The sequence below is a fragment of the Pseudomonas sp. P1_F1_2 genome (genome assembly GCF_056405815.1).
Genome location: NZ_JBFUBK010000028.1, coordinates 1 through 53149, shown reverse-complemented (window position 1 = coordinate 53149; position 53149 = coordinate 1). Strand labels below are relative to the sequence as shown.

General features: G+C 57.7%; 72 protein-coding genes and 1 pseudogene (1 of these 73 cut by a window edge). 27 read left to right on the top strand and 46 right to left on the bottom strand.

All coding sequences use genetic code 11. The annotated features are described in order from the left end of the window. The 4 genes in view from AC1D2P_RS11060 to aroC are tightly spaced (at most 28 nt apart) and all read right to left on the bottom strand, a layout consistent with a single transcriptional unit that may run on beyond the window. Positions 1–137, bottom strand: the 5' portion of a protein-coding gene (locus tag AC1D2P_RS11060) for a 1,2-dihydroxy-3-keto-5-methylthiopentene dioxygenase (RefSeq protein WP_077430607.1). It extends 409 nt beyond the left edge of the window; only the first 137 of its 546 coding nucleotides appear in the window; its start codon is at positions 135–137; its stop codon lies beyond the left edge, outside the window. Positions 138–149: 12 nt separating this feature from the next. Beyond that, a complete protein-coding gene (locus AC1D2P_RS11055; RefSeq protein WP_046027097.1) occupies positions 150–770 on the bottom strand; it encodes a methylthioribulose 1-phosphate dehydratase in 621 nt (206 codons plus the stop codon). After that, positions 767–1918, bottom strand: coding sequence for an MFS transporter (locus AC1D2P_RS11050; RefSeq protein WP_175648952.1), 1152 nt, complete (start codon positions 1916–1918; stop codon positions 767–769). Before AC1D2P_RS11050 ends, AC1D2P_RS11055 begins: the two co-directional genes overlap by 4 nt. A gap of 28 nt (positions 1919–1946) precedes the next feature. Then, entirely contained in the window at positions 1947–3038 is a 1092-nt protein-coding gene (gene aroC, locus AC1D2P_RS11045) for a chorismate synthase (protein WP_046027098.1), read from the bottom strand. An 84-nt stretch (positions 3039–3122) separates the two neighbouring features. Here aroC and AC1D2P_RS11040 point away from each other — a divergent pair. Both AC1D2P_RS11040 and AC1D2P_RS11035 read left to right on the top strand, forming a co-directional pair. Then, a pseudogene (locus AC1D2P_RS11040) lies at positions 3123–4122 on the top strand (alpha/beta hydrolase). 95 nt (positions 4123–4217) lie between these two features. After that, positions 4218–5009: a hypothetical protein gene (locus AC1D2P_RS11035; RefSeq protein ID WP_046027100.1), complete on the top strand. Its 792-nt coding sequence runs from the start codon at positions 4218–4220 to the stop codon at positions 5007–5009. Positions 5010–5135: 126 nt separating this feature from the next. Here the strand turns inward: AC1D2P_RS11035 and prmB are convergent, their stop codons facing one another. Continuing rightward, positions 5136–6044, bottom strand: a complete 909-nt coding sequence (prmB, locus tag AC1D2P_RS11030; RefSeq protein WP_046027101.1) for a 50S ribosomal protein L3 N(5)-glutamine methyltransferase — start codon at positions 6042–6044, stop codon at positions 5136–5138. A gap of 239 nt (positions 6045–6283) precedes the next feature. Here prmB and AC1D2P_RS11025 point away from each other — a divergent pair, with 239 nt between their 5' ends. From AC1D2P_RS11025 to AC1D2P_RS11005, 5 genes are all read left to right on the top strand, one after another. After that, positions 6284–6874 (top strand): cysteine hydrolase family protein, encoded by a 591-nt coding sequence (locus AC1D2P_RS11025; protein ID WP_477811424.1) that lies wholly within the window; start codon positions 6284–6286, stop codon positions 6872–6874. Between the two features lie 131 nt (positions 6875–7005). Then, positions 7006–7326, top strand: a complete 321-nt coding sequence (locus tag AC1D2P_RS11020; protein WP_046027103.1) for a hypothetical protein — start codon at positions 7006–7008, stop codon at positions 7324–7326. A gap of 74 nt (positions 7327–7400) precedes the next feature. Beyond that, positions 7401–7958 (top strand): Smr/MutS family protein, encoded by a 558-nt coding sequence (locus AC1D2P_RS11015; RefSeq protein WP_046027104.1) that lies wholly within the window; start codon positions 7401–7403, stop codon positions 7956–7958. Positions 7959–8261: 303 nt separating this feature from the next. Further along, a complete protein-coding gene (locus tag AC1D2P_RS11010) occupies positions 8262–8471 on the top strand; it encodes a hypothetical protein (protein WP_477757652.1) in 210 nt (69 codons plus the stop codon). Between the two features lie 829 nt (positions 8472–9300). After that, positions 9301–9654: a hypothetical protein gene (locus AC1D2P_RS11005; RefSeq protein ID WP_477757653.1), complete on the top strand. Its 354-nt coding sequence runs from the start codon at positions 9301–9303 to the stop codon at positions 9652–9654. A gap of 69 nt (positions 9655–9723) precedes the next feature. Here the strand turns inward: AC1D2P_RS11005 and AC1D2P_RS11000 are convergent, their stop codons facing one another. The 35 genes from AC1D2P_RS11000 to AC1D2P_RS10830 all read right to left on the bottom strand — a co-directional run bounded on the left by AC1D2P_RS11000 (position 9724) and on the right by AC1D2P_RS10830 (position 36222). Beyond that, positions 9724–10275, bottom strand: coding sequence for a glycoside hydrolase family 19 protein (locus AC1D2P_RS11000; RefSeq protein WP_477757654.1), 552 nt, complete (start codon positions 10273–10275; stop codon positions 9724–9726). 11 nt (positions 10276–10286) lie between these two features. Next, on the bottom strand, positions 10287–10616 hold the full coding sequence (locus tag AC1D2P_RS10995; RefSeq protein ID WP_477757715.1) for a tail fiber assembly protein: 330 nt from the start codon (positions 10614–10616) through the stop codon (positions 10287–10289). 386 nt (positions 10617–11002) lie between these two features. Then, positions 11003–11914 carry a hypothetical protein gene (locus tag AC1D2P_RS10990; RefSeq protein WP_477757655.1) on the bottom strand — a complete coding sequence of 304 codons (912 nt, stop codon included), beginning with the start codon at positions 11912–11914 and terminating at the stop codon, positions 11003–11005. A gap of 3 nt (positions 11915–11917) precedes the next feature. Then, the gene (locus AC1D2P_RS10985; RefSeq protein ID WP_477757656.1) at positions 11918–15127 is read right to left on the bottom strand and encodes a TipJ family phage tail tip protein; all 3210 of its coding nucleotides are present in this window, start codon (positions 15125–15127) and stop codon (positions 11918–11920) included. After that, positions 15124–15723: a tail assembly protein gene (locus AC1D2P_RS10980; protein WP_477757657.1), complete on the bottom strand. Its 600-nt coding sequence runs from the start codon at positions 15721–15723 to the stop codon at positions 15124–15126. The genes AC1D2P_RS10985 and AC1D2P_RS10980 overlap by 4 nt, the downstream gene beginning before the upstream one ends. A gap of 56 nt (positions 15724–15779) precedes the next feature. Further along, on the bottom strand, positions 15780–16127 hold the full coding sequence (locus AC1D2P_RS10975; protein ID WP_477757658.1) for a hypothetical protein: 348 nt from the start codon (positions 16125–16127) through the stop codon (positions 15780–15782). Positions 16128–16186: 59 nt separating this feature from the next. Next, the gene (locus tag AC1D2P_RS10970) at positions 16187–16996 is read right to left on the bottom strand and encodes a C40 family peptidase (protein ID WP_477757659.1); all 810 of its coding nucleotides are present in this window, start codon (positions 16994–16996) and stop codon (positions 16187–16189) included. A 2-nt stretch (positions 16997–16998) separates the two neighbouring features. Next, a complete protein-coding gene (locus AC1D2P_RS10965; protein ID WP_477757660.1) occupies positions 16999–17691 on the bottom strand; it encodes a phage minor tail protein L in 693 nt (230 codons plus the stop codon). Further along, positions 17688–18017: a phage tail protein gene (locus AC1D2P_RS10960; protein ID WP_477757661.1), complete on the bottom strand. Its 330-nt coding sequence runs from the start codon at positions 18015–18017 to the stop codon at positions 17688–17690. The genes AC1D2P_RS10965 and AC1D2P_RS10960 overlap by 4 nt, the downstream gene beginning before the upstream one ends. A gap of 9 nt (positions 18018–18026) precedes the next feature. After that, positions 18027–20795: a phage tail tape measure protein gene (locus AC1D2P_RS10955; protein ID WP_477757662.1), complete on the bottom strand. Its 2769-nt coding sequence runs from the start codon at positions 20793–20795 to the stop codon at positions 18027–18029. Positions 20796–20798: 3 nt separating this feature from the next. Further along, positions 20799–21077 (bottom strand): phage tail assembly protein T, encoded by a 279-nt coding sequence (locus tag AC1D2P_RS10950; protein WP_477757663.1) that lies wholly within the window; start codon positions 21075–21077, stop codon positions 20799–20801. Positions 21078–21106: 29 nt separating this feature from the next. Further along, positions 21107–21469, bottom strand: a complete 363-nt coding sequence (locus tag AC1D2P_RS10945) for a phage tail assembly chaperone family protein, TAC (RefSeq protein ID WP_477757664.1) — start codon at positions 21467–21469, stop codon at positions 21107–21109. A 9-nt stretch (positions 21470–21478) separates the two neighbouring features. Next, positions 21479–22204, bottom strand: a complete 726-nt coding sequence (locus AC1D2P_RS10940) for a phage tail tube protein (RefSeq protein WP_477757665.1) — start codon at positions 22202–22204, stop codon at positions 21479–21481. Positions 22205–22290: 86 nt separating this feature from the next. After that, positions 22291–22656 carry a DUF3168 domain-containing protein gene (locus AC1D2P_RS10935; protein WP_477757666.1) on the bottom strand — a complete coding sequence of 122 codons (366 nt, stop codon included), beginning with the start codon at positions 22654–22656 and terminating at the stop codon, positions 22291–22293. Further along, complete coding sequence (locus AC1D2P_RS10930; RefSeq protein WP_477757667.1) at positions 22656–23099, bottom strand: HK97-gp10 family putative phage morphogenesis protein; 444 nt, start codon at positions 23097–23099, stop codon at positions 22656–22658. Before AC1D2P_RS10930 ends, AC1D2P_RS10935 begins: the two co-directional genes overlap by 1 nt. After that, a complete protein-coding gene (locus AC1D2P_RS10925) occupies positions 23092–23427 on the bottom strand; it encodes a phage head closure protein (protein ID WP_477757716.1) in 336 nt (111 codons plus the stop codon). Before AC1D2P_RS10925 ends, AC1D2P_RS10930 begins: the two co-directional genes overlap by 8 nt. After that, complete coding sequence (locus AC1D2P_RS10920) at positions 23427–23903, bottom strand: head-tail connector protein (RefSeq protein ID WP_477757668.1); 477 nt, start codon at positions 23901–23903, stop codon at positions 23427–23429. The genes AC1D2P_RS10925 and AC1D2P_RS10920 overlap by 1 nt, the downstream gene beginning before the upstream one ends. Positions 23904–23905: 2 nt before the next feature. Then, on the bottom strand, positions 23906–24133 hold the full coding sequence (locus tag AC1D2P_RS10915; protein ID WP_477757669.1) for a hypothetical protein: 228 nt from the start codon (positions 24131–24133) through the stop codon (positions 23906–23908). Between the two features lie 54 nt (positions 24134–24187). Continuing rightward, positions 24188–25441, bottom strand: a complete 1254-nt coding sequence (locus tag AC1D2P_RS10910; protein WP_477757670.1) for a phage major capsid protein — start codon at positions 25439–25441, stop codon at positions 24188–24190. Positions 25442–25450: 9 nt separating this feature from the next. Then, positions 25451–26158: an HK97 family phage prohead protease gene (locus tag AC1D2P_RS10905; protein ID WP_477757671.1), complete on the bottom strand. Its 708-nt coding sequence runs from the start codon at positions 26156–26158 to the stop codon at positions 25451–25453. Next, on the bottom strand, positions 26155–27465 hold the full coding sequence (locus AC1D2P_RS10900; protein ID WP_477757672.1) for a phage portal protein: 1311 nt from the start codon (positions 27463–27465) through the stop codon (positions 26155–26157). Before AC1D2P_RS10900 ends, AC1D2P_RS10905 begins: the two co-directional genes overlap by 4 nt. A gap of 4 nt (positions 27466–27469) precedes the next feature. Next, on the bottom strand, positions 27470–29188 hold the full coding sequence (locus AC1D2P_RS10895) for a terminase large subunit (protein WP_477757673.1): 1719 nt from the start codon (positions 29186–29188) through the stop codon (positions 27470–27472). Between the two features lie 2 nt (positions 29189–29190). After that, positions 29191–29670 (bottom strand): phage terminase small subunit P27 family, encoded by a 480-nt coding sequence (locus AC1D2P_RS10890; protein WP_477757674.1) that lies wholly within the window; start codon positions 29668–29670, stop codon positions 29191–29193. Positions 29671–29848: 178 nt separating this feature from the next. Further along, positions 29849–30214 (bottom strand): HNH endonuclease, encoded by a 366-nt coding sequence (locus tag AC1D2P_RS10885; protein ID WP_477757675.1) that lies wholly within the window; start codon positions 30212–30214, stop codon positions 29849–29851. Between the two features lie 122 nt (positions 30215–30336). Continuing rightward, positions 30337–30531, bottom strand: coding sequence for a DUF7940 domain-containing protein (locus AC1D2P_RS10880; RefSeq protein ID WP_477757676.1), 195 nt, complete (start codon positions 30529–30531; stop codon positions 30337–30339). A 2-nt stretch (positions 30532–30533) separates the two neighbouring features. Further along, the gene (locus tag AC1D2P_RS10875; protein WP_477757717.1) at positions 30534–30863 is read right to left on the bottom strand and encodes a phage holin, lambda family; all 330 of its coding nucleotides are present in this window, start codon (positions 30861–30863) and stop codon (positions 30534–30536) included. Between the two features lie 214 nt (positions 30864–31077). Further along, a complete protein-coding gene (locus AC1D2P_RS10870; RefSeq protein WP_477757677.1) occupies positions 31078–31431 on the bottom strand; it encodes an antiterminator Q family protein in 354 nt (117 codons plus the stop codon). 3 nt (positions 31432–31434) lie between these two features. Next, positions 31435–31725, bottom strand: coding sequence for a hypothetical protein (locus AC1D2P_RS10865; protein ID WP_477757678.1), 291 nt, complete (start codon positions 31723–31725; stop codon positions 31435–31437). 32 nt (positions 31726–31757) lie between these two features. Further along, positions 31758–33038 (bottom strand): tyrosine-type recombinase/integrase, encoded by a 1281-nt coding sequence (locus tag AC1D2P_RS10860; protein ID WP_477811423.1) that lies wholly within the window; start codon positions 33036–33038, stop codon positions 31758–31760. After that, entirely contained in the window at positions 33035–33433 is a 399-nt protein-coding gene (locus tag AC1D2P_RS10855) for a RusA family crossover junction endodeoxyribonuclease (RefSeq protein ID WP_477757680.1), read from the bottom strand. Before AC1D2P_RS10855 ends, AC1D2P_RS10860 begins: the two co-directional genes overlap by 4 nt. A gap of 106 nt (positions 33434–33539) precedes the next feature. Next, positions 33540–33842, bottom strand: coding sequence for a nuclease domain-containing protein (locus AC1D2P_RS10850; RefSeq protein WP_477757681.1), 303 nt, complete (start codon positions 33840–33842; stop codon positions 33540–33542). Continuing rightward, complete coding sequence (locus AC1D2P_RS10845) at positions 33833–34042, bottom strand: hypothetical protein (protein WP_477757682.1); 210 nt, start codon at positions 34040–34042, stop codon at positions 33833–33835. The genes AC1D2P_RS10850 and AC1D2P_RS10845 overlap by 10 nt, the downstream gene beginning before the upstream one ends. Then, positions 34035–34736, bottom strand: coding sequence for a replication protein P (locus AC1D2P_RS10840; RefSeq protein ID WP_477757683.1), 702 nt, complete (start codon positions 34734–34736; stop codon positions 34035–34037). The genes AC1D2P_RS10845 and AC1D2P_RS10840 overlap by 8 nt, the downstream gene beginning before the upstream one ends. Then, the gene (locus AC1D2P_RS10835) at positions 34733–35512 is read right to left on the bottom strand and encodes a helix-turn-helix domain-containing protein (RefSeq protein ID WP_477757718.1); all 780 of its coding nucleotides are present in this window, start codon (positions 35510–35512) and stop codon (positions 34733–34735) included. The genes AC1D2P_RS10840 and AC1D2P_RS10835 overlap by 4 nt, the downstream gene beginning before the upstream one ends. Positions 35513–35523: 11 nt before the next feature. Further along, positions 35524–36222, bottom strand: a complete 699-nt coding sequence (locus tag AC1D2P_RS10830) for a phage antirepressor KilAC domain-containing protein (RefSeq protein ID WP_477757684.1) — start codon at positions 36220–36222, stop codon at positions 35524–35526. 143 nt (positions 36223–36365) lie between these two features. Between AC1D2P_RS10830 and AC1D2P_RS10825 the strand changes: the two genes are divergently transcribed. Continuing rightward, a complete protein-coding gene (locus tag AC1D2P_RS10825; protein WP_477757685.1) occupies positions 36366–36575 on the top strand; it encodes an ECs_2282 family putative zinc-binding protein in 210 nt (69 codons plus the stop codon). A 94-nt stretch (positions 36576–36669) separates the two neighbouring features. On the opposite strand, the gene AC1D2P_RS10820 is transcribed toward AC1D2P_RS10825, so the two are convergent. Both AC1D2P_RS10820 and AC1D2P_RS10815 read right to left on the bottom strand, forming a co-directional pair. Next, complete coding sequence (locus tag AC1D2P_RS10820) at positions 36670–37092, bottom strand: phage regulatory CII family protein (RefSeq protein ID WP_477757686.1); 423 nt, start codon at positions 37090–37092, stop codon at positions 36670–36672. 66 nt (positions 37093–37158) lie between these two features. Then, on the bottom strand, positions 37159–37368 hold the full coding sequence (locus AC1D2P_RS10815; RefSeq protein WP_477757687.1) for a hypothetical protein: 210 nt from the start codon (positions 37366–37368) through the stop codon (positions 37159–37161). A gap of 90 nt (positions 37369–37458) precedes the next feature. Here AC1D2P_RS10815 and AC1D2P_RS10810 point away from each other — a divergent pair, with 90 nt between their 5' ends. Beyond that, complete coding sequence (locus tag AC1D2P_RS10810; protein ID WP_477757688.1) at positions 37459–38289, top strand: S24 family peptidase; 831 nt, start codon at positions 37459–37461, stop codon at positions 38287–38289. 53 nt (positions 38290–38342) lie between these two features. Here AC1D2P_RS10810 and AC1D2P_RS10805 read toward each other — a convergent pair whose 3' ends face one another. Next, complete coding sequence (locus tag AC1D2P_RS10805; protein ID WP_477757689.1) at positions 38343–38657, bottom strand: DUF1654 domain-containing protein; 315 nt, start codon at positions 38655–38657, stop codon at positions 38343–38345. Positions 38658–39549: 892 nt separating this feature from the next. Here AC1D2P_RS10805 and AC1D2P_RS10800 point away from each other — a divergent pair. The 3 genes from AC1D2P_RS10800 to AC1D2P_RS10790 all read left to right on the top strand — a co-directional run bounded on the left by AC1D2P_RS10800 (position 39550) and on the right by AC1D2P_RS10790 (position 40517). Further along, complete coding sequence (locus tag AC1D2P_RS10800; protein WP_477757690.1) at positions 39550–39819, top strand: hypothetical protein; 270 nt, start codon at positions 39550–39552, stop codon at positions 39817–39819. Continuing rightward, positions 39816–40127 (top strand): hypothetical protein, encoded by a 312-nt coding sequence (locus AC1D2P_RS10795; protein ID WP_477757691.1) that lies wholly within the window; start codon positions 39816–39818, stop codon positions 40125–40127. Before AC1D2P_RS10800 ends, AC1D2P_RS10795 begins: the two co-directional genes overlap by 4 nt. Positions 40128–40208: 81 nt before the next feature. Then, on the top strand, positions 40209–40517 hold the full coding sequence (locus tag AC1D2P_RS10790; protein WP_477757692.1) for a hypothetical protein: 309 nt from the start codon (positions 40209–40211) through the stop codon (positions 40515–40517). A gap of 13 nt (positions 40518–40530) precedes the next feature. Here AC1D2P_RS10790 and AC1D2P_RS10785 read toward each other — a convergent pair whose 3' ends face one another. Next, positions 40531–41298, bottom strand: coding sequence for a winged helix-turn-helix domain-containing protein (locus tag AC1D2P_RS10785; protein ID WP_477757693.1), 768 nt, complete (start codon positions 41296–41298; stop codon positions 40531–40533). 85 nt (positions 41299–41383) lie between these two features. On the opposite strand from AC1D2P_RS10785, the gene AC1D2P_RS10780 reads away from it, so the two are divergent. After that, on the top strand, positions 41384–42253 hold the full coding sequence (locus tag AC1D2P_RS10780) for a phosphoadenosine phosphosulfate reductase domain-containing protein (RefSeq protein ID WP_477757694.1): 870 nt from the start codon (positions 41384–41386) through the stop codon (positions 42251–42253). A gap of 45 nt (positions 42254–42298) precedes the next feature. Here AC1D2P_RS10780 and AC1D2P_RS10775 read toward each other — a convergent pair whose 3' ends face one another. Continuing rightward, a complete protein-coding gene (locus AC1D2P_RS10775; RefSeq protein ID WP_477757695.1) occupies positions 42299–43126 on the bottom strand; it encodes a DUF2971 domain-containing protein in 828 nt (275 codons plus the stop codon). A 56-nt stretch (positions 43127–43182) separates the two neighbouring features. Here AC1D2P_RS10775 and AC1D2P_RS10770 point away from each other — a divergent pair, with 56 nt between their 5' ends. The 11 genes from AC1D2P_RS10770 (at position 43183) to AC1D2P_RS10720 (ending at position 48998) form a co-directional block, all read left to right on the top strand. After that, positions 43183–43779 (top strand): hypothetical protein, encoded by a 597-nt coding sequence (locus AC1D2P_RS10770; RefSeq protein ID WP_477757696.1) that lies wholly within the window; start codon positions 43183–43185, stop codon positions 43777–43779. Continuing rightward, positions 43776–44333, top strand: coding sequence for a hypothetical protein (locus AC1D2P_RS10765; protein WP_477757697.1), 558 nt, complete (start codon positions 43776–43778; stop codon positions 44331–44333). Before AC1D2P_RS10770 ends, AC1D2P_RS10765 begins: the two co-directional genes overlap by 4 nt. A 14-nt stretch (positions 44334–44347) precedes the next feature. Continuing rightward, positions 44348–44668: a hypothetical protein gene (locus AC1D2P_RS10760; protein ID WP_477757698.1), complete on the top strand. Its 321-nt coding sequence runs from the start codon at positions 44348–44350 to the stop codon at positions 44666–44668. Next, positions 44665–44901: a hypothetical protein gene (locus tag AC1D2P_RS10755; protein ID WP_477757699.1), complete on the top strand. Its 237-nt coding sequence runs from the start codon at positions 44665–44667 to the stop codon at positions 44899–44901. Before AC1D2P_RS10760 ends, AC1D2P_RS10755 begins: the two co-directional genes overlap by 4 nt. Positions 44902–44994: 93 nt before the next feature. Continuing rightward, on the top strand, positions 44995–45327 hold the full coding sequence (locus AC1D2P_RS10750) for a hypothetical protein (protein WP_477757700.1): 333 nt from the start codon (positions 44995–44997) through the stop codon (positions 45325–45327). Then, complete coding sequence (locus tag AC1D2P_RS10745) at positions 45324–45566, top strand: hypothetical protein (protein ID WP_477757701.1); 243 nt, start codon at positions 45324–45326, stop codon at positions 45564–45566. Before AC1D2P_RS10750 ends, AC1D2P_RS10745 begins: the two co-directional genes overlap by 4 nt. A gap of 461 nt (positions 45567–46027) precedes the next feature. Continuing rightward, positions 46028–46519 carry a hypothetical protein gene (locus tag AC1D2P_RS10740; protein WP_477757702.1) on the top strand — a complete coding sequence of 164 codons (492 nt, stop codon included), beginning with the start codon at positions 46028–46030 and terminating at the stop codon, positions 46517–46519. A 44-nt stretch (positions 46520–46563) separates the two neighbouring features. After that, positions 46564–46905, top strand: coding sequence for a hypothetical protein (locus AC1D2P_RS10735; protein ID WP_477757703.1), 342 nt, complete (start codon positions 46564–46566; stop codon positions 46903–46905). Beyond that, the gene (locus AC1D2P_RS10730; RefSeq protein ID WP_477757719.1) at positions 46809–47954 is read left to right on the top strand and encodes a tyrosine-type recombinase/integrase; all 1146 of its coding nucleotides are present in this window, start codon (positions 46809–46811) and stop codon (positions 47952–47954) included. Before AC1D2P_RS10735 ends, AC1D2P_RS10730 begins: the two co-directional genes overlap by 97 nt. A gap of 22 nt (positions 47955–47976) precedes the next feature. After that, positions 47977–48522: a GTP cyclohydrolase I FolE gene (folE, locus tag AC1D2P_RS10725; RefSeq protein WP_010456659.1), complete on the top strand. Its 546-nt coding sequence runs from the start codon at positions 47977–47979 to the stop codon at positions 48520–48522. Between the two features lie 104 nt (positions 48523–48626). Beyond that, positions 48627–48998 (top strand): glutathione S-transferase N-terminal domain-containing protein, encoded by a 372-nt coding sequence (locus tag AC1D2P_RS10720; RefSeq protein ID WP_046027105.1) that lies wholly within the window; start codon positions 48627–48629, stop codon positions 48996–48998. Positions 48999–49061: 63 nt separating this feature from the next. On the opposite strand, the gene AC1D2P_RS10715 is transcribed toward AC1D2P_RS10720, so the two are convergent. Next, positions 49062–50228, bottom strand: a complete 1167-nt coding sequence (locus AC1D2P_RS10715) for an aminotransferase-like domain-containing protein (protein WP_477811422.1) — start codon at positions 50226–50228, stop codon at positions 49062–49064. A gap of 82 nt (positions 50229–50310) precedes the next feature. On the opposite strand from AC1D2P_RS10715, the gene AC1D2P_RS10710 reads away from it, so the two are divergent. From AC1D2P_RS10710 to AC1D2P_RS10700, 3 genes are all read left to right on the top strand, one after another. Continuing rightward, positions 50311–50757 (top strand): MarR family winged helix-turn-helix transcriptional regulator, encoded by a 447-nt coding sequence (locus tag AC1D2P_RS10710; RefSeq protein WP_046027107.1) that lies wholly within the window; start codon positions 50311–50313, stop codon positions 50755–50757. A 317-nt stretch (positions 50758–51074) separates the two neighbouring features. After that, positions 51075–52424, top strand: a complete 1350-nt coding sequence (locus tag AC1D2P_RS10705; RefSeq protein WP_109787705.1) for an NCS2 family permease — start codon at positions 51075–51077, stop codon at positions 52422–52424. Positions 52425–52487: 63 nt separating this feature from the next. Then, complete coding sequence (locus AC1D2P_RS10700; RefSeq protein ID WP_046027109.1) at positions 52488–53114, top strand: LysE family translocator; 627 nt, start codon at positions 52488–52490, stop codon at positions 53112–53114. Positions 53115–53149 lie beyond the last annotated feature (35 nt).

Genomic DNA, 53149 nt, shown 5'->3' with positions numbered 1-53149 from the left:
TGGATCTTCGCCGCCGCTTGCCAGCGGTCGAAGCGCACGCCCTGCTCGGCCAGCGTCGAGGCGATGTCTTCGAAATGGGTCAGCACCTTGTTCGGTAAGTCAGGGCTTGAGACGTGGTAAACGGACAGGCTGCTCATCAGGGCAACTCCTTAACGGTTAAGGATCGCGCGCGTCTTCAACTCGCACTCGAACAAAAATTCAAAGGCCTCGATCTGCCGCAACGCATCGCTCATCCGTGCGCCCCAGGTATAGAGGCCATGACCGCGAATCAGGTAGCCCACGCAATCAGGGTGGGCGTCCAGCCAAGGCTGCACCTCGGCGGCAAGGCGCGCAATATCCTGATCATTGTCGAAAATCGGTACCCGTACCCGAGACTCGTGGGTTGACACGCCGCTGAAGGCTTTTTGCAGTTCGTAGTCTTCGAACTCGATGAAGTCTTCCGGCGTCAGGCGCGACAACACCGTGGCGTTGACCGAATGGGTGTGCAGCACCGCGCCGATCTCCGGGCGCCAATTGTAAAGCTGGGTATGCAGCAAGGTTTCGGCCGACGGTTTTTTCCCCGGCTCCAGGCTGTTGCCCGCCAGGTCGGTGGCCAACACATCATCCAGACCCAACTGACCTTTGTGCTTGCCGGACACGGTCAGCAGCGCTTCGCTCGGCGACAGGCGCGTCGAATAGTTGCTGCTGGTGGCCGGTGACCAGCCGCGGCCATACAGAAAACGCCCGGCGTCGATGATTTCCTGGGCAAGGTGTTCACGGGTAAGGCTCATGGCCTGTCCTCTTGCAGAAGTGTGGCAATGATAACGGCAGCCGCCAGGGCTGCGAGGCTTGCAATACTAAAGGTCAATGTGGCGCCCAAGGCATTCCAACTGTAGCCGGAATACAGCGCGCCCAATGCGCCACCGGTGCCGGCCAGCGCGGCGTACAACGCCTGGCCCTGGCCCTGCTGGCGTGCGCCAAAGCTACGTTGCACGAACTGGATGGCAGCTGCGTGAAAGCTGCCGAAGGTCGCCGCGTGCAGCACCTGGGCAAACAGCAACACCCACAGATGGTCGGCAAATGACCCCAGCAGCAGCCAGCGCAGTGCCGCCAGCAGAAAACTCGCCATCAACACCCGGCGCACCGAGAAGCGCATAAGGATTTTGCTCATGGCCAGGAACATCAGGACTTCGGCGACCACGCCGACCGCCCAGAGCATGCCGATCACGCCACGGCTGTAGCCCAATCGCTCAAGGTGCAAGGTCAAAAACGTGTAATACGGCCCATGGCTCAACTGCATCAACGCCACGCAACCATAAAACGCCAACACGCCGGGGCTGCGCAATTGCGTGAGGAAGCCCTCGCCCGCCAGCCGCTCACCCTGGACCGGTTGCGCATTGGGCACCCACAGGCTGCTGAGCACGATCCCGGCCATGATCAACACCAGCGCGGCCGGATAGATGTCGAGGCTGAGCCATTCGAACAACCGCCCCAGCGCTACCACGGTGATGATGAAGCCGATCGAACCCCAGAGGCGAATCTGGCTGTAGCGCGCAGTCTGGCCTTTCAAGTGCGCCAGGGTGATGACTTCGAATTGCGGTAATACCGCGTGCCAGAAGAACGCGTGCAACGCCATGACCATCGCCAGCCAGGCGTAGGTCTTGCTGACGAAAATCAGCGAAAACGTCAGCAACGTGCACACCGCGCCGAAGCGCACGATGGCCAGGCGTCGGCCGGTGTAATCACCCAGCCAGCCCCAGATGTTCGGTGCCACGCAGCGCATCAGCATCGGGATCGCCACCAGTTCGCCGATCCGCGCGCTGGAAAAGCCCAGGTGATCGAAATACAGCGCCAGAAACGGCGCCGTCGAACCGAGCAAGGCGAAATAGAACAGGTAGAAACTGGAGAGCCGCCAGTACGGGAGCGCCGCCACAGTCATCAGACTGCAGCGACTTCAAGGCCAGCCATTAAAGCTGACCCAGCACCGGTGTGCTCACACGCACATCGGCGTTCTGCCCGCGATGGCGCAGCAGATGATCCATCAGCACGATGGCCATCATCGCTTCAGCGATTGGCGTTGCACGAATACCGACGCACGGGTCGTGACGGCCCTTGGTGATGACTTCCACCGGGTTGCCATGGATGTCGATGGAGCGACCCGGCGTGGTGATGCTCGACGTCGGCTTCAGCGCCAGGTGCGCAACGATCGGCTGACCGGACGAGATCCCCCCCAGAATGCCGCCAGCATTGTTGCTGAGGAAACCTTCCGGGGTCATTTCATCACGGTGCTCAGTGCCGCGTTGGGCGACGCTGGCGAAACCGGCGCCGATTTCCACGCCTTTGACCGCGTTGATGCTCATCAGCGCATGGGCCAGTTCAGCGTCGAGGCGGTCGAAGATCGGCTCGCCAAGGCCTGGCATGACACCTTCAGCCACGACGGTGATTTTCGCACCGACCGAATCCTGATCGCGACGCAGCTGGTCCATATAGGCTTCCAGCTCCGGGACTTTGTCCGGATCAGGGCTGAAGAAGGCGTTCTCTTCGACCGAATCCCAGGTCTTGAACGGGATTTCAATCGGGCCGAGCTGGCTCATGTAGCCGCGAATGACGATGCCCTGGGTCGCCAGGTACTTTTTCGCAATGGCACCTGCCGCCACGCGCATCGCCGTCTCGCGCGCCGAGCTGCGACCGCCACCACGGTAATCGCGCTCGCCGTATTTGTGGTGGTAGGTGTAGTCGGCGTGGGCCGGACGGAACAGATCCTTGATCGCCGAGTAGTCCTTGGATTTCTGGTCGGTGTTGCGAATCAGCAGGCCAATGGAGCARCCGGTGGTGCGACCTTCGAACACGCCGGAGAGGATTTCGACTTCGTCGGCTTCCTGGCGTTGAGTGGTGTGACGGCTGGTGCCGGGCTTGCGCCGATCCAGGTCGCGCTGCAGGTCCTCAAGGGAAATTTCCAGGCCCGGCGGGCAGCCGTCGACAATGGCGACCAACGCCGGACCATGGCTTTCGCCCGCGGTGGTGACAGTGAACAGCTTGCCGTAGGTATTGCCGGACATGCAGGACGCTCCGTGAAATAGAACCTGAATACGTAATGCGCGCCAGTATACGCAGGCTACCCAAGTAGTTCATCCTCGAACCTTATGGGTGCCTGCGAGTCCAACCGGCATCTTTGTGAATGATGGCGTGATGATGCTGCGAGTTCTAGCCTTGAGCCTTACCCTGATATCTGGCTTTGCCCAGGCCACTGTGTTGCAACGGCCCATTACATTGGACACCGGCAGCGGTGAGCTTTTCGGCTCGTTGTTGCTGCCAAAATCCGACAATCCCGTGCCGGTTGTCCTGATCATTTCCGGCTCCGGCCCTACGGATCGTGACGGAAACAATACCGACGGCGGGCGCAATGACAGCCTCAAACGGCTGGCCTGGGTGCTGGCCAAACACAACATCGCCAGCGTGCGTTACGACAAACGCGGCGTGGCGGCGAGCCTTGCAGCCACGCCGGACGAGCGCAATCTGTCGGTAGAGGCCTATGTCGCCGACGCTGAAGCCTGGGGCGAGAAACTCAAACATGATCCACGTTTCGGCCCATTGATTTTGCTCGGCCACAGCGAAGGCGCCTTGATCGCCACATTGGCGGCACCGAGTGTCGATCCTGCGGCGGTCATTTCCCTGTCCGGCAGTGCTCGACCGGTCGATCAGGTGTTGCGCCAGCAGTTGAGCAATCGCCTGCCGCCCGCCCTGATGCAGCGCAGCAATGAGCTGCTCGACAGCCTCAAGGCCGGGCACGTTGACGAAAACGTGCCGCCACCGCTCCAGGTGATTTTCCGCCCAAGTGTACAGCCGTACCTGATTTCGCTGTTCCGTCAGGACCCGGCGGCAGCGTTCGCCAAGTTGAAGATGCCGGCGCTGATCATTCAGGGCAGCAACGACATTCAGGTCGGCGTCGGTGATGCCAGGCTGCTGAAGGCCGCCAAACCGGACGCTGAACTGGCGCTGATCGAAGGCATGAACCACGTCATGCGCATCGTGCCCAACGATGTAAAACGGCAAATGGCCTCTTATAAAGATCCGCAATTGCCGCTGGCGGCCGAACTGGGCACTCGCATCCTCGGGTTTATTGACGGACTTCGCACCAGTTAAGCGCCGTTTGCCCTCCAGTCCWGTCAAAAACGGCCGATAAGCCTTTGTCGCCAGCGCAATGGCTGGCGGCAGGGCTTGGACAGGATCTCGCCGTTATGACTGATACCCAGACTTCACCCGACACCACCGCTGAAAAAGACGCTCCCACAGCGGTCGAGCTGCCGTGGGCGGACGTCCACGTCGAGCACCACAAGATGCTCCGTCTGGCGCCGCTGAAAACCGACCGCAACACCGGAGGTCGGCCACTTCGCTTTGTCGAATTCGGCTATGCCGAACGCAACAACAAAGAGCAGAGCCTGATGCGCATGAGCATCACCCTGCCCGGCCAGCGTGTGCGCAAAGAACAGAATCATCTGGACGTGTGGGTCGATCACACCACCAAACGTGTGCATTTCGGGCCCGACAGCGGCTTGCAGATTGAACCGATGAACCGTGGCATCGGCCGCTTCATGGCGGCTCAAGGGATTACCTGGGCGAAGAAGCGCTGGTCCGGCTACACCGTCGACGGCACGGACCTGAACAACAAGGATGCGTTGAACGAAGACACTCGCCTGCGTCGCGATCACTTCCTGAAGGCGCATGGTTTTGAAGTGGTGTATGCCGATGCCCAGCATTTGAAGGGCAGCGTCAAAGACGTGCAGGTGGGTGATCTGTCGGGCGAGTGGAACACTGAAAAACTGCAACTGGTGGAAATTCTCGAAGCCGCGCAGATGCTTCAGCAGGCCGAGCAGAATCTGGCCGAGCAAGAAGTGAAGCTCAAGACGCACGAAGAAAAGGTCAGCAAGTACAAGCGTGAAGACGCCGGGCTGCGCTTTACCATTACGTGTCTGGTGGCGTTTGCGGTGTTTCAGGCGGGGTTGTTGATCTGGATTGCGACACACCGGTAAAGATTCAGGACCGAGGCGTGCCCATCGCAGGCAAGCCGTGCTCCCACAGGTTTTATGTTGTGCTCAAGTTATGTGGCACACCCAAAACCTGTGGGAGCACGGCTTGCCCACGATGGCGCCCTCAGGTCAGACGCGGGAAGCGAACAAGGCCTGATGTTCGCGGCATTGTTCCGCCGTCAACATGAACACCCCATGCCCGCCACGCTCGAAATCGAGCCAGGCGAAATCGACTTCCGGGTACAGCGCCTCGACGTGAACCTGGCTATTGCCCACTTCGACAATCAGCAAGCCCTTCTCGGTCAGATGATCCGCCGCTTCTGCGAGCATGCGGCGCACCAGGTTCAAACCATCATCGCCACAGGCCAGTCCCAGCTCGGGCTCGTGTTGATATTCGTCCGGCATGTCGGCGAAATCTTCCGCATCGACGTAGGGCGGGTTCGACACGATCAGGTCGAAACGCTGACCCGGCAAACCATCAAAACCATCGCCCTGAACGGTGTACACCCGCTCATCGACACCGTGGCGCTCGATGTTCTGATTGGCCACCTCCAGCGCTTCGAACGACAGATCGGCCAACACCACTTCGGCGTTCTGGAACTCGTAGGCACAGGCGATGCCGATGCAGCCGGAACCGGTGCACAGGTCCAGAATGCGCGCAGGCTCGGTGCCCAGCCATGGCGTGAAGCGGTTTTCGATCAGTTCGCCAATCGGTGAACGTGGAATCAGCACACGCTCGTCGACAATGAACGACATGCCACAGAACCATGCTTCGCCCAGCAAGTAGGCGGTCGGGATGCGTTCTTCGATGCGGCGCTTGAGCAAGCGTTGCAGATTGACCAGCTCGTCTTCTTCCAGCGCGCAGTCGAGGTAGCTGTCGGCAATTTCCCACGGCAAGTGCAAAGCCCCCAACACCAACTGACGGGCTTCGTCCCAGGCGTTGTCGGTCCCATGGCCGAAAAACAGATCCTCCCCATGGAAGCGGCTGACGGCCCAACGGATATGGTCACGCAGGGTACGAAGGCGGGAAGTGATCACGGCGGCAAACTCCAGAAAAAACGACTGGCAATTCTAACAGCCAAAACGCGCCACGACGACGCAGGAAAAACACCGGAGCAGATGTAGGACCGATCCCTTTTTTTCGCTGGCTATTGAACAAATCGAGTAACTTGACAAGGCTGCAAGCCAGCAAAGACGGCGCCTACGATAGTAGCGATTCACAGAACCGCTCAGCCAGAGGACAATGTCGCAAAAGCCCCACTCCAAGGAGCCCCAGAATGTCCGTTCCAAAAACGATGTTTCAACTCAGCGGCCGCGGTTATGCAGCCGCCAATCTGAGCCATGCGACGCTTGTTATTATCGATGCCCAGAAAGAGTACCTCAGCGGCCCGCTGGCCCTGAGCGGCATGGACGCTGCCGTCGCGAACATCAAGCAATTGCTCAACGCTGCCCGCGCCRCCGGCCGGCCAATTGTGCATGTACGCCACCTCGGCACGCTGGGTGGGTTGTTTAACCCGCAAGGCGTCGGTGGCGAGTTCATCCCGGGGCTTGAGCCACAGGCTGACGAAACCATCATCGGTAAAATGCTGCCGAGCGCGTTCCACGGCACCGAACTGGCCAAACGCCTGGAAGACCTTGGTGCCCTTGACCTGATCGTCTGCGGTTTCATGAGCCACTCCAGCGTCAGCACCACGGTGCGCGCCGCCAAGAACCTGGGCTTTCGTTGCACCCTGGTCGAAGACGCCTGCGCCACGCGCGACTTGCCTTACAAGGGTGGCGTACTGACTGCCGAGCACGTTCATCAGACCGAAATGGCGATCATGGGGGATAACTTCGCTACCCTCGCGCTCACTCACGAACTGATTTGATCGGCACTCGATGTGCGGCCAATACTGCCGCTCATCCGCAAAAGTCTCTCATTTGCCGCAATTGTCTTAGCCTCAGGAACATCCCGGTCAACTCCCGGTCGAAGGGCCGATACCCATTGAGGAAGGTCGGAATGAAGTTATCCGATGGTTTTGACGCTCGGCGCTTGCGGCCTAAAGGCCAACGCAACTGGCGTTTTCGAATTGGCGCCGCGTTTGCCGCATTGCTGGCAACCTGCGGTGTGTTGCTCGCCATGGCCGCCGCTGCCAGCCTGTTTGGCCACGTACCCGCGCTGGGTGAATTGAACGCCAGCCGGACCGCAGCGGCAGTGATTCTGGCGGTCGGCCTGTTCGTGCTGTACCTGGGCGTGTGGCTGTGGCGGCGCTGCCGGCGGCGTGCACGCCAGTCGCGCGAGCTGAACATGTCCCCGCACCTGATGAAAAAACACGACTGAACCGACGGCCTGGCTTTTTGCCGGGCCGTTTCGTGATTACTTGGGTAAACTGGCCGCCCTTCGCGGAGGCTGACATGCAAGACGACGATTTTTCCCTGTTCAAAAGTGCGATCCAAGGCGTCAAGCCGATCAAGCACGATCGCGCCGAAACCGGCAAACCCAAGGCCGACCGCGCGCAAATCGCCAAGCTGCGTCAAGCCGCAACCATTCGCACTGATGCCACCACGGTTGATGGGCTGTCCGATCAGTTCGTCATCGACGTCGGCCCGGAAGACGAATTGATGTGGGCCCGTGACGGTGTGCAGGAAAGCCAGATGCGCAAACTCAAGATCGGGCAGATTCCATTCGAGGGCAGCCTCGACCTGCACGGCATGAACGTGGAAAAAGCGCGAGAAACCCTTTGGGCCTTTCTCGCCGAAGCCACCAAATTCGAAATTCGCTGCGTGCGCGTCACCCACGGTAAAGCCGTGCGTCTGGACGGCAAGCGGCCGATGATCAAGAGTCACGTCAACACCTGGCTACGCCAGCATCCACAGGTGCTCGGTTTCACTTCATGCCAGGCAAAACATGGCGGCGCGGGAGCAGTGTATGTAATGCTCAAACGCACCATGATGGAAGGTCGCGACGAGTAAAGCTGTCGCATCGCTCTTGCAGCACCGTGTTTGCCACCGTACCCTTGCCCTTTGCGTAAAATCCCACAGGTAGTTTCATGTCCCTGGAACAGAATTACACCGCGATTCTAAAGGGGTAAGCCAAAGTACTCAGGGCCAATGAAACCGGGCACTTCCTTACTTTGGAATACCCGGTTTTAACCTGCTTTACACGGTCAGTGGTACAAAAATTGGTACGAGCTTCATTCCTTTCTTAGGTGTCCTGCCTACCGTTCGTCACTTCCTAATTTGCTGCTACGCTGAAACCTCCACGTAGGAATCGCGATGCCGAATTCAGACCTGCTCCCTTCCCTGCTGTTCAAGATCAACGAAAACCAGCTCGCTCTCGAAGCCGCCATCATGGAACTCACGCTTTGGGTTGAACAGCGTGGGGCGACCGAGGTCGGCGGTAGTATCCGTAGCGCTCTTCAAACCATCGACAGGAACGAAGAGTTCATCAAGATGACTCTCGCGGTACTCATGACTCCGGATTGATTGGATCCCTGGACCTGAGGGGATGGTATTCATCCCACTCACCACAAAATAAAAAATATGCTCATAGCCACGCCGATGGTAAAGATTCCTAAACCACACACAGCACCAAGAAAAAGAGAATGCTTAACCATGGCTCGAAACTCCGGTTTCCATCATAAACGAATGATTGAGTGTGAGCACCTGAGCAATATCCACACCAGTGGGCATAGACAGGTCTAGGACCAACGATTCCGATGAGAAATCTCTTTCAGTCGTGATGATATCCCCAACTATGGGGTTAACTCATCCTACATTTTGGGTTCATCCCAAACCTTTCCAGCTCGCTTTCACCAATGCAGATGGTCAATTGCGGCATCAAAGCCTGGGATGCCGCATAGGAATCGCCTAAGACCTTTATAATCAAGGTCTTAAGTCAGAAATCACCACCTAAAACCACGCACTTTTGCGACTCTTTAGAACCCAATAAACACTGGTCCAAACGGTTGCATTTTGGGGAAGAATTTCCCACGGAAAACCCCACCTACGGCGTCCTGCCGAACGACAAACCACCAACACGCCACTGATGCAGCAGTACTAACGGAAGTAGCCTACAGGCCTTGTATTTCAACGGTATGCATTGAGGGCTGTCTAAAACCCTAACCCGATATAAGCGCCTTTCGGGCCAATGAAACCGAGCAAGGCCGAGGTAGTTTTAGACAGCGTTTTCAACCCTTCTCCGGCGTCCTGCCGAGCGAACCCCCTCCAAAATTCTGCTACTCGTCACCCTCCTCTCGCTCAATCGTCGCGCCTCGATTACTGTATATACAAACAGTGCTGATAAGGCCTAACCGTGGATCCGAACGAAATCGATGACACCAGCGACTGGCTCGACTGCCCGACGCCGCTCGAGACTTGCAGGCACCAGCTCCGAATGTATGAAAACGAGTTTGAAGAACTCACGCTTCAGTTGGCCAGAGCTCGTGAGAACGTCCGGGGCTTGGTGCAGATGAATGACGAGTTGTCCGCCAGCAAAGCCCAATTGGTTGCGGAGTTGGAAAAATGCGCCGCCAACGCGGCCCGTCTCGAGGCGGAAAACACAGAGCTATCCAGTCAGGTTCGCAGCCTCCTGCTGGTGTCTGACCAGAGGGATCACCTGTTTAGAGAAAACCAGCGACTGCTCAAGGAGAATAGGGAGCGGCAATAGCTTTGCCATACGCCTGGTACACCGCCGGCGCGACGGCCATAAAGACCAGCAGCCTAACGACCCGTCCGTTCATGCCAGCACCTTCAGCGCAACAGCGTAGAACGCTTGGCGCTCGGCCAAACCATTGGTTCCGCCGTTGATGCGCTTGGTGATGAGGATGAAGTCACCGGCATCGGCTGGCACGTTCAGGCTCCGCGAGTTCCAGAACCACGCCGCCGACTTGCATGCCCACTCGGCCTGCTCGAGCAGTTCGGGCGTACGCAGCAGTCGGTCATCGCCGAACAGAGCCTGGCTGCAGGCCAAGTAGTTGTCGTGTCCAGTGATCTGGATCAGACCACGCCCGCGGTACTTTTGCCCATCACCGTCAGCCTCGGGTGTATTGCCCAACCGCTTGGCCAGCGTACCGGTGTCGTACTTGCTCAGGTACTGGTCGCCTCCCAGTTCCTTCACGTACTGGAACTGGCCCGACTCATGACCCACCTGGGCGATGAAGGCCGCCATCCTCAGCCGAGTGTTGATCTGGAACCGATCCATGGCTAGATTCAGCGCAGACGTAAAAACGCCCGCTTGGCTGCGGGCGTTCGGGAGGATCTGCAGCAGTTGCTGCGCGGTGATGGGCATGAGTTTCTCCGTTACGCAGCATCCGCCGCATTAGCTTCTGGGTCAGCGACAATCACGGGGATTGCCGGCATCACAGGCCACACTGGAGCAGCTGGCCAAGTCGGCTGTTTCGTGACCTTGCCCAGGGCGAACTTGTAGGTTTTCCACGCCGCAATGCTGACCATCAGCGCCGCCTGCTCGGCTTCGTCCTCTTCCGTGGCATCACCGGAATCAATGCCGTAACCGATCGTGTTGATGCGGTCCTGAATGCGCGCAATCTGGGTGACTACCTGGGCATTGCGCGCGGCAAGCTCGGCTTTCATTGCGGCCAGGTGATCGGCAATTGCCGCAGCATCTTTCATGGCCTTGGTGACCAATTGAGTCCAGTCAATAGCGCCAGGGCCAATAAGCTCGGGCAGCGGAGGCAGCTCCGGATAGTTACCAGCCTCATCGGGCATCGGCAAAGGCAAGGCGACTCGGCCATCTGAGATATCAACGAGCGGTACCGGAAACGCTTGCTCTTGGCTGTAATTGATTGGATTGGGGAGCAGCAGCGTCAGGGATAATTTATCATCGCCTTTAGTAATATCACCGGCAAAGAACTCATCGCTTATCGCCGCCCTTGGCAAAGTGTCGCCATTGCCCATTCTCGAAAAGTCATATGCATGGCCATTTACAATCAGCACATCGCCCGATATTTCAGCGAAAAGGAAGTCTTCCCGGCGCTGCGGGCTCAGGGTAATTTTCATCAGAACCACCTGCCAATGGCGAACACGTCAAAGTTAAGGACCGCCTGGTCGCCGGCGAGAAAAGCCGCAACGCTCAGAGCGCCAACCGTGGCCTGGGTGTTAGTCCGGGCATACGCGCTAATAGAGTTGATTACTCGCGATACGCCAAGCGTCCCGATAGCATTGACCCCGACGAACTCAATTGCCGCAAAGGATTGCGGATATGTCCACGTAAACCCGATGTTCGAGGTATTGTTGAAAGATAGCGGTTGGTTGAGAAGTGCGCAGTACATGGTCCCGTCAGCGAACTTCACATATGAGCCGTTAGCGTTCGATCCGCGTTCGATAATTGACCCCGTAGGAACCCCGGAACTTTGCGATACCGTTCCCAAGATGGTGGATCGATCATAGGCAAACGCCACTGGTTTACCATTTGACCGCATGTAGTCCAGGCAAAGCCAGTTGCCCGATCCAAGACTGACGAACTCGGCTGAATCATTTGCGGCGGTTGTGATGCTTGCGCCACCAGGCAGAATCAGCGACGTGGCGTTATAAGTCAGAGTCAGGGATGCGATAAACCGGACAGTGCGCCTAACGTTGGCCGCTACCGTGCCAAGGTTGGTGATGGTGGTAGTGCCGCTGATATAGATTAGAGGTGATGGCGAGGCGCCGATATCCGTCACGGTGGCAGACGCTAACGTCGAGACATCCCCTTGGGAGTCAAGGATGCCAGCATCCAGCCATACGGTGTTGGCACTGTCGCGACGCTTGAGCCGACCCGTCCCGGTGTCAGCCCACTCCTGACAAGGGAAAGTCGGACTTGGCGCCGATGCTCCGCTACTTTGCGAAGCGAGCGCTTTAAGTGCGTTGTTGATATCGGTACGGACCGCAAGGCCCGCCCCGTTATCCACGGTCATGTCATGCTGCGACATAAGTCAGTATCCCTTTGAGATGTAGTCAATCGAGCGGCCCGATTGGGCGACCCCGATGGAATTGCGGATGAAGACTGTAAAGCCGACGGCGGTCTTGGTGGTGACATCGAGGTAATCACCAGGCGATAGTCCTTGCGCTGTCAGGCTGACGGCAGGGCTGGCGTTGAACGGCGGCGAGTAAACAATTGGCAGACCACCAATCGGCACCAGGATGTCGTTCCCGCTCTCGATCCGATCCGGCATATCGATCACGACTTCGAGCGTCGAAACATCGATCCAGTTCGTCGCGAGCCGCACTTCACCGCGTAGCTGGAAGTCGAACAGCCTGGCGCGATAGTCGCCCACAACAAACGGCTTCCAGGCCGACCAGACCGCCGGAAACACATCCGAAGTTCGAACCCATAACGATAACGACGCGCCAACCGGCGGATCGCCATCGATGCTGATAATCGAATCGAAGTCCAAGATCGTGTCGATGTAGCTACCGTCGTCGTACAGCACGGCTTCGACATTCGCCGTCAGGCGGCAGTCGTAGACGTAGCCAAGGTCGGAAGGTGCCGCGAAGCTGTAGGTCATGGTCAGCAGGGAGCCGCCGTACTTATCGATCTCCCCAAGCAACAAGTCGATATCCGGTATGTCGTCGAAAAGGCCTGTAGCCGCCATTTTCAGCACGCCACTAGAGGACGAGGCATTCACAGCCACACCCGTAAACGCGGGAGACTCCGTGATCGTCAACACGACGTTTTCAGGTAGTGGAACCTGAGCGTCAGACCAGACCTCTGTGATCGGACCACCGACACCAGACGAATCGACAGCGCGCGCCAGGTACTTCCCTGGCAGCAGGGACACAACAGCCGACGTTGAGCGTCCTGCCGCCTCGGTCAGCGGCAACGCCGAGTCCCAGTTGGCCGAGGTACTGCGCGACTGCCTGATGTTGATACTGCCGCCCAGCTTCACGTCCAGTTCAGGGACCGGGTCCCATGCCAACGTTGCGACGCTGTTGATGACATCCAGCCGGAGACCGGACAGCGCCCCTGGCGGCGCCAGAAGTGCCTGCGCCGTATAGCTCTGCAGTGACGCAGGACCGGACAGGCCAAGCACGGATCTAGGCGTGACCCGGATCGACCATGCGCCTGCGGACGCTGACTCAAAGTCAATGTTTGGCGTCGATATTTCGCCAGCGAACTCCCAGTTCCCACCCGGTTTAAGGACTTCGACCAGGTAACGCATAGCCCTTGCTGAAGGAGTCCAGCTGACCGAGAGTCTGGCCGCGGCGAGCCCGGTGCCGGTGTCATACAGCGACTCAAGGAAGGTCAGTTGGCCGACGGCATCCGGTGCTGCCAAGTTGACGATGCTCGTTGGGGCATCGACATCAGGAATCCCGAAGTCCACCTCGTTGAACTTGTCGGCATCGTAGGCGAGAGCACTGATTGCATAGGTTCCATCGTCACCCTCGGTAATACCGATGACCCGGAACTTCTGCGTGTCCAGTGCGGCACCGGCAAAGACCCAGGGAGCCGACGCCAGTGGCGCAGACGGCAATGCCGGCGAGACAGCCACGGAAGTTACACCCGTCGACACTGTGACGCTTCGGCCGACATAGCTGCCGTCGGCAAGGATGACGCTGATCACGCCAGCTCCGCCGACCCCGAGCGGGGCGTCAAGGAGCAAGGTTGTGGTTGTGCTGCCGGCCAACAATCGGCCGGAATTGCGAGCGCCGCCGCGATTGGCATCGGCGATGTCGATGATATCGCCGGGCAAAGGGATTGCCCCGTCAGCGCCGACGGCGAACGTTACCGCCTCGCTTTCGGCGAAAAGGATCCAGCGACCAAGTCGACGTGCCTGGCCGCGCGACCTGCAGCCAACGGCGACAACGTCGGTCTGCTGGATGCGATCCCATTTGGCAATCAGTTCAGGACGTTCGACAATCTCGACCGACTGCTTGTACTGCTGAAAAGGATCGTTCCAGGTGACAGCCGCAACGTTGAAACGCTGATCCGACGCTACGGATTGATAGCTGAACTCGCCACCGACGACGTTTGCGTTGTTGAACAGGTACCGACTGGTGCGCGGCGCATCTTGCACAGCCGTCAGCGTACCGCCCGCCCAGAAACAAATCGCCCGGAATACGGAGGCCATATCATTGACCAGCTTCCATGCGTCTTGCTGGGTGGTCAGCGCCATATTGCAGGTAAAGCGAGGCTCATAGCCGCCTGTGCCGTAACCATTTGGAACCAGTACGTCGCAGTATTGCGAGATGCTGTAAAGCGCGTATTTATCAATCAGGGTCGAATCGAGTAGGCCGCCCAGCCCGTAACGGGTATTGGTCAGCATGTCGTACCAGATCCAGGCCGGGTTATCCGTCCAGGCGCGCTTGAACGTGCCATCCCACGATCCGCTGTAGATCCGGGTGGCCGGGTCGTAGTTGACCGGCACCAGAACCTTGATCCCCTGAACCATGAACGCCATGCGGGGGATGCTGGAAAACTGCTGTGCATCAATCGAGATGCCAACCATGGCGGTGTTGGGGTAGCGCAGTTTTTCGTCCCACAGCAGCGTCAAGCTGTCGAAGAAGGTACGGTTTTGGAGTGCAGAGCTGACGGAATCGGCCGTGAGCCGGGTAACCCGGACGTAACGCGGTGAGCCGCCAGAGGCTGGCAGACGGATGTAATACGAAAACTGCGTGCGGCTCATGGTCTTGCCATCAATCGCCAGGTCGCCACACAGCGCAAACCAGGCGCCACTACCAACCTTCCCTTCAATGCGGAAATCGGCTCTTGCTCCGGTCATGTCGCCGTTTTGGGTGTTTTGAGTGGAAAGCTGTGGGGTGCTGACCGTCACGCGGACCGCGTCCACATCGGTGTCAGTGATGGCGCGCTCGGCCGAAACCCCTGCCTTGAGCTCAAGCCCTATTGTCTGCTCAGCCTCAAGGCCGGTCATGGGCATGTAGGGCTGCCACTGCGTCCCGTAACGGTAATCAAGAATAACGTCGGAAAAGTTGAAGCTTCCGTCAGGGTTTTGCAGCGGCACATCGTCGAAAAAAATCCCCATGGCGCCATAAGGGATACCGTTAATTTCACCCTCACTGATCGCGTGCAGGGTGCGGACATGTTGACGCGAGCGCAGGCTGTTCGGCGCCTCGACAGGCGTTCTTGCGGACCCTCCGCCACCGCCGCTCTTCCCGCCCTTGCGACCTTCAATAAGCTCGCTCATGCCGGAATCGCCTCTGCCCACGTACCTACGCCGACGACACTTGAACCCACCAGCATTTGCCCATAGACGATGGGAACCGGTAGGCCTTGCTGGGTCGAGTTGAATGCGCCGTTGAACAGGTAGCTCGGCTTGTTTTCGGTGGTGGCTTGTTCTTGTTGGCTGGAGGTCTTAGGTGTGGGCGAGAGCATCTGCACTGCGCCGCCCAGCGCCAGTGCAATACCGATAGGCATCAGAGCCTGAAACCCTGGCAACGGGATAAACGATGCAGCGATAAGGGCCACGCCCAGAACTGTCTGGAAAAGTCCGGCGCTTTTGCTGCCCGAAATTATAGGGACGATTCGGATCTCGGTCGTCCCACTCAGTGTGAATCGATCCTCACCAACATTCTCCCGGTTGCGGAATATGGCGTAACGAAGTCCCTTGCGTGCAGACTCTCGGACGAAGTCCTCGAAGCCATCAACAGTATTCTTTAGCGCGCTCAACACCTCGCTAGTAGTGCCGGCTTCGAGTTTTTTAAAGTGTTCGCGCCCACAAGCTTTTGCGAGACTGCCGGAGAGCAAAATTCTGGTCATTCCCTTTTCATTGGCAGCGCGCATACTTTTCTCCGGGCAATAAAAAACCGCCCGTAGGCGGTTGATCTGTTCTGCCCTGTCTACAGGCAGCGATTGAGTGATTCGGTTACCTTGCTACGACCTATCTGTTGCCAGGCCATTCGCTGATAAAGCTTTACTGTGCTTCCGCTCGTCGAACGTTTGATGTCGAGCACGTCGTTCGTCTGCCCATTCATATCGCTACCAGAAACGAGTCGATAACCATCAGTGGTTTCACTCATCGTGGAGGTGGATTGGTATTCCTGCCACTCGGGATAAGCGCATAAGGCGAACGCTTTGGGGTCCTTCGCTGTTACCTTGGAGATTGTGGGCTCTCCTTTCAATAGGTCGCTCGGAGTTGTACACCCTGCCAGCGCGATCAGCGCCAGGGCTGTAATGACTTTCCGCATTGCTGAGCCTCCATGTGTTTTGGCGACTCTAACAGGGAAGGCGCGAAAAAAGACAGGGCCTACAAGCGCGTGACTCCCGGGAATGGCTCAGTTGGCATTTCAACACCAACAAACCGCTTTGCGCAGTCTTTCACCGTTCGCCTGTCTTCATCGTGGGCTTTAACTCCCTTGTAGCGAAGGATGTGGGTCGTGCACTCGCGGTACGCCCGACCGTAGACCTCGCGGCAGCTGAGCCGACCATAGAGGTGGTGCAGCAGCACGTCGCCGTCCAGCCAGATCGCGCCATGACAAGGTGTCGGGCTTCCGATGGCCATGACGATCAGATCACCCTGCTCCGGCGTATCGACTTGAATGAAGCCGGCCTTGGTGAAATTGTCGACGTACAGGTTCTCGCCGTTGTTCCACCAATCATCCTTGCGGTGGAAGTCCATCAGCGTGATGCCGAGCACCTGACGATAGTAGTCACGGACCAGCGTGTAGCAGTCGATGACACCATGGACGAAGACGCGTCCTTCCAGTGCCAGTTCGCCGCTCGCCGGCATCTCGTGCCAAGTAGCCACACCATTGACCAAGCCAACGATCCACCAGGTGGTTCGGCTTACCGCGTGGCTGGCAAGATCATGCAGGCTCGGCTCGGGGCCGACATCCGGGTGCGAATGGACGATCACGACGATGTCGCCCAGGTCTTCGGCAGCCGCGTAATCCTCGGGGTGCAGGATGAAGTGATCGGTCTCGTCCGACTGGTTCCGGCCCGGCACGTACTGTGGTTTGCCACGGACACTGACGACCAAACCACAGGACTCGCGCGGATACTCGGCGCGAGCATGGGCCTCGGCGTCAGACCGGCATTTATTGAACAGTTCGCTCATGATCAAAGCCTCGGCACATTGGCAATACCCGGGAAGCCGCCGAAGGGGAGCTCTGCGAGCTCACCGAAGCGCAACTTGCAGCCCTTCATGGTGCGACTGCACTGATCCCTTGCTGGATCACCGGTTGGGTAATTCAGGTAATCCGCCACAGGGCCGCCGGCGTAACCGCACTCACCTGACCGATAAGCCCAGAGACAAGTCCCGGCGATCACTTGGCGCCGAGGAAGCTTGACGCCAGTTAGATCGAGCGGCGACCCCAGATCGAACTCGATCGACGCCGAGTTCTCCGAAGCCTTGCGCGTGATGATCCAGGTCTCGACCGGGTATTCCTCAGCCGGGTTGGCTGTCGGATTCCCGGCGGCGAAGTTCACTGCATCCAGGTACTTGACCAGCGTACGGCGCCGCTTGAGCTTGGCACCCAGCAGGTCTTCGTACTGCCGGCAGAGCGCAGAGATCGTGCCACCGAAGTTGCCGACCTGAAGCTTCGGCCGAGCCGGTGAGCCCTGACTTGGCGTAGCGAACTCGCTGGCATTGATCGGCCATGGCGTATAGAGGAACCCTTTCCACACTACCGTCCCCAGCACCTCATTGGTGCCGGCGTGAAAACGAATAGTCTGGTCAGGCAGGATCAGTTCAAAGCCTTCCCAGATGGACAGGCCTGTTGCCAGCGAAAGCTGACCTTGAAGAGCCGTCATTCGTAAACCTCGTCAAAATTTGCTGACAAACCGCAAATGCCGAAGGAAACGTCAGTGCGCTTCCACTCACGACAAACAAAAACCCCGGCTGATTGGCCGGGGTGGGTGTACTTGAAAGACTCAAGTGCGCCTCGAGCAGAGAGAAAGCTTTCAATGGCGTCGATTTCTGAGGATTTCCTCGTAAACGCCAGAGAAAACTGTCGAGGCTTCCGATTGATACCAGTCCCTTGGCGCTGCTCGTAGCCATCCCCGAATTTAATGACCTTTACAGTCGGGGTAACAGTTTTGGTGGCGTCATAGCTGGCCAGCCAAGTGAACTCCAGCATGGGTACTCCTTATGCAAGTTGCCCGCCGTTACGGCGAGCAGTCGCGATTTCCTGACGGCAGACAACCTTGATGGCTTCTGCCAGGCGGACAGGGTCAACACCGGAAGCTCCACTGTCTCGCGCGTCTACGTTGACGATGATCGGAGTTTCTCCGCCTCCGCCTTGCGATCCAGAGCCAGCGGATAGACCGACGTAACCACCGTCCGCGTAACCCCGCTTGTTCAAGCTAACCAGGTAATCTTTCATACCTGGCCGATCGACAACCTCCTTGCGGATAACCACCTCGCCACCGTGGACAATACCGGCCGGCTCGTACTTCCCACCGTTGCCTGTGTAGCCRCCATCATCGAAGCCGTAAGCGCCGGCGTAACCCGTGGTGGAGTACCCGCTGGCCGATGCTGCGGAGCCGACGTTCTGAGCGCCGCCACCGAAGTAAGCGCCGGCGGCAGAACTAGCCAAACCGAAGAGCCCACTCAGCGCCGACGAACTGGCCTGGCGAACCGCAATGCGAGCCATATCGGCCAACACCGATTTGGCGAAGTCAGCGAACGATAGCTTGCCCGTCATGGCGAAGTTGACGATCGCGTCTTCCATCGAACTGAACGCATTGGCGAAAAGGCTTTTACTCTGCGCGGCTACGTTGTTGGCACTTTCCAAATAGTCCTGATAAGCGGATTTCGCACCCAATGACCAGTCGGCCTGAGCGGCATCCAAATCGTCGTAATACTTGGTCTGCATGGTCATTCGCTCGTTGAGCGCCGACTGCAATGCCGCCGTTTCCTGCGTATATAGGCTGTCGCTAACCTGCCCTTTGTTGTGCTGCGATTCGAGACGATCAAGTTGCGATTGGTAGGACTGCTGAATACTCAGTTGCTCCTGCAACCGCTGCTTTTGCTGCTCACCCAAGCCTTGGCCTGCCAGGCTGTTGTTCAGCCCCGTCTGGGCACTGGAAAGCTGGCTACTCAGGTTCTCCTGGAACGCGAGCAACTTCTTCGCTTCCTCCGCTGCCTTTTTCCGCAGATCAACTTCTGTTTCCAGAGAAGCGTTTCGTTTCAGTTGCGCAGTGATCAACGCCTCGCTGGACAAAAGCGACTTCTGATCGGCCGTCAAAACCTGCTTGGTTTTGATATCGGCGATCTGCTGCGCCCACTTCGCTAGGGCTTGCTGGGACTGATTCAGTTTCAGCGAGGCAGCGTCCTGAGCCTGCAAAACGGCGTACTGCTCCCGCAGACCGTCGAGCATGCGCATCCCGGCGTCTTCGGTGTAAGCCTTTGCCTTCGGTGTCTTCGGCGCTTTCGGGTCTTCGAATTGCTTTGCCGCGGCATCGCGTAGCTGTTTGACCTGCTCTTCCGAATAAACTTTTCCCTTCAGCCGAGCAGACGTCACCTGCTTTTCGATCTCCGCATAACGAAGTTTCAGCTTCTCAGCATTCGGCGCGGTGTCCTTGAGCGATTGATTGAGCGCGTCCTGGGCAGCAATGGACTGCTTCTCAAGAGTGATAATTTGCGCCTTGGCTTTGGCCCGGCGCTCGTCCTCACTCTTCTGAACCAGAATGTCGGTGGTGTCTTTTTGGTTTTGCTCGTAGCGGAAAGGATCCTCAACGGCCGCATTGCGACCATCACGGGTCATTGCCTGCATCTGTTCGCGGAGCGTTTTCAGCTTTTCATCAAGCGTCGATTCGCGACCGATATCGAGGATGGAATCCCACCCTTCCTTCGCAGCCTGTTTCACCAGGTGCCAAGCGGACTCAACCAATCCAAGGTTGTCGATAATCTTGTCAGCTCTGGATTTCAGCGCCTCGGCGTAGGTCGACTCTGCGAGGTTGGCTGCCGCCTGACGGTCGCCATGCTGCTCCAAGGCGGCGATCTGTGCGTAGGTGCTGGCCGTGAGGTAACCAAGCTGATCATTCAGCTCTTTCGAGGCCTTCGCCGGATCCTTGGCCAGCTTTTCAAAGTCGGCAACCGTTTCCGTCGCGGCTTTGCCGGTGGCTTCCTGCATTTTCAACGCAGCAATTGCAATGCTGTCGAAGCTTTCGACCGGGATCTTCCCCGACGCGGCCAGTCGGTTCAGGACCTCAGCGGCGGCACTCACGGTACCGGTGGTAGCGCTAACTGTTCTTGCGAGGCTACCCAGCGAATCGACCGTTGCGCCCGAAGCCCCGCCGGTGAGAACCAGAGAGGTGCGAAACGCGGTCGCCTCGTCGGAACCTTGTTTGTAGGCCAAGGCCAGAACGGCACCCGCCGCAGCGGCCACAGTGAACGGATTGACCAACCCAGCGACGTAACCGCCCAAAGCTTTGGCCGCCGGCCCAACGCCGCCGAACATGTCCTTGAGCTGTCCACCCTGCTGCAGCAACACCGTCAACGGGTTTTGGCCCGCCTGGATGGAAACAGCAATGTCCGTGAACTGTGCGGGCACATTACGCAGGGCTGCAGCATAAGCTTTCGCTGACTGGTCGCCCTTCTGCATGACCGCATCGGTTTTAGTCAGGGCATTCCGTTGCTCCGTCAGCTTGGTGAGGTATTCCTTGAAGTCGACATCGTCCAAGCGCCCGGCCGCGCGGTGTTCGCGCAACTGGGTTTCCATTTTGTCCAGGCGACCATAGGCTGCAACCACCGGATCAATCTGACCTACCAACTTATCCAACTGGCCAGCCTGATAGGTGGCTTCCTTGGTTGCAGACTTGAGCGCGCGTTGCGCCCGGTCCATTCCCTTCTCGAAGCCGCCTGTGTTTGCTACAAGGTCGACCGTCAGTTGGCCAAGTGAATCAACCGCCATAAATCACCTCTTGACCGATTGCAGCAACCGCATAATGTCGTCCGCCGTTGCTTCGGCCGGTTCAGGCCTTGGCTCTCGATCGGGAAGGAAGTCGGAAAACTCAGCGGAGCCGCCGTTAACACGATTGAGCACGGTGGCAAGCAAGGCAAAACCCTGCTCGAGGCGCTTTCCGAGATTCAGTGAGCCCGTTTGTCTGACGTACGCCATCCACGAAAGAGCCTCTGGATAAGTGAGGCTGGCTTTCGCTTCAGCAATTGATCGCCCGCCAATGCCGTTGAGCACCAGCTCATGCCAGAACTCATCGGCGGGCTCTATTTTTTTTCTGCGTCTTCCTTGCTGACACCGTTTGCCGCCTGAATGGCCGCCAGCAGAGCGATGGTGAGTTCAGCGGTAAGCGGACCATGACCGGACTCCTCGGAGCCGAGAATGTCCTCAACCGTGAAGACTGGCTCACCAGCTTCGTTAAAAACACTGGCCGCAATCCGGTGCGCCGTGGCATCCGAGCCTTCGCGCTGTTCTTCCCAGCGCTTTGTCAGCGTATGAAAAGAGTCAATGCGAACGTAGATTGATGCCTTCTGCAGCTTGCCGTCGGCGTCGTGCCACGCAATGTCTTTCTTGACCGGCGCCGCGACGAAGGCGCCGGCGGCTTTCAGTGAGCTGATGCTAAGTTCCATGAGGTGTCCTTACGGGGTGATGACTTTCGGTACCAGAACAGGATCGCCAGACACTTGAATGCCGACGGTCGACTTCACCACGTCGTTCAGAGCAAAGCTGAACGGAAAGCTATTCATGTAGCCTTCGAAGGTGATCCAGGTGCGGGTGGTGGGCAGGTTGAAATCGACCTCGTCGTTCACCACTGCAGTTGCAGCAGCACCAGTGCCAGCACCGCCGGTGAGTGCGACCGTCGGGGCGCTGGTATAACCCGAGCCCGGGTTCGTGATGGTGAAGCCGGTCACAGCACCAGCCGAGACGGTGGCAGTTGCCGTCGCACCAGTGCCGCCACCGCCAGTGATGGCAACAGTCGGAGCACTGGTATAGCCAGTACCAGCATTGGTGAGATTCAACGCAGAAACACCGTGGATGGCCGCAACGGTTGGTGGAATACCTTCGTCATTGATGCGGCCGTCAGAGAAACCCACAGCCCAGACCAGCGTGGTGCCGGCGGTTTTCAACTGATGAAGTCGGATGTGAGCAGCATTCTGCGGGTCGATGTTGATACCGAACGACGCTGAACCTGGTTCACCCAGGCCAGCTTCATAGGTGCGAGACTTTTTGTTCAGGCAGGTGGTTTCAATCTGCGCGATCGTGGTGTCGATGCCGTCCAACGAAGTGAAACAGCCGACCTCGAGGATGGTGTTGGTCGCCGGATCGATCGTGTACAGATCGGTGCCTTGGGTCTTAATGGTCAATTGATACTCCCCGATTTTCTTGGAAAATCACTGTTGGGCGGGCATTAAAAAACCCGCCGGAGCGGGTCGTTCTTTCTGGTTTCCGGCTACAGACTCACCAGCCAGGCAACATCGAAACTCTTGCGATAGTTTTTCGTGGCGGGATCTTTTCCCTCCAGATTGAATCCGGTCACGTGAGCTTGAAGCTCAATCGCGCGACGGATAGCGGCAGCGACTTGGTCGGCCACAGCGCCGGTATCGGCGTAAACATCGACCTGCAGTCCGTATCGATCAGTGTCAGGCCGCCCGCTGACGTAATTGAGCGGTGAGCCGCTGATGACCTGCCAGACAGCATAGGGTTTGGCCACGCCTTGAGGCGCCTCACCGAATGGGTAAAGACGGACTGGCGATGCACCGAGCAATGCAGTCACCGCCGGCGCCGCCGCGCAGACTTTGAAAATTGGTGCAGCCATCAGTTCGCCCCCAACTTGATCAACTGGTATTTGGCCGAACTGAGGAACTCCTTGAAGACTTCCTCGCGCTTGCTTGCCAGTGCGCCGCGCATAAACGGAAACGACGCAGAGTGCTCAGTGCCAAGCTCGACGTACCACCAGTAGAAGGTGTTGCCGCCGCGTTGGCCTGACCTCGACTTCTTCACGCCGACCGAAACAATGGCCGCGCCCAGTTCCTCGCCGAGCTTCTTCTGTTCGATCATTGCGATGTTGCTGGAAATTTGGTTTCGAGTGGCGGGGTCATCGATGCGGTCCGCGCGATCCTTCGCCTCGTTCATGACCAACTCCATCGCATCCTTTGCCGCTGGGACCGCAACCTTGGTACGCATGCCTTGGGATAGCTCGCGGAACTTGGCCGACAATTCATCGGCGCCGGTCAGCTTGTAGCTCACCCAGTCAGCCATCGTTCACCCCCGCTGATACAGGAATCACCAGCGACTCAAGCCCCGAATCGTTATCGGGCAATGGCTTGGTGAAATTCCAGATCTCGCCACGGTAGAGCCCACGCATTGTTGCCAGGACTCCCGGGCGGTATCGGATCGTGATCCGCGCGGTCACCTCAGACTGGACTGCTTGGGCTGCCAGCAATTCGCGACCATTCAGGTACTCAAATCTCGCGGGGACTTTAGTCCAGACATCTACCCAGTCTGTGATCATCTCGCCGGACTCAGGATCTTGCACCAAGTTCAGCGCCTGAATGGTGACCCGGTGCCGCAACCCGCCGGCCCTCATCACACACCCATTTCAATGCGGTAAGGCGTCAGCAACGAGCTGGAGCCTTTTGGAAGCTCTGAAGAAATCGTGCCGATCACAACATCCTCCCGGTTCGCATATAAATTTCCGAGTATCAGTAGGCAGCCCGCAACAATCGCGTCGTTAATCACGATTCCGCGCGAGATTCGACTCAGCTCGTCGCGCGCCTCCTTGAAATTGTGAGTAGCCACATCAATAGCCTCTGCGCGATCACAAGGGTTTTCAATAAGGCTAGCTTCCGCTATTGCAGCCTCAAAATCGCTGCGGGTCTGGGTGATTGCCGCCGGCACCGTGGCGCGAGCGGCATTCAGTGCAGCCTGATCGACAAAGAACTGGCGTTGGAGATACACGACAGCTGACTTTTCAGCCGCATTGAGCTTTATCTGAACCATGGCCTCATCTTCTGGCTCGGCCAGCAAATGCTCCATGCCAACGGAAATGTCGATCACGCTCATGCCTACTCAGCCTTTTTCTTGGTGGTGGGTTTCGGCGCCGATTTGTTATCCGGTTCCGGAGCTTTTTTGTTTTCTGGCGGCTCAGCAGATTTCACGTTGTAATCCTCGACAAGTCCGTTGCGCAGCAACTCGCGGGCGTCCAGTTCTGAGGCCTCGATTTCCGATTTTGGCGGGGTGTAAGCACCGCGCCACTCGAAGCCCTTGATGGTTTTCAGTTTGATATCGGTCATCAGATCAAAAAGCCCGGTTGCCCGGGCCTCTCCTTCAGCGTTTGCCCGCGGCCTTTATGGCGTAGGGTCAGTGAAAGGGCCGTGGACGAACGACTGCGGACGGTACACCGCCAGCGCCAGGCGCTCTTCCGCACGGATGGTCACCATGTTTTTGGTGAAGTTGTCGGCGTCTTCGGTCGAAACCTCGACGTTCGCGTCTTCACGATCGAAGACCTGGGCAGCCATATCGAAAGCGCCAACCATGAACTCGCCCTGCGGCATGGCGTTCGTGTCCACAACCGGCAGACGCCACATGCGAGGCTGACCACCTTCCTGCACGTTGACCCAGATGTAGCTACCGGTGCTGTCCTTGGCCAGCTCCATGTCGGCCCAATCAACCGGGTTCAGAACGATAGCGCTGGCACGGTACTCGGCGATGCGCACCTGCAAGATGGCTCGGCGCAGCAGGTCAATTTTGGTATCGCCGTCTTTACGCAGGGCTTCGTTGAATGCTGTGGCCTGCGGGATCAAACCGAGCAGATTTTGGCCAGTGCCATTGCCGGCCAAAATTTGGTTTTCTTCGACGTATTTCAAACCGTAGATCGCACGGCCGTCGATGTAGCTTTGCAGCAACGGTACGTCGGCCAGCACCTGCTTGGAGGCTCGGAACCAGTGCGCGATGGTCTTCACGGTGGTGGTGATCAGTTCGTACGACAGGTCGGACTGAGGCTTCGCCAAAGTCTCGCCAACCGGAGCCGCCATGTTCTGGAAGCCAGATTCGCGGACGTACTCGATTGCATTCGAGTTGGTGCGGCCCGGCATGATCAGATCACGGATGGTGAAAGTGCGATCCGGTCCTTGAATAATGCCCGGTACGCGAGTTGGTTCGATGGCCACACCAACGCCGCCGGTGCCGGTGGTTGCGCTGGTGATGCTGGTTACCGCCTTCAGGCGCATCCGAGCGACACCACGCCCCTTCTCGGCCAGGCCTTTGAAATCGTCGCCGTCGGTGAACTGTTCACCAATAGACTTGACCTCTTCGCCGCCGCCGGAGCCGCGGCGAGCCAATTTCTGCTCGACCTCCTGGAGACGATCCAGCAAGTCCAGGCCCGACTTGGTCAGACCATCGAGGATGGTCTTGGTGTCGTCGAGGATTTTGCCGTGGCTTTTGATTTCTTCGCCGGCTTTCTCGGCGAAAGTTTTGATGTCCTGGTCACGCTTTTGCAGCGCATCCATTACGTCCTTCAGTTCCAGCTGATCATCAGCACGTTCTTTACGCTGAAATTGGCGGTGCTCGCTGCGAGCCTCGTTGCTCATTGCGTTATGCATGGTGAATCCTCAAAACGATGGGAGAGACAGGCCTTGGCTCAACTGCGCATGCAGTGCCTTGGCAACTTGGGTTTCAGCCTGGTCGCCCACGGACTCACTCCGGAGCAGATGCTGCAGGCCGCGATTGGCAATCACCGCGGACTGAGTTTTCGAGAAGCCTGCCTCGCGCAGGAGCAACTCAAATTCGGGAAGACTTGGGAGGCCACCGTGGGCCAGTTTCGACTTGATCGTGTCGGTACGCGCTTCGTCGTTAGCCGGAACGGTCACAATGGAAATTTCCACCAGATCGAGCTTGGTCAGGGTCCGGATCCGTGTTTTCTCGTCGTAGCTGGATTCGCGTACGTAGTAGCCGATCGAGAGCCCGGTGATGGAGCGGGATTTCATCCCGCGATAAGCGATACGCGCGTACGGCGCATCAGCCATCCACAGTTCGCCATCACCAAACAGTCCTTTGGCGTCTTCCTTCAGAGTTTCCAACGACCAGGAACCGATGGGCTCCGCTGTTCGGTGCTGCCAGAGAACAGGCAGGGTTCGCCCTTTAGCCTTGAGCTCGGCAATAGAGTCGAGGAATGCACCTGGTGCGACTACCTCGTTGTAACTGTCGATCACGCCGAACACTGAACCGTAGCCAGAAAAAAGGCCGTCATCGCTGACAGCCTTTACGTCGTAATCGAACGAGCGGTATTTCACCGCTACCGACTTGTCTTTTCGGTTCATTCGGATGGTCCTGTTGGTTTGTCATCACGGAGAAAATCGATCAGGGCATTGCGCGCCTTCTGCGAGCTGCCCAGGTCGGCACCGAGTTTATCGATCGGCAACATGTTCGATTGCACGGTCAGTTCTGCCGCGTTGCCGCCCCGCTTAGGCAGATTTTCTTTCTCGCGACATTCGTCACGGTCCATGATCCCGTTCTGAGTCATGGTCGAATAAAAGGCTGCCCGCGCCGCGCTATCAGCCCGTAGCAAGCCTTCAGGGTTGAATTTTGCGAAGTAGACACGGCGCTCATTCGCTTTTAGCAGCCAGCGGTTAATGCTCTGCTCGATGCGCTTGATCCAAGGCAGCAACGTGAACGTCAGAAAGCCAATCATTTGCTGCTCGATCCCAGTCCCCCAGCTGCTTGTTTTTTCCGTATGCCCAACCATAAATGGAGGAACCCTGAACCAACGGCAGATCTCCTCTACGTTGAACGCACGGGTCTGAAGCATTTGGGCATCTTCTGGGGTCATGGACACTTGTTGGTACTTCATACCGGCTTCAAGGACCATCGTTTTCCCGGCATTAACGGAGCCGGCGAACTGGGCGATCATGTCGGCCCGAATGTCCTCTCGCTGCGCTTTCTGCAGAATTTGGTCAGTGGTCAAAACTCCACCAAGCTTCATTCCATTGGCGAACATTTTGCTTGCCGACTCATCAGCTGCCATCGCCGCCCCAAACACGTTGCGCCCTTGCGCAAGCGGACTCAAACCACACAACGGATCGGTGCCAAAGCCCCGGATGTGCATGATTTTTTCGTCTTTCAGTACGCGAGTTTTGCCGTCCAACCCGACATAACGGTATTCGATGCTGCCGTCGGACAACCGTTTAGGCGGCGACATGTTCTGCGGCAGGAGAAACTCGAGGCTGATGATTGAGCCGCCACTCATATGCGGCTCGATAAAAGCATTGCCATTCATGAGCAGGCTCGCCAGCACACATTCCCAGAACTCCACCGGGGTCTGATCGGCGTTCGGGATACCGCTGATGACGCGATGGACGGGATGTTGTTCAGCGATTACCGAATCCCCACCCTTTTTTTCGTAAAGAGCAATGGGCAGGGTCGCGATCGTCTCGGAAATAAGCCGTACGCAAGCCCAGACTGTGGAAAGCTGCAGAGCGGTTTGCTGACTTACAGTTTTGCCGGATGCTGAGTCTGTGCCATAGAAAGCCGACCAGAACGTACTATCGCGAAGAGAAATAGGAGTGCCGCCCAGCGCCCTGATCACCGCACTCTTCAGTCGGCCTGGCTGTTTCATTTTTTGATTCATGTCTTCAGCCAATGATGATTGGATTTGAGAAGAAGTCGCCGATAGAGCTACCTTGCGTACCCGCAAGCAGCATGGCCCGGTTGGCCCCCATCAGGAGAGCCACAGCACCGTCGATCTTCTTGGCGGCCTTTTCTTTTCTGGGGAACACGTTCTCGTTGGCATCTGGTTTGGCGGTGACATTGCCCATCATCCAAGTCAGGATTGGGTTGCCGTCATGGTGAAAACGACCGTTAAGGATCGCGCCATTCACCTCTTTCATTGCCGGGGAAAACGTCTTGGTGGTCTTCGGAATCTTCACCGGCGTGTATCCCTCCGCCTCGAAGTCCTGGGCGATCTGAAAAGCGCCCCATTCGTCGTGCGGTATTTCAGTGAGGGATACGTTTTTGGCATCTGCCAGCAGATCATCACGCACCTGGTTGAAGCTCACCTCGGCGCCGTCGTGCGACGTCAAAAGCCCCATGTTCACCCACTTCTGATAGCGCTCCACGACCGACTTTTCGCTGCCGTACTGGATCGTCTGATCCGGTAGGTAGAAGCGCGGCGCGACGCTGTAGTAGTGCAGGACGCCATCGATCACGCGGTAAAACAAATTGATGCGGGCACAGATGTCGGTCTTCGACGCCAAGTCGAGGCACATCAGGCATTCGCTGCCCTCGAAATCTTCCATCGCCAGCCCGGGATCAGCGCAGTCTCGCCAGGCTTCCATGTTGAAATACACCTCGCGGGCCGACACCCAGACGTTCAAATGCTTTGTCTTGAAGGTGTTCTGGAAGCTCGCGTTCTTGATTGCCTTCTGCTGCTGGCTGATCAAGTAGTCTTCGTAGACGGAAACGCCCATGTTCGGGTTGGCCTTGGCCATGACCTTGGGGTCGGTCCAGTCGTCGCCCTCGTCGATCGTCCAGACCCAGCCGAATAGCTCTTCATCAGGGACGGTGCCCTCGAGCATTTCCACCACCCGCCCGCGCATGTCGTAGCACGGGCCTTCGATGTTGCTGCCGGCGGTGGTGATGATGAACATCAGCGGCTGCCGACGTGCGCCCATCCCCGTGAGCATGGTTTCGTAGAGGGCGGCGCTTTCGTGTTCGTGATATTCGTCGACGATCGCGCAGCTCGGCGAAGCGCCGTCACCCGGGTTGCCGATGACGACTTCAAAGCGAGCACCATCCTCCGGCCGGCTCATGTTCGAGGCGTTAACCTCGATGCCGGCGGCCTCGATCAACATCGGCGAGCGCTTCACCATCAGGCGGGCCGGGCGGAATACCTCCCAAGCCTGTTTCTCCGTGGTCGCGCCGCTGTAGATCTCGGCGCCGAATTCGTTGTCAGCGACGAACATGCCGATGCCGACGGCCGCAGCGATCACGCTTTTGCCGTTCTTGCGCGGCACTTCCCAGTAGCTCTCACGGAACCGGCGTAGGCCCGATTTCTTTTTCACCCAGCCGAACGTCGCGGCCAGGCCAAACTTCTGCCAAGGCTCCAGGGTGATGAGCTGACGCTTGAATGCCCACTCCCCTTTTACGTGCGGCATCATCTGCGCAAGCGCGAGTTTTTTCTCTGCCTTCTTCGGATCGAACTTGTAGGGGAACCCGGCCGACTTGCTTTTGACCAGGTCGTCTAGGTGACGCTGACAGGCAAGTTGCACCAATCGGCACGCTGGTTTGCGACCTCGCACAACATCCCGCGCCCAGCGGTTCGCCGCTTCGACGTTGGGGTGCTTGTAGGCCATGTTTATCCGTTTAGGAGTGTTGAAAATTCGTTGGTGCCGGCCGGTTTTTTCCCGCCAGTGAGGCGCGATCGGCTCGATGGGTCGAGGCCGAGCAGCGAGCCGAACGTGACCATTTGAGCCATGGCCTCCTTTGCAGCGGTCAAGGCCGGGTTTTTGATGGGCGAGCCCATCGCCGACTGAACAACAATCCCGAACTCAGTGACCGATTTCTGAGCAGCCCGCCAGTTTGCATAGGCCGTACAAAATGCCTCGACGTTATGCAGATCGGTGACACACAAAACCTTCTCAGCCAGCAGCGAAGGAACAACCCTTGACCACATCTCTTGCGAGTTAGGGCATAGCCACTCTGGGGGTTCAATTTTGGTAACGAGCGCAAAGTCGGGCTCGTTCTTGTTGAGTTTTCGTTTGCCGGGATTACCGGCCAACTCCTTGCTGGCCGTGGGTTTGGGGCGACGGCCGGACCGCCCCTTTACCCCCGGCATCGGCGAGACTCCTGAATTTCATTTTTCGCGGTCGTGTGAACGAGACCTCAGCGCGGTCAGCGAGCCAAAAGGCCCAGACTTATGACCCTCCCCCCTATCGACGGGGTCAAATCGATAGATTTTGCCATTTTTCGTGCATTTCGCATGAATTTCGGTCCTTTCGGGCCTGATATGAGAATCATTCGCGATGATTCGACTCGCGAGCGGTCTTTTCCTTGTGGCAGTCGTGGTTGATGGCCTGAAGATTGCCCGGGTCGTCAGTGCCGCCGTTCGCCTTGCCAATGATGTGGTCGACCTCGGTGGCCTCACGCACTCGACCGAGGCCAGAGCAGACGGAGCACTGGCATATGTAGTGGTCACGCTTGAGTATCGAGGCACGAAGGCGTTGCCATGCTGCACCGTACCCACGCGAGGTCGTGCTGCCCGCCCTTCTCTCTCTGACCCAGGCTCCGCGCTGTGATGCATGGTCATCGCAGAAGCCTTGCTCGGCCTTCGACTTGACCAGGTTTGGGCAGCGCGTGGATCTACAGGGTCTTGCTGCCATCGGTCTTGCCCTCAGGTTGGTTCGATGGGGCTGGTCTGATAAGGCTCTTGGCCCTCTCGATTGCCTCCTGCGTCCACTTGATTGCCCGCGCTCGGCGAGCGGCACATCCGCTGCAGCTCATATCACTTAATCAACTTCGGCTGAAGAATCACGCGAGCAACCATCACCAGCACGCCCAGCACGCCATACGCAATCGGTGGCAGCACGGCCTGAAGTTGCGGCATCAGTTGCTCGGCGATGCCCAGCACAGCAATAGCGCCACCCGCCTGAACGCTGGTCATGCTCAGCGCTTGTTTCCAGTTGTCGATCAGTTGCATGGTCACTCCTGCCGCTTGGGCAATTTGAGGTCAGTAAAGCGGTCGGCCAAGTCGGCAACCTTCTTCACGCCCAGAGTTCCGATAACAGCGCCGACGGCTGCTGCAAGGCTCGATGGAAGGTTGAAGTATTCGAGCAGCGGGAACGCCCCGGCCGTAATGGCGCCACATAGGCAAGATTCCAGTAGGGCTTGTCGCCGACCGCCACCGCCGTAGATGACGCGGAGGAAAGCGATCCAGCAAGACAGAGCAGCCGCATAGAACATCGGGGCATGCTGGCTGAGCCAGGCCATGACGATGAGCCAGGTGTCTGGTTTGTCGGGCATGTTTGGCATCTCGGCGTCCTCCCTTTCGGGAAGTGAATAGATCCAGCTCCAGCAGCACTCCCAGCTCGGAGCAATGGGTGTGGTGGAGCCGAAAACGAAAAAAGCCCCGGCGAATGCCGAGGCTTTGTGAACTGTAGAAAGCAAAAAGCCCAACTCTAGGGTCGGGCTTTGCTCGCGGAAAAACCGCAAAGTAACTGAAATCTATAGTTCGTCCCCGGCCCTGTCAAGCAGCCTCGCGACGAAAATCTAAAGCACCATCGATCCACGCAATGCCGGCCTTCCAGAGTTGCCGGGTCTTCTCTTCACCGAAGCCCAACTTCTTGCCGACGTCCACCAGCGCCTTGTCCCGGGCGGTGTAGTACTTCATCAACACGTTGCCGCATTCCGGGTAGCGTTTGAGCAGACGCCCCATCAATCCATCGATCATCAGCGCATCGTCGTCGGTGATCATCGGTGTGTGCAGGGTGTTCTCACGGGACGCGCAGCAGGACACGCCAGAGCCCAGCACAACCCAGCGGCCCCAATGCTCCAGCAGATCTTCAGCAGTGCGCTCGGTGAAGCATTTTGTTCTCGCCATGAATCAATCCCCCTTGAAAGACGAGCGGCCGGCGCCGCGAGTGTTGTCTTGCTGGTAGTGCCTGGCTTCAGCGCTGATCGTCGAGCAGTCGAGCGACTTCAGTAGCGCGGTCTGGTTGCGAACCTTTATGCCGAGCTGAACCACAAGGTCCTGCATCAACAACGGCTCAAGCGTCTCGGCATGAACAAAGCCCGAGGAGTGACAGCCGATGCATTCAAGCTGATGAAACACGCCTTGGATCAGGCCGGCACCATTGCAGGATGGGCACTCGATCATCGGGATCAGACAACGCACAAAGGCGGGTCCGTGAGTCCTTTTATCCATTTTTAAACCTCGCCTATGGTTGATTCTTGAATGGCATTGCAGCCCTTGTGTTCCGTGGCTTGCAGCGGAGTACCAGAATCTTCAAATCTAAAGCCGGTCAATCCGTGAATGACTGCAAACCCTTTCTGATCTAGATGCGCGTGCCACTGCTCCAACGCGTCACGCTTGCGAGCCATGACGTCGGACTGGATGTACACCTTCACGTTGTGGCCCATCGCGTGATTGATCAGCAGCTCACCGATCAGGTGATCGACGCCGAGGTCTGCCCAACCGGTGCGAGCCACCTTGCGCAGGTCGTGGCTGGTCCACTCGCCCTGCCCCAACCGACGAAACACGGCGCAGCCTTGGGCTTCACCGAGCGCCTTGCCATTGCGCGCGGGGAACAGGAACTGGCCGTCATAGCCTCGGGCGTACTGACCGTCGCGGTACTGGATCAGCAGTGCACAGACCTGCTCGGTCAGGGGCAAGTGATGCTCAACGCCGGTCTTGGTGTTCTCGGCAGGTATAAACCACTCGCGCTCGGCCAGGCTGATGTGCGCCCATCGCGCCATGCGGGTTTCGCCGATCCGCGTGCCGTGGCACAACATCATCAGGGCCAGCATCGAATCCAGCGGGGCAGCTGGCATTACCTCAGCCAATTGCGCCAGCAGGCCTTCCAGTTGAACGCCGCGCAAACGAGCCGGCTTGATCCCGACCTTCGCCTTGGAGAAGTCGTTGAACTTGATCGCCGCCATTGGGTTGGCCGTGATCAGGCCCAACTTGAAGGCCTGCCGGAAAGCCAGGGCGAGCAGCTGGAATACCGACCTGACATAGTCGATGGAGATGCTTTCTTGCAGCGGCCACATGAGCATGTTGTCCAGTGCGGCCTTGTCGAGACTGATCAGCGGCAGGTCGCCAAGGCGCGGCACCAGGTGGCATTTGATCATCGAGGCGCCGGTCTTCTTGCGCTTGGCCGACAGGTTGCGGTCACGCGACATGCGATCGGCGTACCAGTCCAGCAGCTCGCCGACGGTGTCCCATTTCGACAGACTCGCACCTTCACCGRCCGCCAGGCGCAAGCGGATCGACGGCAACGCCGACACCACCTGCGTGTGAAAGAGCTCAGGGTATTTACCGATAGGGTTCCATTTCCCCTTGAGCACCAGGAACCACGAACCACCGGTGCGCGCCTTGTTGAATCGCAGGTACAGGCCCTTGTTCTCAATATCGCGCAGGTCCTGCACAGTGCCGGCGGCCTGCCGTTTGACTTCGGCTTGAGTGATCTTCACGGCGGCAGTACTCATTCGGCCACCGCGACGGACTCAACGATGGGGTAATCGCGGATGTGCACGCGCACTTCGCCACCGGTAACTGGTGTGCCAATGTTGATGGTGGTCACGAAGTTTTTGTCATCGATACCCAGGCCATCCGCTACGCCGTCCCGTCCAGCCTTGAAGCGCGCCAGCAGGTTGTCGTCGTCATAGGAACGCCTATTCGGAGGGCAGAACGTCACCCAGAAGTACTTCTTTCCGGTGAGTAGCGGCCCTCTTGATGACAGGGCAATCCACGCGCAGGCCTTCCGATAGGCCTGGGCGTGCTTGTGCCTCTGCTTCCAGTGCACACGGGCGTTCGGGCTCAACTCCTTCGGTGGCCACGGTAGTGTCAGGTCGATCATGCGGCCTGTTTCAACGGGATTCATTTGCGCTCACCCCGCGCTTTTTGGTACCGGTCGTTGAGGCGACGACATACTTCGTAGAGCGCCCAACTGGCGAGGATTATCAGGACGAGCAAAGTCATTGGGTCGATCATGCAGCCCCCTTTACGGTCAGTATTCCGGCCCGGATCAGGGCCTCATGTGTTTCGGCGATGGCGCGTGGCATGTCCTGCCAATCGACCTCGCCGGCACCTCGGCCGTCGATCACGTCATGGCAGGCACTGCACGCGTACACCGCGACGGTGTCGAAGCCTTTCATGCCAACACCCTTCTGCCCGCAAGGCAGGTGCGCGAGCACCGTCGTGTCCGGGTTGTAGTTGCAAGTGCCTGGCAGGCGGACGGTGCAGTCCTGTCCATTGGCCGAGGCACGTAGTTTTTTCGAGGTCACGCGCATACCCGCTCTCCGGTGATGACGTCGACGACCTCGTAAGTGCCAGGCCACATCCACGCCCCGTAGCGTTTGGCCATGGCCGGATCCACGAATAGTGCCAGTGCATGGTCAGGCGTTGAGCCAAGCTCGACCTTGAACGAGCAGCAGAACACCGCAAAACGGTAGGTATCGATCTCCGGGGTTGCCAGTCGACGATCAGGCACGGGCAGCACCTCGCGAGCGCAGAGCACGGAGTTGAGCCAACGCCTGGTTCCCCACCTCTGGAGTGCGCTCGGGTGCCGGCTCGGCCAACTCTGCTACCGGCACCGGACCGAGCTGCTCGCCCATCCAGACCTTGCGGACCTGCTCCAGATACCGCTTCTCGAAGCTGATCAGGCCCAACTCCCTGCTGAGCAGTGGCAGACTGTTAAACCCGGCGGCGGCGGTCGCGTGGTAAACGGCCGGGTGAAACCACTTCGCGATGCCATGCATCGTCGGATGACAGTTGCGCAGGGCCTGTTTGTAAGCGGTCTCCACGCTCGGCAACGGCGGGCTGAGCATTTCCGGCGTCGGCACGCAGCCTTGAATGAACTTGCCGACGCTCGGGATAAAGTCGGACGGCTCGGCGCGGCAACGCATCAGGCCGACATCGATCTGCTCCTGGGTGCAGATACCGTTTTCGATGAACGCTTGCAGCCAGGTGGCTTTCGATTCCTTGTAGGCCTTCGCATCTGGCCAAGCCTGGCGCCATGCGGTGCGGATAGAGCGCAGCTGGCGGAACAGCTGGTTTATCACCTTGCCGGTTTCGTGGGCCTGATCCTGCTTTGCCTGAACCGAAACGTCGGTGTTTGCGTCAATGAATTCGCCGTGGTGAGCCTTGGTCATGGCCTGGGCCGCAACCGTGGAAACCGTCTTCATTTGGCACCCCCATTCATCCATTCGGTGTCGGTGTCGTCGAACTCATCCGTCTGCGCTGCAGCACCGGCGGTTCTGGTCTTGTCTCGCTTTGCCCACTTGACCAGTTCGAAGCACCAACCAGCAGCGCTCTGGACTGACGCCGGGCGGGCAACGTAGAAACCCATGAACGTTTCGAGCAACTGGTCAGTGATGACTTCGGCGGGAAGTCTGGCGATTGCAAGCTGGTCGGCCAGTGCCTTCTCGTTCGGAGTCCAAGCGGCGAACATGGCGAAGCGTTGGCGATCATCCAGTGCCTCGATAGCCGCCTGATCCTGTTCAGCAATCACATCGACAATCGGCTGCCGCTGCTGCTGTTCGGTTCCTTGATGGTTAATTGATGTATTGGGTGCAGCCGCTGCACCCCGTTCTGTTCCAGGCTGCACCCCGTTCTGTTGTGAGTTGCACCCCGTTGCGTCATCTGCACCCCGTTTTGTGCGGGGTGCAGGATTTGCACCCCGCAATAGTTGAAGGTCGTAAACAACCGGGCGGCGGTCATGGCGGTCGATGTGCACAGCGGCGATCGCCTGATTGCCCTTCTGGATTAGTCCGGACTTCTCCAGGTCATCCAGTTTGTAACGCACGGTGCGCTCAGACAGGCCGGTGTCTTGAGCCAGGGTCGAAGCCGACGGAAAGGCGCCAGCACCGTTTGAACCTGCGTAGTTGGCCAAGCACAGCAAGACATGACGCGCGCTGGAGTCTTTGAGGGATTGGATGGGCAGAGAGAGCGCCCAGGACATTGCTTGAACGCTCAAAACGAGTTTCCTTGAAGTTGTTCGGCCAGGGTGGTGATACCGCGGCGAGTAACCATGACCTGCTCGACGACCTTGAGCTCTTCACGATCGGTTCCGACTTTCACGAGCTTGTGCTCGAGTAGTCCGCTGGATAGCCGAGGCTGGAATGCAGACCAACTAGAGTGACTGGTCCGGCGATAAATCCAGCGGTTGTCGCTCAGCCACTTGAACAACCGTAGAGGCGCCACCCCAAGCTGTTTGGCAGCGCTGGTAATGCACACGGAGCCCTGGGTGTTGGCTAGGCGATTCAGCGCCTCGACTTTCGGCGCCTGCTTCTGGATGACGGCCTGAAGCTGAAGGTTGTGCTCTGCCTGATCGGCTGCGAGCCTGAGGGCTTCAGGGAGAGTTTGCGGAACCGCGACACCGTGTCGCGACACGTTTTCTAGTTCACCCAAACGTGTCACGACACGGTGGCGAAGTGGCGTGCTGTAGCCGGTGAGCAAGGTCATGACCAGGTCGTGACCAAGGAAATACTCGGTTTGTGCGCGGTTGCGCTCGTCCCGGTAGATGCATCCAAAAGTGGATGCATCGATATTCAGCTCGGAAAGGTTGCGCTTGATGTCGCGGACTACGTGGTGATGGTGCTTGCCGGTGAGATCGGCGATCTCTCGGCTCGACATGGTGACCGTATTGCTTGGAGCGACGATCGTGTTCATAATGGCCCCTCAAGTGTTTTGCGTTTTGAAGAAGCCGGTCTAGCCACCGGCTTTTTTGTGTCTGCGATTTGGCATCGCTATAAAGGTCGGAACCGCCTGCTACTCTGGGAAGCTCTAACCCAATCCAGAAACAGGCGGCTCCGATGTCAGTGATTCCTTTGGCAACTATCCAATTTGCGTGCGGCAAGTGCGGCGGCACAAACTTCTCCAAGCCCCACAACCTCGAGGCGAAAGATGAAACCGCCGCCTGTGGCGACTGTGGCGCTGTTTTCACAATCGACGAGCTTCGTGCTGCTGGAAGAAAGAAGGCTGAGGACCTGGTCAAGGAACTCGCCGATAGACTCCGGCGGTAACTGAGCAGCAGTCATCTCGACCTGATCGAGCACGTGTTGAACTTCTAGCGATATTGAAATATGTCCGACGCGCTGCTCGACTTCCGTTCCCATGTCAGGCCACCTTCACTGATGCTTTTAATTGCGCCAGCGCCTCTTCGGCGTGGCTGATCTCTTTCAAGATTCGGGCGCGCTCCACCTGGTCAACACGACCATCAGCCATCGCCGTGTGCGTCTCGACGGTGACCTCGGCGAACTCCAGAGTGGCGCGACCGAGCGCTTCGTGAATGTCGAGCGGGATCGGCTGGGCCTTCTGCGTGATCGAATAGCCGAACTCACCTGCCAGTGCAGCCAATGGACGCATGTCTTTCGTGTGCAGCATCAATGCGTACAGGTGCTTGACGTTGAACCAGGCGCCGTCGTAATTCGCATTGGCACGCTGAAGCAGACTCACCGGGGGCATATTCATCAGCGTCGCCAAATTCTTGGTGTTCGCCTCGTCAACCACGCTGTCGCAGGCCTTCAGAAAATCGTGCATCCGTAAAACCTCAAAGTTGTTTACGTGGCGTCGCTGAAGGTGGTCAGCAATCATTTGTTCAGCGAGTTACGCAGCGGAGTTGTCGAGCGCTTGAGCCGGGTCGTCTTCACGCCGAGCGACCAGTGCACCGCCTGACTCTTTCTCCAGAACGCATTGCATTGGGTAGGAAAACCCGCCAGCGGTACGGCACTGCGATACCCGACTACCAGTCACGCGAAGGGCGTCCCCGATAGCGCGACCGGTGCGGAAATGTTTCAGGGCTTCGTCGTAGGTCATGGGGTATGTCTCCATTGTCTTCGCCGAGTTTAGAGTTCTTAACAATACAAGGCAAGTTATCTAAACAATGAAATGTTTAGAATCCTAAATATGGAATTCAAAGATCGCGTCACTGCGCGCATGAGGAAGCTGAACCTCAGCGCTACAGACATCAGCAAACTGACAGGCGTATCCAAGGCGACGGTCAGCTTTTGGGTGTCCGGTACCAATGGAGCAAAAGGGAAAAACCTTCTTGCGCTGGCGAAGGCGCTCGAATGCTCGCCGGACTGGTTGTCTGAAGGAACAGGCTCGCCTGGTGATGTCGCATCATTGGATGGCCCAAAAGCTGGGTCGACCAGTGCCGAACTGGTAGCGCACATGCTTGCGACAAAGGCTGGAAAGAACCTGTCAGAGAAGGCGCGCGAAATGGTGCTTGCGGCAGCCGCCGAGGCCGACAGCCCTGCTGTCAATGGTCAGCAATACTTGCCGGGAAATTACGCGGCACTGCGACCGACCAACGATGAGATTCTTATTCCGCAGTACGACATCCGCGCGGCGATGGGTCACGGCCAAGTACCTCCGGAGTACAATGAAGCTGTCCGAAACCTCGTGGTGCGCGAAGAAATATTGCGCGAGAAAGGTGTCACCTACACCGCCGCCAGCGCCCTCGCCATGATCACTGGCTGGGGCCAGTCAATGGAAGGCACGATCAACGACAAAGATCTGGTGATTGTGGATAGGGGAGTGAAGGAGTTCGTTGGCGAAGGCATTTACGTGATGACATGGCACCAGGAGCTCTATATAAAGCGGGTCATGCGGCTCGACGAAGATAATTACCGCCTGATCTCGGACAATAAGCATTACGAAAATCAAACTGCCAGAATCGACGACGTGACTATCCACGCCAAAGTCCTGTTTATTTGGAATGGTCGTAAAGCGTAAGCATCTGTCGATGGCAGCAAAGCCCGGACATGCTCCGGGCTTTTTTATACCCGTCAGAATGGAGCGATCTCCTCTACTGCCATAAATTCATCCTGCACTTCAGCTTGATGATCGTTCTCCGATGACGCCTCCCACTTGAGTGTCACGGACTCGTCGTCGTTGAACGTCATCTCAATACCGTCCGTCTCGGACAGCAGCCCCATCACCTCTTCCCACTCCCTATCCCCATCCGTGTCCAGCCTGTGAATTGTCACGCAGCGTAGATCTTGCGCGAACGGATGATTGATCATTGATGAAACCCTCAGGCCTAACCGTTCAATGCCGCTCATCTCCTGCCGTACCGCTGGTTTTGCCTGTTTCTTTGCCATGCGTCGCCCTCCTTTAGTGCTGTATATCCATACAGGGTTTACGCAGCATAACGCGTAGTTTTCTAAACCGTAAGTCTTGACTAAGAGATTTCTCTCCGGATATCCGCCGATCTTTTTGTTAAGTTATCTAAAATAATTGTTGACGTGTTTTGTTTAGTTTTCTAAATTACATCCATCGCAGCGACAAACAACCACTGCGCAGCACCACCGCTCTTTAACAGCCAGCGCAACAAACAACAGACCGCATTGCCTCTACCGGCGACCGGCGAGCAGACAGGCCCGAAAGCCTGCCTACGACAGGAACAACCTGGACGGCTGCTCGATGGTGAAACGCCAGAACCGTGTGAATGACCCGGCATGCAATGCGCCCCGCCCCTCCGGCGGCAATAGGAAGGAAAGCATCACCTCTGCCCATTCGATGAGTGGGCTTTGGGATGCGGACGAATCCCCGGCTTATACCGGCCACCTGCATGCAACAAACCAGAGAACGGCGAGCGCCCGCCACGATGCCAACGGCGCACATCAGAGGATGACCATCATGAAATAGACGACCGATCTACCTGCGTGGCGCAGTAAGCCTGAAGGCTGCGCCCAACACTCATACAGGCAGCGGCATCTGGGTCGACGGTGTCACCGCGCACCGACTGAGCATTCGGTAGGCCACCCCAAGTAACAGGTCACCGCTGATGATTCAAACCCAGGCCGTCGCCAGTAGCGGGCCTGGGAGGCTGTCACGTAGGGAGGTCTTCGTGACGCAAACAAAAGCCCGGTTTCGATCGGGCTTTTTTACGCCTGCCTTTATCCGTCAGCACTCTCCCCTGCGCCCAACGGCAACCAGCAGGCGGCGCCGAGTGCTGACGAATACACGCAACCCCACACCGAGGAATGCACCATGCATCCAATGATCCAACAGCGCCGGGACGTCCTCGGCGTGATGCTCATCCGCTCCGCCGCCGCGCGTGGAGAGTTCGCCCGCCTCGCCAACTTACCGAAACTCGAGAAGCCTGTGCGCTTCCAAGTGCGGACAGTAGGCAAGGCGTACCACATCGTCGATCTGGTCACCGGCAAAACGAAGGCGTTCCGTTGGACGCATGCCGCGGCGGTGGATATGGCCAAACAGTTCGAAGCACAGGCCGACCGCCTGCCTGGAGGTGTTCAGTGATCGGCGTACCAATGCCCAACCCTCGCGACTCGGTCATCTCGGATCTGAACCGGAAAATGGAACAGTTCTTCAGCGCCGGCAAGGTCGCCCAGCAGATCCCCAGCGGCGTCAGTGCCGAGGTCCCGCTTTTCGGCGCCACGCCACACAGCAAGAAGCTGCGTGCGGCCCGCGACAAGGACGCTCCGAAAGTGAGGGCGCTGGCCGATGCAGGAAAAACCGCCTCGATGGCTGCGACCGCGCTGGATATGCGCATCAGTCGAGTGAAGCTGATCGCTCAGGAAAACGACTTCAAATTCTCTGACACATGAGGCGCATCAGCAACCAGGTGCGCCAGCGCCGACGACAGACATGGCTGGATCTACCGGCCCACGGAATTGAAGAGGCAGGCCATGGCCAAGAGCAACGCGGAATTGCAGAAGGACAAGCGCGCCAAGGAGAAAGCTCTGCTGGATCGGATTGGCGCCGAGAAGCGCACACTGATTGTGTCGAAAGCGTTGGCTGATGCACTTGAGGTTCTGGGTGAGCGCCACGACTTCGAGGAGTGGCAGGAGACGGTGTCGACGCTCCTGATCAACCTTGCCGCCGCGCCGATGGAAGAGTCCGTCCGCTTCGCTAACATGTCGCGACCTGTAATTGTCATTACTGAAAAGCAGTCGCGACAGCTTGAAAAGTTCGCCAGGACTCGTCTGGCGGGATAGTTGGACTTCAAAACTACCAAGGCCTATCAAGCGGACGACCAAAATGAGTCAGCCAAAGTATGAACTCAGCCCCCTTGCGGGTAAGTGTAATCAGTTCATCTTGCTTCTCTATTAAGCCATTCTGAATAAGATAACTTAAGTACTGATCCGCAGTCCAAAGATCTAAAACCGGTTTCGTCTGTTCTTGGTGAGCAGCCCAAAAGGTGTTGATCTCCTGTACTGAAACACTCTTTCCAATTCTTTGATTAAGTATATGAAGAAGCCTAATCTGGCCACCGAAAATATTGGAGTAACAAAATTCGAAAGTCCACATTGAGCGAGACAAAGCCAGCATGGGAATTAAATAACTTTTTGCTTCTGCGTCGCTCATATCCGCGACCTCGCTCAATATACCCTCCCTCCAAAACTTCATCTGCTCGGGAAACACAATGACCGAAGGCATTGGGATTCCTTTATTTGGCGGCGGTGGTAGTAGTTCTCCCGCGCTCGCACTTAGCGACTCGGCAGCATTTGATGGGGCCGCTCGTTCTAGCGAGGCGGGCTGAAACACCGGCGGTTGAAGTTTTACCCCAGATGGACCGAATTCCAAAACTCTCTCAATCAGCGCTTTCATTTCTTGCCGATAACAACTAATTGAGATCAAGAAAATAATCAGAACAGCGTGAGGCCAACCCAGTCCGGTCCAAATTGACGAGATCAGTTGCTCTATCCAGCTCCAGACAACTGTTATTACCGATAAAGCGATGGCAGCTGCCCCATCTATTTCAGTAGCATCGTTCAATTTCCGCCTCCTTAATCCGGCTCCATGCCGGGCTGAACACAAATACCCCACTTCAACGAATCACGCCAGCCGGCGAGGATCCCCTATGTCTCCCTACAAATTGTCCGGGACGACGGTCGTCAGCTTTTCCGGCGGTCGCACCAGCGCTTACATGTTGCGCCAGGTGCTGGACAACAACGATGACTTGAGCGATCTGGTCGTCACCTTCGCTAACACTGGCAAGGAACATCCGGCCACGTTGGAATTTGTACGGGAATGCGCCGAACGCTGGTCGGTACCGATTATCTGGCTTGAGTTTCGAGACAACGAGGCAGGGTTTGAGGTGGTCGATTTCGGCAGCGCCAGTCGCCAGGGCGAACCATTCGAGGCGCTGATCCGTAAACGGAAGTACTTGCCCAACCCGGTGACAAGGTTCTGCACCATCGACCTGAAGATTCGGATCATCCACAAGTACCTGCGCAGCTTGGGCCTGTCGACTGAAGACAACCCAGTAGACATGATGACCGGCATCCGCGCCGATGAGCCGCGTAGGGTCGCGAAAATTCGAAACCGGAAGAGCACCAGTGAAAGCAAGTGGGCAACGATGGTGATGCCGCTGGCTGATGCCGGCGTCGGTGTGCAGGACGTGACGGACTTCTGGGACGCCCAGCCTTTCGATCTGATGCTGCCGACCATCAACGGCCGCACGCTGGAAGGCAACTGCGACCTGTGCTTCCTCAAAGGTGCGAATCAGGTTTACTCAATCATTGCCAGTGACCGTGGAGAAACCGTACGAAAGGCTGACTGGTGGGCCCGCATGGAGAGAACCGCTGTTTCCAGCAGCGGCATCACCGGTAATGGCGCCCTTTTCAGATTCGACCGGCCCAGCTACCAGCAGATGCTCGACTACTCCGACACCCAATTCGATATGTTCGCCGATCACGACGACGCTATCGCCTGCTTTTGCGGGGATTGAATCGCAACAAATTCAATGTTTTCCAAGTCGATGCTGCACAGAAAATCAGCTTGGGGCGCGGTAAGGAACTTTGGACATTATGACCTCAATATCGCGCTCGTAGACATTCCCATCAGAAAGATACTTGTGCGTCACCATTGCGACCAAAGCTTTCATGGAGGTATATGCGAGTTCCTGATCACGCATTGGTCCAATATGAATGGCCTTGATCGCATCGAGTGGAAACCCTAGAGTGACATACGGAATCAATAGTCCACCTCTCGATCGAAACTTAAGATCATCACTCGGCAAATTTATGTCAATTGCGCAGCGAACTTCCCGCTCCTCATAAAAGCTACGATCTTTAAATATTGATGCTGTACGCACCAACAAAGATAAATAATCAACGTGTCTCGGACTAAACGCGCCGTCATTCGCTACCAGGTCAGCTACAAGGCCTTCGATAGCTTGGTGCACCATGTCGGCAGCGTATTTTCTCTTTTCAGGCTCTTCATACAGGCAATGAAATAAGTCGAGCTCAGAAAAAATCACATCTTTATCGAACTCAATTGCATAGTTTCCGTATGCACGCCATTGACTAAGCTGATCACCAGACTCGCTAAATGAGCAAACAAACGTTGGCTCATCATCGATATACAATGAAATATGATCTTCAAACGCTTCCTTCAGAAAATCTCTTGCATACATTACGTAACCAAAGTTCAGCTTATCGCTTGACAGATCAGCATCAAGCTCCTCGATTATATACCTTACGCCGTCATTCATTTCCTGGGTGTCATTCAAAAACCTAATATCACTCAGCCATAACTCGCACTTTTCTAGAATTGATTTTACGGCTGTTGCATCTGTGTAATGAAACAGATTTCCAGGCACTTCCCTACTCCAAACTCAACGTCAATGTGACGCAAATATATCTCGCAGGTATCCCAATGCCCACAGAAAACAAACCGGCCGAGCCAGCACCGAGCTTGGCGACCGGTCATTACCTCGATGCGGCGACTTGGGCCGACTTCGTCCAGCGTCTGCGCTATGACTGCAAAGGCAGGCGGGTCCACGATCATTGCACCGCTGACGCAATCTTCATTGTTGAAGCTCGCCGCATCGTTTCCGGGCTGGACATGGACTACACCGACAAGCGCCTGGTGTATTGGGACAGCGGTGAGTCGGTAGCCTACTCGGTCAAAGAGTACTGGGATGGCCTGTCCAGCTACGAGAAAAGCCAGCTCAATAAAAAGATGCAGGCTTGGTCTGATTGCCAGTTCATGAAGGCCGACGAGTCGGATCAATGGTACGTGCTCGGCGACCTGCCGGAACACACCGTCACCGGCTGGGACGATCGCTGGGAATACGTCAACGCCCACTTCACCCACGCTGCCGCCGAAGCATTCATCAGACGCAAGAAGCACGACTACCGCGATGGGATGCGGGTCAACGTCGAATCGCAGTACTACGCCTGGGAGTTCAACGCCATCAAGGAAGCGATCCTCGACGGCACGCTGACTTACACGCCGAAGGAGGCCGCATGATCAATCTCTTCTGGCGCATGGTCGCCAAGCTGCTTGCCCGCCCGGCCATTTCCGCCTGGCTCATCGCCCGCGCCCAGCGAACGCCTTACCTGCACATCATGTCCGCCGACGGCGCCGAGATGTACATGGGCCGCTGGTGGCTGTTCAACCCCTACAGTCGGGAGACGCACAAGCCGGCGCTCTGGTGGTGCCCGTGGTCAGTTCGCATCCACCACATCAAGCGGCCCGACAATGATCGCGATTTACACGACCACCCCTGGAAGGCTCGCACAATCATCCTGCGCGGCGGTTACACGGAGCAGCGCCTACTCGACCCCGAAGACTCGGCGCTGGCCGGCTTGAACGTTCCGGCATCCGCCCAAGCCACCGAGTACATCAACCGCCGACCGGGCGACACCGCCTCACTGAGCTACGGCGAATACCACCGCATCGACCAGGTATCCCCCGGCGGCGTCATTACCCTGTTCATCACCAGCAAGTGGCGCGGTGACTGGGGCTTTCTGGTCAACGGCGTCAAGGTCCCTTGGCGCACCTACACGGGTACGGACAATTGAAGAGGTTTCTCAAGGTGAGCGAGCCAAAAGTGATTTACCTCGGTCCAGCCTGCGAGGCTGACACCAGCGAAGGCAGGACGTGGGCAGAGGACAACCCTTGGCCTGATTGCGAATGCGGCCACAGGCCAGTGGAGTACGTGCTGGGCGAGACCTTCGAGCGGGTTGTCGCCGAACGTGATGGTCTGCAGTTGAGTCTGACCACGGCGGACCAGACCATTGACGACCTTCAATCCGCAATCGCGCGGCGCAACCAGCGGATTGAGGAGCTGATAGCTGAAATTGCAACAGTCCGGCAAGGCCCCTGCAAAATGATCGTCGGAGACGAACTGCCATGACCAAGCGGCCAATAGTCAGAACCACCACAGGCGCGACGGTAACGATCACGATCGAGCTGACCAACCTGGGCAGCTGGGGGCCAGACTGCCTGATCGATCAGGTTTATCGGCAAGCCCGTGAAGCGGCAATCGGTCGCATCAATCGCGCATTCAAAGACGACCAGCGAGGCGTCCGGATACTTGGCCCAGTGGTCGTGAAGGCGATAACAACGGATGTCGAGCTGCGCGGGTAAGTCTGCCGCGACAGGAGTACATCTGTACTCCACCCCAATTTGCAGTAACTCCCCCCCTTCAAAGTCAGCCGCTACAGCGGCAAGGACGAAGTCATGCCTGAGCAAACTGTTTTGATTCAGCCGTTGCCCGTCGAGCGCGATATCGACGGCTGGTGGTCCCATCCAGGCTACCTGTCAGAGTTCGACGACGAGATCACCGAGGCGCAATTTCAGGATTGGTGCCTGCGCCACCAGGTGGAAACCAAAGTCACGTACATGGAAAGCGACGTTCCCACCGAAGTGTTCGATGCCTACATGGATGACGGTCAGTGCGATTGCTCGGCGTGGGAAATCCAGCAACCAGTCGAACCGGGCTGGTTCATCTTGTCGATCCACGATGCCGAGGACGGCCCTGTGTGCGTCTGGGGTCGGAAGGTGGCGCCATGACCGCAGTGACAGATCACGACGTCGAGTTCGCGCAAGCCGTCGTCGCGTTGGCGCGCAAGCACGGCATGACCGGTATCTCGATGGAGTTCCGGCAGAACTTCGACCTATCCCAGAAAACTGGCTGTTACTGCGGAAAGCGGATCACCTGGTCCGAGGGACGTCACGGCGACGGTGCGGACATTAAATTCCGTACCGAGGCCGAAGCATCGTTTCCAGAAATAACAAAGGTGACCCCATGATCGCCCTCGCCTGGTTCGCCTACGTGTATTGCTACAAGGGGCCGCGGTAATCAAAGTGTCCACCCCGCCAGCTGCTCAGGGACGAGCTGATTGGGCTGCAACTGGCGAGGCGAACGATTGAAAGTTAGCTGAATTTCGCCGTTATGTGCCAGCCATGACCTGATGTTTTATCAACCATCTATCCACCTACCAGCCTGCCGATGTACGGCGGGCTACTTATGCACCTGCATCTAGCCACCCAACCAACAACAACGTGCACCCCGAGACGAAGAAACCAAAAGCCAAGTAACCGACCATCTGCCCTCTAAGTAAATGGTTCAGGCATACGCCGAGCCCAGCAATCGCCATTAGAGCCCCAGCAACAAACTTGCGGCTTCGAAACACCTTATCCATCGCCACCCCCAATCAAGATATTTTATTAAACCATAGACCTGCCGGAGAACGGCGGGCGAGGAATTTCTATGTCAGCAGTTCAGCGATTCCACGAAGCCGCCAACGATGCACTGGTCAGGCTCAGCGAGCATTGCCTACCGGGCGCCAAACTGGCCTTGGTGATCTACACCGCGGGCGAACCAGACCGGGACATCGTCATCGAGGATCAAGGCCTGGATAGAAACGAGGTGGTAAGCGCTCTGCGCCGACGTGGCCTCAGCATCGACGGCGACAACGCCTACAAGCGCGACCTGCTAGACGCTGTAGTCGGAGCGCTGGCTCTTGGCGCTCAGAACAGCAACCCGCCACCGGCCGGACACTGGGGCCAGCGCTTCTGGGATATCGGCCGCGAGGAACGCGGACTGCACGAAGAAATGGTAGCGACGCTCCGTGAGTCTCGGCAAGTAATCGCCATGGCACTCAAGACGGGCGCACCCGACTGGTTCGACACCGATGAAAAGATTTCGGTGCACGTCACTGTGCAGCGGATCGACGCAGTTCTGGCCAAGGCCGACGCATAACCCATCACCACCTTCTGCCGCCACGTGCGGCATGGAGCATCATCATGGCAGCAGCAGAACAGATACCGGTTGAGTACCTGTCCGACAAGGTCGCTGAGAAGAACTTCGCGGAGATGGTCGGCACCACCCGGCGCGCGCTCCAGGGCAAGCGCCAGCGCAACATCATCCCGAAAGGGGTGTGGAACGAAATCGACGGGCAGATTTATTACAGCATCAGGAGATATGAGGCATGGCTAGAAAGCCTTTGGGATTGCCCGCCGGAGTTGAATTCGCAGGTCAATCAGTCCGCATTCGCTTCACATGGAAGTTCCGGCGCTGCGAGACTCTCGCCTATTCCCAAACGCCAAAAGGCATTAAAGCGGCCGCAGATCTACGCGCTACAGTAATCAGCCTGATCAAGCACGGCGTGATGGATGACCAGCGTTACGCGGAGCTTTTCCCAAACTCGACCTACTCCACCTATTCTGCGACTCCGCTGTTCGGCGAGTACGCGCAGACCTGGCTCGACAGCCGGGAAGTTGTCGGGGGAACCCGGAAAAACTACCGGATATCCCTCAACCTTTATTGGATGCCTCACTTGGCATTGCTCCCGATCGACCAGATCAGTTCCGCGATGATCCGGAAAATCGTCGGCGAGACGAAGTGGAAGTCTTCGACCGTAAAGCGGTCGGCGATCCAGCGGTTGCACACCATGTTTGAAAGCGCGGTGAATGATGAGCTGATCACCCGGAACCCGGTCGGCTCTATCGAACTGCCGGCAAAGGCGAAGAAACCGGTGGACCCGTTTACGGTAGTGGAGGCGGATTTGATCATTGAGCACCTATATAAGGTGCTGACCGGTTCGATGCAGGTCTACGCGGCGTACTTTGAGTTCGCGTTTTTCACCGGCATGCGGCCAGGGGAGATAGCGGCGTTGCGTTGGGATGAGGTGGATACAGAGGGAAGAGTCGCCAACGTGTGCAGAATCGTGGCGGACTACAAGATCGAGGAGCGCACGAAAACCCGCGAGACACGGCGAGTCATGCTGAACAGCAGGGCGTTGAATGCCATTGAGGCGGCCAAGGGTGTGGCCGAGTTGAGGGCGAAGCAGAGCCGGCGCCAGCACAAGCAATCGCCGTATGTGTTCCCGCCGACGAAGAACTTTGAGTTCATCCAGCAGGCCAGCGTGACCGACAAACACTTCAAAGCGGCGCTGGTCACACTGAACATCAGGGCCAGACGGCAATACAACTGCCGGCACACTTACGCTACCATGTGCCTAATGGCAGGCATGAACCTCGGGTTCATTGCGAATCAGCTCGGCCACAGCGTTCAAATGCTGCTGACGACTTACGCCCGATGGATCAATTCCAGTGAAGACTGGAGCGAAGTCGGGAAGCTGGAGCAAAGCCTGATTGGTACAAAATTGGTACAGACAGAAACCGTACCCCTCTAGAACCCATACGGAATAAAGCTCTGTGACATTGGAACAGAATTACACCGCGATCCTTGGCCAACTGGGCGAGGACGTCTCCCGCGAGGGCCTGCTCGACACGCCAAAACGTGCCGCCAAAGCCATGCAGTACCTCTGCCGCGGTTATGAACAGACGCTCGAAGAAGTCACCAACGGTGCCTTGTTCAGCTCCGACAACAGCGAAATGGTGCTGGTCAAGGACATCGAGTTGTACTCGTTGTGCGAACACCACCTGCTGCCGTTCATCGGCAAGGCCCATGTCGCTTATATCCCGAGCGGCAAAGTATTGGGCCTGTCGAAAGTCGCGCGCATCGTCGATATGTACGCCCGCCGCTTGCAGATCCAGGAAAACCTCAGCCGCCAGATCGCGGATGCGGTCCAGCAGGTCACCGGCGCCCTGGGCGTTGCGGTGGTGATCGAGGCCAAGCACATGTGCATGATGATGCGCGGTGTGGAGAAACAGAATTCGTCGATGATCACCTCGGTGATGCTCGGTGAGTTCCGCGAAAACGCGGCCACCCGCAGCGAGTTTCTCAGCCTGATCAAGTAACGGGCCGCACGAAGAAAACCGGCATTCATCGCCGGTTTTTTTTCGTCCGCAAAAAATCAGGTAAGCTGCGCGCCCTTCTTCATTCGCACCGTGAGGCTTTCAACGTGTTCGTAAAAGCGCTTCGTGTCGGCCTTGGCCAACTGATCATCTTCATCGACTTCATCACCCGTCCGGGCAAGAAGCAGCGCCCTGCCGCTGCTCAGGCTCAGGTCGAAGCGGCCGCCAAGGGCCTGACACTGTATCAATTCCACGCCTGCCCGTTCTGCGTGAAGACCCGCCGCTCCCTGCGCCGCCTGAACGTGCCGGTGGCCCTGCGCGATGCGAAGAACAACGAGCAGGATCGCCAGACTCTGCTGGAACAAGGTGGCAAGATCAAAGTGCCGTGCCTGCGTATCGAAGAGAACGGCCAGACCACCTGGATGTATGAGTCCAAGGTGATCATTGATTATCTGGACAAGCGATTCGCGGCAGCCTGACACCGCAAACTCCAGACAAAAATAAACCGGCCCTTGAGCCGGTTTATTTGTTTCTGCCCCCCCTCAGGCTGCTTTAGCCGCCAGAGCCTGACGCACGACCGCCGCCAATCGCTTCAGCCCTTCATCCAGTCGAGCCGGGTCAATGTGACTGAAGTTCAGCCGCAGATGCCCGTGATGGTTGTCCGGCTCGGGAAAGAACGGTTCCCCCGGCATGAATGCCACGTCATTGTCCAACGCCGCATTGAGCAGGGTTCGTGTGTCCATTGGCTGTTTCAACGTCAGCCAGAAAAACAACCCCCCCTGGGGCACGTTCCAGTCCGCCAGATCGGCAAAGTGCGTTTGCAGTGCTGCTTCAAATGCGTCTCGACGGCAGCGGTAGAAGTTGCGCAACTCACTCAGGTGCTGCTGGTATTTCTCGGTGCCGATCCATTGCAGCGCTTGCCATTGGCCAATCCGGTTGGTGTGCAGGTCCGCCGATTGCTTGAGCTTCAACAAATGCGGAAACAGGTCTGGGCTGGCAATCAGGTAACCGACACGCAGGCCCGGCAACAGGGTTTTCGAGACGGTGCCGGTGTAGATCCAGCTGGCTTTCTTCAAGCGACTGACAATCGGCGTGGCGCTGGCGCCGTCGAAGGTCAATTCGCGATAAGGCTCGTCTTCGATCAGGGTCACACCGAACTCGTCGAGCAATGCCGCCACGGCATCGCGCTTGGCCTCGCTGTAACGCACTGCCGATGGGTTCTGGAACGTTGGAATCAGGTAGATGAACGCCGGACGATGTTTTTCCAGGCGTGCGCGTAACTGCATCAGGTCCGGGCCATCCGCTTGCTGCGGCACGGTGATGCAGTCGGCACCGAACAGCTGGAAGATCTGCAACGCCGCCAGATACGTCGGTGCTTCGAGCAATACCTCGGTGCCTTTATCGATATAGAGCTTGGCCGCCAGATCGAGGGTTTGCTGGGAACCGCTGACCACCAGCACCTGACTCGCCTCGCACGGCACGCCCAGCGCCCGCGCCTCTGCTGCCAGGGCTTCACGCAATGCGGGTTCGCCTTCGCTCATGCCGTACTGGCCCATGGACAACGGCAAGTCGGCCCATTCCACCTTCGGCAACATGGCTTCGGCCGGCAAGCCACCGRCAAACGACATCACTTGCGGACGTTGAGCGGCCGCGAGGATTTCTCTGATCAAAGAACTTTTGAGGCGCGAGACACGTTCGGAAAAAGCCATGAGAGTCACCGGTAGCGAGGCCTGAGGAAAATGAGTCAAACTTGTTGACCGAAATTACGACAGACCTGACGGATACGTCAACATGATTGACCTTAAAAACCCGACATCCCAGCAACAGGCCATGGAAGCGTTTTTCTTTGGCTACCAGGCGTTCACCGCCAAAGCCGATGAAATGCTCGAACGTCGCGGCTTGAGCCGGGTGCATCAACGCATCGTGTTTTTCATCGCCCGTTATCCGAACCTCAGCGTGAAGGAGTTGCTGGCGCTGCTCGGCGTGAGCAAGCAAGCGCTGAACATGCCGTTGCGTCAGTTGGTAGAGATGCATTTGGTGAACAGTGTTGCGTCAGAAACTGACAAGCGGAAACGCCTGCTGGAGTTGACTGAGGATGGCGCGCGGTTCGAGCAATCGTTGCGGCGCGAGCAAGTGAAATTGCTTGAGCGGGTGTTTGCCGAGGCCGGGGAGACGGCGGTGAATGGGTGGTTGGCGGTGAACAAGGCGCTGGGGCAAACCCAGGTGCTTGCGGACTGAGTGTTCTGGTTGATGGATTTGTAGTGGGTGGTTTGGCCCCTTCGCGAGCAGGCTCACTCCTACAGGGGAATGCGGTCAACTGTGGGAGCGTGGCTTGCCCGCGATGGCGTCCTTCCTGGYGATATACCCCTATCGCCAAATATTTCGTCGACAAAATCAAAAACATTATTTGCTTTCTTTGTATACAAAAGCATAATCCACTTCGTGCGAGTTTCTGACCGTACGGTCAACAAATTCGCAAGTGCCTCAAAGGGCCGCTGCCACCCTCATGGGTCCGGCCCTGGAAATAACAATAAAACTCTTGAGGAGTACTCGCTGTGGAAAGCCGCAAATCCGAAGCATCGACGCTGGATCTCTCGCCGCCTTTACGCAATGGCTGGCTGGAGCGCATCTTTAAACTCAGCTTGCATGGCACCACGGTGAAGACCGAGCTGATCGCCGGTCTGACAACCTTCATCACCATGGCTTACATCATCTTCGTCAACCCGAACATCATGGCCGATGCCGGCATCGATCACGGCGCCGCGTTTGTCGCCACCTGCATCGCCGCTGCATTGGGTTGCCTGCTGATGGGCCTGTACGCCAACTGGCCGGTCGGCCTGGCGCCGGGCATGGGACTGAACGCCTTCTTTACCTACACCGTGGTCGGCACCATGGGCTACAACTGGGAAACCGCCCTCGGTGCGGTGTTCGTGTCCGGTGTGTTGTTCATGATCCTGACCTTTTCGCGGATTCGCGAATGGCTGCTCAACAGCATTCCGGTCAGCCTGCGCTTCGCCATGGGCGCCGGCGTGGGGCTGTTCCTGGGCCTGATCGGCCTGAAAACCGCAGGCATCGTCGTCGATAGCCCGGCGACCCTGATCAAGCTCGGCTCCCTGCGCGAACCCGGCCCGCTGCTCGCCGCCGTTTGCTTCTTGATGATCGCCATCCTCAGCTACCACAAAGTGTTCGGCGCGATCCTCATCAGCATCATCACCGTGACCCTGGCTGGCTGGGGTCTTGGCCTGGTGCATTACGAGGGCATCATGTCCGCCCCGCCGAGCCTGGCCCCGACCTGGATGGCCATGAACCTCGCCGGCGTCTTCAACGTCAGCATGATCAGCGTGGTCCTGGCTTTCCTCTTTGTGCACATGTTCGACACCGCCGGCACGCTGATGGGCGTGGCCCAGCGCGCCAACCTGGTCGGCGCTGACGGCCGGATCGAAAACCTCTCCCGCGCGATGAAAGCTGACAGTGCGTCCAGCGTATTTGGTGCGGTTGTGGGTGTTCCGCCGGTTACCAGCTATGTGGAAAGCGCCGCGGGTGTTGCGGCGGGTGGGCGCACCGGCCTTACGGCGGTCACCGTCGGCGTGCTGTTTATCGCGGCGATGTTCTTCGCCCCCCTGGCCGGGATGATCCCAGCCTATGCCACCGCCGGCGCGCTGATTTATGTGGCGATGCTGATGATGGGCGGCATGAAGCACATCGAATGGGACGAAGCTACCGATAGCATTCCGGCGATCGTCACCGCGATCATGATGCCGCTGACCTTCTCGGTCGCCGACGGCATCGCACTGGGTTTCATCACCTACGTGGCGCTGAAGGCCGGTACCGGTAAATACAAGGAAATCTCCGTCAGCTTGTGGGTGCTCTGCGCGATCTTCATCGCCAAGTTCATCTTCTTGTAAGCGGTCCTCGTTTCAACCCGCCTCACCCACCGGGTGGGGCTTTTGCACATTTGGAGGAAAGTGATGAGTCTGGAAACCTGGCTGCTGTTCAGCGGCGCTGCGCTGGTAGTGATCCTGATCCCGGGGCCGCTGTCTTTGCTGATGATCAGCAACAGTCTCAATTACGGTTTGCGCCGTTCTTACCCGGCGTTTCTCGGCGGTGTCATTGCCTCGATTTGCTTGCTCAGTGCCTCGGCGCTGGGCCTGGGCGCCTTGCTGTTGGCGTCGGAACAACTGTTCAGCGCGCTGAAAATCGTCGGCGCGCTCTATCTGTTCTACCTCGCCTGGCAGAGCTGGCAGCAATCGCGCCAGCCGTCGGTGGGCGCCGAAGTGCCTCTGGCGGCGCCAGTGCCGCGCTTTCGTGCCCTGTTCGGGCGCGCGTTTGTATTGGGCGCGAGCAACCCGAAAGACATTCTGTTCTTTGCCGCCTTCCTGCCGCAGTTCCTCAGCGCCGAGCAGCCGTTCCTGCCGCAGTTGCTGGTGATGATTGCGACCTGGACCGTGCTCGATCTGCTGTGCAAGTTGGCTTATGGGCTGGGTGCGCATGGTGCGGCGCGGTATTTGCGTAGCGGCAAGGGGCAGAGCTGGTTTAACCGGGTGAGTGCGGGGTTGTTTGGTGGTGCAGGCGCTGCATCTTTGTTGAGCCGCTAAGAGCATCGCGGGCAAGCCCGCTCCCACAGGGTTAT

Coding starts and splice junctions, on each gene's coding strand:
- AC1D2P_RS11035 (WP_046027100.1), top strand. CDS start 4,218: ATGACTGATACCCAGACTTCACCCGACACCACCGCTGAAAAAGACGCT.
- AC1D2P_RS11020 (WP_046027103.1), top strand. CDS start 7,006: ATGAAGTTATCCGATGGTTTTGACGCTCGGCGCTTGCGGCCTAAAGGC.
- AC1D2P_RS10855 (WP_477757680.1), bottom strand. CDS start 33,433: ATGAATCCCGTTGAAACAGGCCGCATGATCGACCTGACACTACCGTGG.
- AC1D2P_RS10810 (WP_477757688.1), top strand. CDS start 37,459: ATGGAATTCAAAGATCGCGTCACTGCGCGCATGAGGAAGCTGAACCTC.
- AC1D2P_RS10875 (WP_477757717.1), bottom strand. CDS start 30,863: ATGCCAAACATGCCCGACAAACCAGACACCTGGCTCATCGTCATGGCC.
- AC1D2P_RS10735 (WP_477757703.1), top strand. CDS start 46,564: ATGGCAGCAGCAGAACAGATACCGGTTGAGTACCTGTCCGACAAGGTC.
- AC1D2P_RS10800 (WP_477757690.1), top strand. CDS start 39,550: ATGCATCCAATGATCCAACAGCGCCGGGACGTCCTCGGCGTGATGCTC.
- AC1D2P_RS10835 (WP_477757718.1), bottom strand. CDS start 35,512: ATGTCCTGGGCGCTCTCTCTGCCCATCCAATCCCTCAAAGACTCCAGC.
- AC1D2P_RS10880 (WP_477757676.1), bottom strand. CDS start 30,531: ATGCAACTGATCGACAACTGGAAACAAGCGCTGAGCATGACCAGCGTT.
- AC1D2P_RS11015 (WP_046027104.1), top strand. CDS start 7,401: ATGCAAGACGACGATTTTTCCCTGTTCAAAAGTGCGATCCAAGGCGTC.
- AC1D2P_RS10745 (WP_477757701.1), top strand. CDS start 45,324: ATGACCGCAGTGACAGATCACGACGTCGAGTTCGCGCAAGCCGTCGTC.
- AC1D2P_RS10905 (WP_477757671.1), bottom strand. CDS start 26,158: ATGAACCGAAAAGACAAGTCGGTAGCGGTGAAATACCGCTCGTTCGAT.
- AC1D2P_RS10965 (WP_477757660.1), bottom strand. CDS start 17,691: ATGACGGCTCTTCAAGGTCAGCTTTCGCTGGCAACAGGCCTGTCCATC.
- AC1D2P_RS10755 (WP_477757699.1), top strand. CDS start 44,665: ATGACCAAGCGGCCAATAGTCAGAACCACCACAGGCGCGACGGTAACG.
- AC1D2P_RS10850 (WP_477757681.1), bottom strand. CDS start 33,842: ATGCGCGTGACCTCGAAAAAACTACGTGCCTCGGCCAATGGACAGGAC.
- AC1D2P_RS10885 (WP_477757675.1), bottom strand. CDS start 30,214: ATGGCAGCAAGACCCTGTAGATCCACGCGCTGCCCAAACCTGGTCAAG.
- AC1D2P_RS10700 (WP_046027109.1), top strand. CDS start 52,488: ATGAGTCTGGAAACCTGGCTGCTGTTCAGCGGCGCTGCGCTGGTAGTG.
- AC1D2P_RS10990 (WP_477757655.1), bottom strand. CDS start 11,914: ATGTCGCAGCATGACATGACCGTGGATAACGGGGCGGGCCTTGCGGTC.
- AC1D2P_RS10805 (WP_477757689.1), bottom strand. CDS start 38,657: ATGGCAAAGAAACAGGCAAAACCAGCGGTACGGCAGGAGATGAGCGGC.
- AC1D2P_RS11000 (WP_477757654.1), bottom strand. CDS start 10,275: ATGCCCATCACCGCGCAGCAACTGCTGCAGATCCTCCCGAACGCCCGC.
- AC1D2P_RS10710 (WP_046027107.1), top strand. CDS start 50,311: ATGATTGACCTTAAAAACCCGACATCCCAGCAACAGGCCATGGAAGCG.
- AC1D2P_RS10840 (WP_477757683.1), bottom strand. CDS start 34,736: ATGAAGACGGTTTCCACGGTTGCGGCCCAGGCCATGACCAAGGCTCAC.
- AC1D2P_RS10925 (WP_477757716.1), bottom strand. CDS start 23,427: ATGAGGGCCGGCGGGTTGCGGCACCGGGTCACCATTCAGGCGCTGAAC.
- AC1D2P_RS10920 (WP_477757668.1), bottom strand. CDS start 23,903: ATGAGCGTGATCGACATTTCCGTTGGCATGGAGCATTTGCTGGCCGAG.
- AC1D2P_RS11055 (WP_046027097.1), bottom strand. CDS start 770: ATGAGCCTTACCCGTGAACACCTTGCCCAGGAAATCATCGACGCCGGG.
- AC1D2P_RS10935 (WP_477757666.1), bottom strand. CDS start 22,656: ATGGCTGCACCAATTTTCAAAGTCTGCGCGGCGGCGCCGGCGGTGACT.
- AC1D2P_RS10820 (WP_477757686.1), bottom strand. CDS start 37,092: ATGCACGATTTTCTGAAGGCCTGCGACAGCGTGGTTGACGAGGCGAAC.
- AC1D2P_RS10910 (WP_477757670.1), bottom strand. CDS start 25,441: ATGCATAACGCAATGAGCAACGAGGCTCGCAGCGAGCACCGCCAATTT.
- AC1D2P_RS10780 (WP_477757694.1), top strand. CDS start 41,384: ATGTCTCCCTACAAATTGTCCGGGACGACGGTCGTCAGCTTTTCCGGC.
- AC1D2P_RS10980 (WP_477757657.1), bottom strand. CDS start 15,723: ATGCGCGCTGCCAATGAAAAGGGAATGACCAGAATTTTGCTCTCCGGC.
- AC1D2P_RS10960 (WP_477757661.1), bottom strand. CDS start 18,017: ATGCTGGAGTTCACTTGGCTGGCCAGCTATGACGCCACCAAAACTGTT.
- AC1D2P_RS10825 (WP_477757685.1), top strand. CDS start 36,366: ATGTCAGTGATTCCTTTGGCAACTATCCAATTTGCGTGCGGCAAGTGC.
- AC1D2P_RS10975 (WP_477757658.1), bottom strand. CDS start 16,127: ATGCGGAAAGTCATTACAGCCCTGGCGCTGATCGCGCTGGCAGGGTGT.
- AC1D2P_RS10970 (WP_477757659.1), bottom strand. CDS start 16,996: ATGAGCGAACTGTTCAATAAATGCCGGTCTGACGCCGAGGCCCATGCT.
- AC1D2P_RS10740 (WP_477757702.1), top strand. CDS start 46,028: ATGTCAGCAGTTCAGCGATTCCACGAAGCCGCCAACGATGCACTGGTC.
- AC1D2P_RS10790 (WP_477757692.1), top strand. CDS start 40,209: ATGGCCAAGAGCAACGCGGAATTGCAGAAGGACAAGCGCGCCAAGGAG.
- AC1D2P_RS10890 (WP_477757674.1), bottom strand. CDS start 29,670: ATGCCGGGGGTAAAGGGGCGGTCCGGCCGTCGCCCCAAACCCACGGCC.
- AC1D2P_RS11010 (WP_477757652.1), top strand. CDS start 8,262: ATGCCGAATTCAGACCTGCTCCCTTCCCTGCTGTTCAAGATCAACGAA.
- AC1D2P_RS10750 (WP_477757700.1), top strand. CDS start 44,995: ATGCCTGAGCAAACTGTTTTGATTCAGCCGTTGCCCGTCGAGCGCGAT.
- AC1D2P_RS10995 (WP_477757715.1), bottom strand. CDS start 10,616: ATGAAAGATGCTGCGGCAATTGCCGATCACCTGGCCGCAATGAAAGCC.
- AC1D2P_RS10930 (WP_477757667.1), bottom strand. CDS start 23,099: ATGGCTGACTGGGTGAGCTACAAGCTGACCGGCGCCGATGAATTGTCG.
- AC1D2P_RS11050 (WP_175648952.1), bottom strand. CDS start 1,918: ATGACTGTGGCGGCGCTCCCGTACTGGCGGCTCTCCAGTTTCTACCTG.
- AC1D2P_RS10900 (WP_477757672.1), bottom strand. CDS start 27,465: ATGAATCAAAAAATGAAACAGCCAGGCCGACTGAAGAGTGCGGTGATC.
- AC1D2P_RS10915 (WP_477757669.1), bottom strand. CDS start 24,133: ATGACCGATATCAAACTGAAAACCATCAAGGGCTTCGAGTGGCGCGGT.
- AC1D2P_RS10815 (WP_477757687.1), bottom strand. CDS start 37,368: ATGACCTACGACGAAGCCCTGAAACATTTCCGCACCGGTCGCGCTATC.
- AC1D2P_RS10985 (WP_477757656.1), bottom strand. CDS start 15,127: ATGAGCGAGCTTATTGAAGGTCGCAAGGGCGGGAAGAGCGGCGGTGGC.
- AC1D2P_RS10945 (WP_477757664.1), bottom strand. CDS start 21,469: ATGGAACTTAGCATCAGCTCACTGAAAGCCGCCGGCGCCTTCGTCGCG.
- AC1D2P_RS10870 (WP_477757677.1), bottom strand. CDS start 31,431: ATGGCGAGAACAAAATGCTTCACCGAGCGCACTGCTGAAGATCTGCTG.
- AC1D2P_RS10895 (WP_477757673.1), bottom strand. CDS start 29,188: ATGGCCTACAAGCACCCCAACGTCGAAGCGGCGAACCGCTGGGCGCGG.
- AC1D2P_RS10830 (WP_477757684.1), bottom strand. CDS start 36,222: ATGAACACGATCGTCGCTCCAAGCAATACGGTCACCATGTCGAGCCGA.
- AC1D2P_RS10770 (WP_477757696.1), top strand. CDS start 43,183: ATGCCCACAGAAAACAAACCGGCCGAGCCAGCACCGAGCTTGGCGACC.
- AC1D2P_RS10765 (WP_477757697.1), top strand. CDS start 43,776: ATGATCAATCTCTTCTGGCGCATGGTCGCCAAGCTGCTTGCCCGCCCG.